The sequence below is a fragment of the Bradyrhizobium sp. P3_C3 genome, from assembly GCF_056402655.1.
The window spans coordinates 1-41,076 of sequence record NZ_JBFUGY010000070.1; the positions used below are offsets into that span (position 1 = coordinate 1).

A 41,076-nucleotide genomic window follows, 5' to 3' on the forward strand; every position below is an offset into this window, starting at 1 on the left:
TCCGCGTCATGGATCAATCAGGTCGAGCGCTGGTTCGCTGAACTCACCAGAAAACAGATCCAGCGAGGTGTTCACACCTCCGTCAGGCAGCTCGAGGCCGACATCCGTACCTTCATCGACCTGCACAACAGAAAACCGAAGCCATTCAAATGGACCAAGTCCGCAGACCAGATTTTGGCTTCCGTCAAACGCTTCTGCTATAAAGCTCAGCGGACTTTATGTGGCGAACTTTAGATTCACGTGACTAGTACCTCGTATTGTGAGACGCAAGGTAGTCAATTCGCCAATGTTACAGCGCATCTCGCTTGCACTGGCCCTGCAGTTAACCGATTGCCGTCATTCTTGAGCATCGTCGTGAGCTAGGGGAAGACACTTTGTGAAAGGGTTAGGATAGCAGCATCATACAGCATCCTCCTTTCCTGATTCATGCCTCAGAGCGATCAAGTTCGAAGAGTTTCTCGAGCGGCTTCGTTGATGGCGTCCTTATTGACACCCATTTCAACCATCTTCCTCAGAAGGGCTTCGTGAGCTTAAGCTACAGCGACACGCCTGCGCTTGCCTTCTTCGCCGCCTTCTTGATTGATTTCTTCATCGGCTTCTTGCCCATCACGCCTCCTCGCAGGCTAAACAAGGCGCAGGAATGGCAACGTCGCAATAAAGTACCTCTTGGACCAAGAGATGACAAACCGCTCCGTGGAAGTGTCCTGCCAAGCAGGTCCAGTAACGACGCGCGCCATCCCGACCCGACTCTGCGTATCGTCACCCGGCTTGATCTCAACGCCGACGTTGCTCGCCGTTGTTGACGTTGCACGCGTGCTCGAAGCTTCCAGAGCATTTCACAGTGCGGCGGCCGGATGCGGTCGCATAGATGTAATAAGTCGTTCCTGCCGAAAGGTAGTAGCGGCAAACGTCACGTTAGTCCGGGTTGTTCAGTGCTGGAAGAAGAAGCCGATCAAGCGCACGCTCGCGCGGAAGGTCGAGATGATTCGAGACTCTTTCGGCGCGCGGGCCTTGATTTACGTGGTCCTCAGCCGCCTACCGCGCCCTTACATGGTGCGCGCATTGTTGAAGGAGACGAATAGCCCTAGCACCCAATCGACGCAGACTTAGACGTATACGATTGTTCCGGAGTGAACAATGCTCACCAAATGCCCATCGACGGCGTAGTTATATACAGTGAGGTCCGCTCCAGAATACTTGGTGTATGCTGATGTTCCGTCATATTTCTCGACAGTGACATACTCGAGCTGCCCCTGCGCATTGTAGCCCGAGATCGCGTCTCTCCAACTCTGCACATGCTGCGGATCATAAGTCGTGACGAAAAGTGAGTGATTTGGATCATTGCTGGGATAAATAGACACTGATGTCAGCTGATCCGAGTTGTTGTACTGCGACACTGCGAATTTGAAGTTTTGCAGCTGGCTCGAGTTGTAATCCGTAAAGGTAGAAGTTCCGTTGTCATTCTTAACGGTGAGGTGGTTTAGCCGGTTTTCGGAATCGTAGCCGAAGATCTGATAAGCCCAGGGCTGATCATTTTGAGTGTCGTAGACGACAACTTCGCGGTCGGGAGCGACTAGGCTTGCTAGCGCAGCGCTTGAGACAGCGCCGTCGGCGAATTGGAAATTCTCCACGCCAAAAACGGTGTCCGTACCATCCGGAAGACCCGAGCGCTGGTCGCCGATGGTGAAGCTCTGGGTGCTCGCATCGTACGTGACGGTATAGCTCGCCCTGCTGCCGGAGTAGACGGCAGTATCAGTGCCCGCGCCGCCGATGATCGTATCGTTGCCGCCACCGCCAGCAATCGTGTCATCACCGCCGCCGCCGTTCAGCACATTCACGATCGCATTGCCGATGATCGTATCGTTGCCTGAACCGCCGTTCGCGTTGTCGATATAGGAACGCGGATCATTGTTGTATAAGTAGGCATTGTAAACGTTGCCGGACGCATAGTGCCCATTGCCGAGATAAGCCAATTCGGCGGCCGAGAACACCGATGATGCGCCGGGATTGAGATTGATCGTCAGGTTCGTCGTGTAGTTCGACAAATCGTAAGTATCGACACCTCCTCCGTCCCAGATCGTCTCATAGATGCGGTTGGCCGAACCGCCGCCGCCCCCGCCCGGCGCGGGCTCGCCGATACTGTTGACGAATTCCTGTCCAGTGGTCGGGCTCCAAGTGTAGATGGTGTTCTCGGGGTGCGTCGCATAGTCCGCGCCGTACATCGCCTGCAATGCAAGGATATCGTTCGCCATATAGGTTTCTGGATATCCGTAGGCTTCATTGGTGTAGCCGGTCAGCGGACCGCCGACATAGCTGCGATAGCTCATGACGGTGTATTCGCTGTCGTCGTGCGCGGTCGGCACCGCGACGTTGGCGGGGCCGCGCGTTTCCTGGCTGTGCTTGAGGCCGAGAGCGTGGCCGAGCTCGTGCAGCGCCGTCGTGAAGTAGTAGTTGCCGAGCCTCGCCTGCGTGTAATCGTATTGGGTCCCGAACCAAATGTCGCCGCCGGGCGCGTAGTTGCCCGGGTAATAGGCGTAAGAGGTCGGATTGGCCGCTGGCGACTGCGCGATCATGATGTCGGCACTGTTGGTCCCGGCATAGCGGATGTCGGCGTTGGTGTAGCTGAGGATTAGCCCGATCGCATAGTTGATCGCCGCCTGCATCTGGCCGGGTGCTGAAGCAAAGCCGGAGGTGGTCGGTTCGCTGCCGCCGCCGCTGTAGGGATTGGGATAGTCGCTCGGCGAGTCCGGAAAGCTGTAAGTGATCGTGCCGGACCATTTGTAGCCCGACAGCATGCCGTCGATGTCGGCGTTGTTGGTCGCACTGACGTTGACAGCGTTGGCCAAGGGAATCTCCGGAGCATCAGGGCGCGCGATTCGAGGCGCAGGCGAATGATTCTAGCTACAAAGTGATACGTTTGGTTTAAACTTGGCAACATGTCCGGCCCCCTGCCGTAATGCCGTGCTAGCCATCAAATCCCGTAGTTATACGGACCATGGACGGGTCTGGTGGTTCCTGCTTCGATCGTAATCTGCAAGGGAACTCATGAGATTACGTCGACTCCCGGCCGGTCTGCTCGGCGCCTTGGCGGTGCTCGCCGCGTCGTATCGTCTGCCTTTCGGAGGACTGCCTGCCATGGCCGGAAAAGCCAACGCAGAGGACAGCGGCAGGGCGCTGCGCGCGCCCTCGGTTCCACCGGCGCGCGACCCTTTGGCCGCCGTTGCCGAGGAATATGAACTCGCCCGCCGCAAGGGAACGGCGGAAGCTTTCGAGCTCTTCATCGCCCGCCATGCCGGCGATCCGCTGGTCGAAAAAGCGTGGGCTGAGTTGAGGCGCTTGTCAAAGTGAGTTCGGCCGAACGACCCGCGGATCCACACGCAAATGGTCAGTCCGATGCACCGTCTCTAGCAAGTGGCTGAGGATTTATTGCTGTGGTAGGCAGAGGCCAACATGAGCGTAATAGTCGAAGCCCTGCGGACAAACGGCAGAGCCCATTCGGTTCCAACGAGGTGGGATGCCCTGGCCGTATCCGCCGGGATAATAGTTTCCGCCATAACGTCGAGGCGCGTAGCCGCGGGCCATACAGAGACCGCGCCAGGCGTAGTAATCGAAACCGTCGGGGCAAACTGCTGATCCTTGATAATTCCATCGAGGTGGCACCGCTTCTTGAGCCGACGCTTCTGTTGCGGCAACTACACCAAGCAGGCCTCCGAGTAGCGCTGCAACCAAAAACCTTGCCACTGCGACCTCCTATTCAGAGCGAATTACCTCTCATATTCTTGCTTAATGTTCGCTGAACGAAGCTCCAATCGCCGTACGCATATGAATAGGGCGGAGACGCCCAATGGACAGCACTTGTGAAACTCTAGTCGTTGGCACGGTGTATCCGAACATCTTTAGACAGATCGAGAAAATTCGGAATGAGGTCGAGGACCCGAGTAGTGTCACCGCAGCAGCCTTGCTTCGCAATGTTTGGGCACTATTGTAGGCGCGCAATCCGTCTTGGAGCCCTTCTAGATGCCCTTTCCGCATGCCTCGGAAGCCCTGTCGCGCTTCACCGTGCTCGATCTGACCCGCGTCCGGTCCGGGCCCACCTGCGTGCGGCAGCTTGCGGACTGGGGCGCCAATGTCGTCAAGATCGATGCGCTGACCGAGGATTCCGGCGGCGAGCAGCCGGGCGGGCCGCGGCGGGGGTCCGATTTCCAGAATTTGCATCGCAACAAGCGGGCTATGACGCTGAACCTGAAGGACGAGCGCGGGCTCGCCGTGTTCAAGCGCCTCGCCGCCAAGGCCGATGTCGTGGTCGAGAATTTCCGTCCCGACGTGAAGAAGAAGCTCGGCATCGACTATGAGAGCCTGCGCGAGATCAATCCGCGCATCGTCTATGGCAGCATCTCCGGCTTCGGACAGGACGGCCCCTATCACAAGCGTCCCGGCTTCGATCAGATCGCCCAGGGCATGGGCGGGCTGATGTCGATCACCGGCGCGCCGGGCGGCGGGCCGATGCGGGTGGGCATTCCCGTGGCCGACCTCACCGCGGGCCTATTCTGTGCGACCGGCATCCTCACCGCGCTTCTGGAACGCGAGGTCTCGGGCCAGGGTCAGTGGGTGCAGACCTCGCTGTTACAGGCGCAGATCTTCATGCTCGACTTCCAGGCCGCGCGCTGGCTGATGGAGAAGGAGGTCGCCAAGCAGGCCGGCAACAACCACCCGACCAGCATTCCGACCGGCGTGTTCAAGACCTCCGACGGCTACATCAACATCGCCACGACCGGCGGGCGGATCTGGGAACGCTGCGCCCAAGCGGTCGGCGCGCCGGAGCTGGTCACCGACCCCTCTTATGCGACCGCGCCGGCCCGATCCAAGAACCGCGACGCGCTCAACGCCGAGATCGAGAAGCGCACCGTGACCAAGTCGACCGAAACCTGGGTCAGGGAGCTCAACGACGCCGGGGTGCCGTGCGGGCCGATCTATGCCATCGACCAGATGTTCGAGGACGCGCAGGTCGAACATCTCGGCATCGCGCAGGACGTGCCGAACGACGAGGACCGCCACATCAAACTAGTTGGCCAGCCCGTGACGCTGTCGCGCACGCCGAGCAAGATGGTGGCGCGGCCGCCGGAATTCGGCGAGCAGACGAGCGAAGTGCTTACCGAGTTCGGCTTCGCCCCTGACGAAATTGCCGAACTGAGACGAGTGAAGGTCGTTTGACGTCGTGCAGTTCCAGGCCGCCAAGCGCGCGCGGCCTGCTGGAGCCTGCGCACGGCTCGGGGATCGTCTCGCGGGCCTGCCCGAAGCGATCTGCCACGGCGATTTCAGACCGAAAAATATTGCTCTAGGGAGCAGAACCGCGCGTCATCGTCGTCGTCCCGCTCAAATCCTACCTGGCGTCTGCTCGGGCGCGCATCTGAAGCGGTGCCGGCCCATGCCCGCATCACCCGGATTCTAGAGCAGCCGCGCTAGGCTGTCTTCTTGCTTGATCTGCGAAACCGGCCTTTCCGTCAGCAATGATCCGTTGATTTATATCGCTTTACGATATATTTCCGGCGCCGGCCGACGTGATCGGCGCCAGTTCATCATCCTCACAATCGCGTTATCCCGATCGGACCAAGATGCCCCGCCCCCTCCCCGCCAATTCGCTGCCGCGCCTCGGCGACTTCACGACAGATCGGCGCGTTCTCATGCTGGTCGCTATGGCGATCTTCGTCGGCGCGGGAGGCGCCGGTACGGCGTGGCTGTTGCTGCGCGCCATCGCGCTCGTCACCAATGCCGTGTGGCTGCACACGCTAAGCACACAGACCCTCTCGACAGCCAATCTGAAACCCGACGCCTGGATGGTTGCAGCCCCGGCCATTGGCGGCCTCATCATCGGCCTGATGGCGCGCTTCGGTTCCGAAAAAATTCGCGGCCACGGCATTCCAGAAGCGATCGAAGCGATCCTGATCGGCGGCAGCCGTTTGCAACCAAAAGTCGCCGTCCTCAAGCCGCTGTCGTCGGCGATCTCGATCGGAACCGGCGGGCCGTTCGGCGCAGAGGGCCCGATCATCATGACCGGCGGCGCGGTCGGCTCTCTCTTCGCGCAATGCTTCCACCTCAGCGCGGCCGAGCGTAAGGCGTTGCTGGTGGCCGGTGCCGCCGCGGGCATGACGGCCATCTTTGGGACACCGATCGCCGCCGTCATGCTCGCCGTCGAGCTTCTCCTGTTCGAGCTGAAGCCGCGCAGCCTGATCCCCGTGATCGCCGCCTGCGTGGTCTCGTCGTCGCTGCGCCCCTGGCTGATCGGCAGCGGTGCACTGTTTCCGTTCGCCGGCCAGCTCGATCTGCCCTGGTGGGGGCCGCTTGCGTGCGTCGGCGTCGGCGTGGTCGCGGGATTGCAATCGGGATTGCTGACCACGCTGCTGTACAAGGCCGAGGATTTTTTCAGTCACCTGTCGATCCACTGGATGTGGTGGCCAGCGATCGGCGGACTGTTCGTCGGCGCCGGCGGCTTGATCGAACCGCGGGCGCTCGGTGTCGGCTACGACATCATCGGCGACCTGCTCAACGACAACATCGTGGTATCGGCCGCGGTGCTGATCCTGCTGGTAAAGTCCGCGATCTGGATCGTCGCCCTGGCGTCGGGCACATCCGGGGGCGTCCTCGCGCCGCTTCTCATTTTCGGCGGCTGCGTCGGCTGGCTCGAAGGACAATTGCTGCCGGGGTCGCATGGGGCCTGGGCGCTCATCGGCATGGCCGCGATGATGGGCGGCACCATGCGCTCGCCGCTGACCGGTATACTGTTCGCCGTCGAACTGACCGGCGACTTTCAACTGCTCGGATCGCTTCTGATTGCCACGAGCGCCTCCTATGCGCTTACCGTATTGCTGCTCAAGCGCTCGATCCTCACGGAGAAAATCGCGCGGCGCGGCCAGCACGTGGTGCGCGAATACGGCATCGATCCCTTCGAACTGCTCCGCGTCAACGAAGTGATGGTGACGGACGTCGATACGCTGCCGGCAACGATGACGGTCGGCAAAGCGGTGACGTTCTTCTCCGGGAGCGAGCGGCGTCACAAGTCCTATCCGCTGATCGATGCGGACGGTCAGGTCTCGGGTCTCGTCGGCCGCTCGGACGTCCTGCGCTGGCGCGCGGAAAGCGCCGACGGTCGCGACACCTTGTTCGACTGCGCCTCGGACCGCTCGCTCACACTCGGCCATCCCGACGAACCGGTGTCACATCTTGCGGATCGGATGGTTCTGGCCGACGTCGGGCGCGTGCCGATCGTCGAACGCGCGACCGGGCATCTCGTCGGCCTGGTTGCCCGCAAGGATCTCCTGCGCATTCGCGCCACCGCAAGATCCGTCGAGGAGCAGCGCTCGGCCTTCTTCGGCCTTGGCCGCCGCAGCCCGTCAGAACAGGTAACCGCCCTTGACGACGCGCGGCTCTAGACAGCGGATGCGCCTCGCCGACGATCTGCGCACACAACTCTCCTTGCTAGTTCGACGCAGGTTTCGCCCGCCGCGTCCATCCGGCGCGCCCTAGAAGACCGGCGATCGCGGGCCAAAACAGCAACAGGATGGCCAAGGTTGTGATCGAGCCGACCAGGCCGTTCGACCAGAACACCTTGAGGTTGCCACCGGACCCGATCATCGACAGGCGGAAGGCATCCTCGGCGCGATTGCCGAGCACGAGCGCCAGGGTGAACGGCGCGAGCGGGATGCCGATCTTCTTGAAGACGTAGCCGACGACGCCGAAGCCCAGCATCAGCCAGATGTCGAACATCGCGTTCTGGATCGCATAGGCACCGATCGCGCAGGACACCACGATCATCGGCGCCACCGCGGCGAACGGCACCCGCAGGATCGAGGCGAAGATCGGCACCGTCGTCAGCACCAGCACGAGGCCGACGACATTGCCGAGATACATCGAGGCGATCAGGCCCCAGACGAAGTCCTTATGCTCCACGAACAGCAGCGGACCCGGATTGAGTCCCCACACCATCAACCCGCCGAGCAGGATCGCGGCCGTGCCGGAACCGGGAATACCGAGCGCCAGCATCGGCAGCAGCGCCGAGGTGCCGGAGGCATGCGCCGCCGTCTCCGGCGCGAACACGCCCTCGATGCGGCCCTTGCCAAAGCTCTCGGGATCCTTGGCGAAGCGTTTTGCGAGGTTGTAACCCATGAAGGAGGCCGCGATCGCGCCGCCCGGGGTGATGCCGAGCCAGCAGCCGATGAAGGAGGAACGCAGCAGCGTCACCCAGTATTTCGGCAGGTCCTTCCAGACGCTCAGCACGACGCGGAGCGAAATGGTCGCCGCGTGTCCGCGCAGCGCCAGCCGCTCCTCCATCGTCAGCAGGATCTCGCTGATGCCGAACAGGCCGATGACGGCAACGAGGAAGTTAATGCCGCGCAAGAGCTCTGACGAGCCAAAGGTCATGCGCAGATTACCCGACACCGTGTCCATGCCGACGCCGGCGAGCAGAAGGCCGAGCGACATCGAGATGACCGTCTTGTGCTTGGCCTCGCGTCCGAGACCGACGAAGGAGCAGAAGGTCAGCAGATAAACAGCGAAGAACTCGGGCGGACCGAACTTCAACGCAAAGGACGAGATCATCGGCGCGAGGAAGGTGATCAGCAGCACCGCGACCAGCGAGCCGATGAAGGAGGACGTGAACGCCGCGGTCAGCGCCTCCGCCGCCTTGCCCTGCTGCGCCATCGGATAGCCGTCGAAGGTGGTGGCAACCGACCAGGCCTCGCCCGGGATGTTGAACAGGATCGAGGTGATGGCGCCGCCGAACAGCGCGCCCCAGTAGATGCAGGACAGCATCACGATCGCCGAGGTTGGATCCATCGTGAAGGTGAGGGGCAGCAGGATCGCAACGCCGTTGGGGCCGCCGAGCCCGGGCAGCACGCCGACGAAGATGCCGAGCACCAGCCCGACCATCATCAGCACGAGCGTCTTCCACGTCAGCAGGACGGCGAAGCCATGAAGCAAGAGACCGAAAGCTTCCATCGTGAGCGCCTAGTAGCCGAAGGCCGCTTCGAGCGGCCCTTTCGGCATGATGACGTCGAAGGCGATGTCGAAGGTGACGAACATGATCGCCGTGAACAGGAAGGCCGTGAGCAGCGACTTCCACAGCGCGATCTTGCCGACGAGCCGCATGAAGCCCACGATCAGGAGGAAGCTCGCGACGTAGAGGCCGAGGAACTGCATCACCAGGCAGAACAGAAGCGTCGGCACGAACACCGCCATCACACGGCGCGCTTGCGCACGCGTGACGAACCTTTCGGATGCCGCGCGGTGCGCCACGAAGGCCGCAATCAGGCCATAGAGGCTGCCGCCACCGAGGATGACGGAGAGATAGAACGGGAAATAGCCGGGCTCCGGCCCGGTCGAATCCCAGGAGGCGCCGGTGCGCCAATTGTCATAGCCAAGCGTTGCGGCCAACGCGAGCAACAGCAGGCAGACGAATATCTCGATCGTGCCGGAGGAGACGACGGAGGGTGAGTCGTCTTCAGGCGCGGTCGGATCGTCGACGACGATTTCAAGATCGGTTTGGGACATGAGCTGCTTTGCAAAAGCCGGGAGTGATGTCACCTCGCCCCGCTTGCGGGGAGAGGCAGAGGCCGCGTCCGCGGCCGTTTTCTCGAACGTCGAAGCGGGTGAGGGAGACTCTCCGCGAGTCCGTCTGCCACTCTCTTCGGGGAGGGAGCCCCTCCCCCTGCCCTCTCCCCGTAAGAACGGGGAGAGGGAGAAGAGAGACGGCTACTTCGCGACGAATCCGGCTTCCGTCATCAGCGACTTGTTGGTGGCGTCGTCCTCCTCGAGGAATTGCACCATGTCCTTGCCGGTGAGGAAGATCGGCTTCAGCGCCTGCTTTTCCATGTAGTCCTTGTATTCCGCGGTCTGCGTCACCTTGTGGAACAGATCGACATAGAACGCCTGCTGCTCCGGCGTGACCTTGCCGGGCAGGAACATCGCGCGCAGCATCAGATACTGGACGTCAACGCCCTCCTCCTTACAGGTCGGGATGTCGGCCCAGGATTGCGTGTCCGTCACCTTGCTGGTGTAGGAGATGCGCTCCTTGTCGAACACGCAGAGCGGGCGCACCTGGCCAGCACGCCAGACTTCGAGATTTTCGCTCGGGTTGTTGACGTTGGATTCGGTGTGGTTGCCGACGAGCTGCGTCGCGGCCTCGCCGCCGGATTTGTAGGGTAGATAGGAGAATTTAGCGCCGGTCTTCTGCTCGAGGAAGACGGTCAGCACGTGATCCTCGCGCTTGGAGCCGGTGCCGCCCATCTTGAACGGCGAACTCGCCGCCTTCGCAGCCGCGACGAATTCCTTCACCGTCTTCGGACCTGCGCTGTTGTCCCACAGCACGAACTGGTCGAGCGCGATCACCGAGACCGGCGTCAGCTCGCGCCAGTTGAACGGGATCTTCGCCGATAGCGGCAGCATGTAGATCAGCGAATAGGCGATCAGCACCTTGTTCGGGTCGCCTTCGCTGGACTTCATGTACATCAGCGCTTCCGCGCCCGAGGCGCCGCCCTTGAGCGAGACGACGATCGGCTGCTTCATCAGATTGTTCTTCTGAATGGCGGCCTGCATCATCCGCGCCATCTGGTCGGAGGCGCCGCCCGCGCCGGCGGCCACCACGATCTCGACCGGCTTGGTCGGCTCCCAGCCGGCAAAAGCCGGCGCGCCACAAAGCGCAGCGGCCAGCACGACCGCGGCCTTCATTCCTTGTCCCACGTGCGTCTCCCCAAGTTTTCGCCTATGTTCTTGTTCGGATTGGCAATTCGCGAAGCAATGCGAATTGCATTGTGCGGGCGAATGCCGGCCAGTTCAAGCCGGCCCGGCGCCGCTCCGCTTATGACTTTGGAATGAGATCGATTGCAAGCTCGATCGCTGAAATCTCGGGACTGGAATAGAAGGCGAGTCGCCAAATCAACGTTGCAGTTCGGGTTGCCGCAAATTCCCTGCTGTCTGGCGGTGAGAGATAATTTGTCACAGCTTTGTGCCACAAAGTCCGCGAAATCATCGGGCGGATCGGCCAGCACGCCGGACGCAACCGATATGATCACTGGTCTCCAGTCGCTTCAGTGAAGAACAGGCGCGTTTCCTCATTTCGCAGATGCCGGGAGCCTATGGTCTATTTCAATCGGAATTCCACTGGTCGAAAACCAGAAGTAATTCAAAGCACTTTGGCATTCGCTGTTGTCGTATTCGTGCTCGTTGTCACGAGCCTCATGATCGCACCGGACGCGGATGGGCTGTTAGGTGCATACCTCGCCGCCTTAATGCTCGGCATCGCCTGCAACGACGCCCGCCACTACCTCATTCCAAACGAGCTGACCGCCGCGGCTTTCGGCATTGCCTTGTTACGCGGATTAACCTTACCCAATGCCAGTGCAACATCGATATTGTGGCCGGTCTTTCGCGCCTCGGCGGTAAGTCTGCCGTTGTTTTTTCTCTTGTTGTTCTACCGTTACTGGCGCGGCCGGGACGGATTGGGGCTTGGGGACGTCAAGCTTGCCGCGGTTGCCGGTGCCTGGCTCGAACTCCCAACGGCGGCTGCGGTGATCGAATTGGCCGCACTTTCAGCGATTGCCGCATACATCGCCAATGCTCTCGTGCGACGGCGGTCGCTGCGAGGTACGGCATTCCTGCCGTTCGGACTTTTTATGGCACCAGCTATTTGGGTCGGCTGGCTGAGCGAACAATTGCTCTTGCGCTGGGGGTATTTCTGGCCGGGTTGACCTCGCGGCTTGCAACGCCGGTGCAGCGGCGGTCTCACGGCCGCCGGTTGAGTGATCGAGACGCGGAGACCTGGATTGCGCGCTACTTGCCCTTCCAGTTCGGTGTACGCTTGTTGAGGAAGGCGTCCATGCCCTCGCGGAAATCTTCGCTCATATAGGCCTTGAGGATCAGGTCCTCGCCCTCTTCGCGCGACAGCGTGCGGCGGATGCGGCGCACCGCCTCCTTGGTCGCTTCCAGCGTGAGCGGCGCATGGCTTGCGACGAGCTTGGCGGTCTCGTCGGCACGGCGCTGCAGCGTCTCGACGTCGGGCACGACCTCGTTGAGCAGGCCGAGCGACAGCGCTTCCTGCGCCTCGACGAGGCGCGCCTTGAAGATCAGATCCTTGGTGCGGGCGGGACCAACCAGCGAGACGACGCGGCTGATGTTCGACATCGACAGGCAGTTGCCGAGCGTGCGCGCGATCGGAAAGCCGATGCGCGTCGTCTCGGTGCCGATGCGGAGGTCGCAGCAGGCCGCGATGCCGGCGCCGCCGCCGGTGCAGGCTCCCGCGATCGCCGCGATCACGGGCACACGGCACTGCTCGAGCGTGCCGAGCACGCGGTCGATGCGAGCCTCGTAGTCGAGCGCGTCCTGCGCGGTCTTGAAGGCGCGGAATTGAGAAATGTCGGTGCCCGAGGCGAAGGCCTTGTCACCGGCCCCGGTCAGGATCAGCGCCTTGATCGAGCGATCGGCGTTGATCTCCTGGCAGATCTCCGCCATGCGATCATACATGGCGAAGGTCATTGCGTTGCGCGCCTGGGGGCGGTTGAAGGTGATCCGCGCGATGCCGTCCGTCACGGAGTAGAGCAGGTCTTCGTTGGTCGTCGTCGGTGCGTTCATCGCGCGCTCACTTTCTAAGTTAGTTCAGGCCACCTGAGCCTTCAGGCCACCTGAGCCTTGGCCATCGGCACCGCGTCGCGTCCCTTCAGGACGTCCATGGCCGCCAATACGCCGCCGCTCCGGTGCGGAATCTTTGCAAGATCCAGGCCCATCTCGACGCCGGCGAGCGTGCCCATCAGCATCAGATCGTTGAAATGGCCGATATGGCCGATGCGGAACACCTTGCCCTTGACCTTGTTCAGGCCCGTGCCGAGCGACATGTCGAAGTTTTCGAGCACCACCTTGCGGAAGGCGTCGGCGTCATGTCCATCGGGCACGCGCACGCCGGTCAGCGCGGGTGAGTGTGCGGCAGGATCGGCGCACTGCGTCTCCAAGCCCCAGACCTTGACCGCGGCGCGCGTCGCGGCGCTGTGGCGCTTGTGGCGGGTCCAGACATTCTCCAGCCCCTCCTCTTCCAGCATCTTGACCGCTTCACGCAGGCCGTAGAGCAGATTGGTCGCGGGCGTGTAGGGGAAGGTGCCGAGCTTGTTGAAGGAGATGACCTCCTGCCAGTCCCAGTAGGAGCGCATGCCGGGGTTGGCCTTCGCCACCGCGAGCGCCTTTTCCGAGACGGCGTTGAAGCCGAGGCCCGGGGGCAGCATCAGGCCCTTCTGGGAGCCGGCGACCGAGACGTCGATGCCCCAGGCATCGTGCTCGTATTCCATCGAGCCGAGGCCGGAGATGGTGTCGACCATCAGGAGGGCCGGATGCTTGACGCGGTCGAGCAGCTTGCGCACGTCGAGCGGCGGCGTCACGCAGCCGGTCGAGGTCTCGTTGTGGACGACGCAGACCGCCTTGATCGTGTGCTGCTTGTCGGCGGCAACGCGCTTCTCGATCTCGGCGAGATCGGCGCCATGGCGCCAGTCGCTCGGGATGAAGTCGACGTCGAGCTTGAACTTGTCGGCGATGCCGCGCCACAGCACGGCGAACTGGCCGGTCTCGCACATCAAAACCTTGTCGCCGGGGGCGAACACGTTGACCATCGCCGCTTCCCAGGCACCGGTGCCGGACGAGGGGAAGATGATCACGGGCCGCTGCGTGCGGAACACCCGCTGCATCGAGGCGAGGACCGCGAAACCGAGCTCCGCGAACTCCGGACCGCGATGGTCCAGCGTCGGCATGTCCATCGCCCGCAGCACCCGGTCGGGCACATTGGTCGGTCCTGGAATCTGTAAGAAATGCCTTCCAGTGTGCACGGTCATCGGCGTCCTTCCCGGTCTAGCCTTGGTTTTAATGGGCGCCGAATAGCACCATTTGACCAGCTTGTCCCCTCTCAAGACGCCTCCCATGCATAAGCGGCGGGCCTCCGCCGCCCCTACTCCGCGGCCACCACCTTTCCGACCGGCAGGCGCCCCTCGGCCTCCGTAAACGGGCGCTCCGGATGCATCAGGAAGGCGGAGAAGCCACCGAGCAACAGCAGCCCCATCGACATCAGGAACGGCAGGTACCAGTTGCCGGTCGCGTCGATCACGAAGCCGGCAACGAGCGGGGAGACGATGGCGGCGAAGGCCGAGCCGGTGTTCATGAGTCCCGAGGCGGTGCCGGAATATTTCGGGGCGATGTCCATCGGGATCGACCACATCGGGCCGATCACCAGCTCGGCGCAGAAGAAGCCGGCCGACAGGCACAGCGCGACGATCGTGATGTCGTGGACGAACAGGATCGGAAACAGCGAAAGCAGCGCCCCGGTAAATCCCGCAACGGTGACGCTCAGCCGCGCCAGGCGGACATTGCCGGTGCGGTCGAGGATCTTGTCCGAAAGCACGCCGCCGACGCTGTCGCCGACCACGCCGGCGAAGAACACGCCGGAGGCGAACAGCGCCGAGTTCTTGATATCGAGATTGTAGTTGTTCTTGAAGAACAGCGGCAGCCAGTTGAGATAGAGCCACAGGCACCAGCCGTAGCAGAAATAGGTCAGCGTCACTGGCCACATGCGGCCGAGCAACGGCCCCCACGGCACGCGAGGCCGCTCGCCGGTCGGGCGCGGCGGCAGTGCGGCGAGCTCGGCCTCGGTGATGGCGGCGTGCTCCTTCGGCTCGTTACGGAAGTACCAGACCCAGACGACGCCCCAGACCAGGCTGACGAAACCGAGCACGACGAACGCGCCGCGCCAGGTCAGCCAGAGGATGAGCAGCGCCACCACCGGCGGCGTCACGGCGTTGCCGAGCCGGGCGAAGGAATGGGTCAGTCCCTGCGCAAAACCGCGGCGGTTCGCGGGCGTCCAGTATTGCATCGCGCGCGTTGCCGTCGGAAAGGTCGCGCCCTCGCCGAAGCCGAGCGCGAAACGCGCGACGAACAGTGCGGCAAGGCCGTTGACGAAGCCGGTCGAGATGGTCGCCGCCGCCCAGATCATGCCGCACCAGAACAACGTCTTGCGCGGCCCGAAGCGATCACCGACCCAGCCGCCGATCACCTGAAACAGCAGATAGGGATAGGCGAAGGCGGAGAAGACGAGGCCAAGCTGGGTGTTCGACAGACCCAGCTCCTTCTGGATCTCGCTCGCGGCGGTGCCGATGTTCACCCGGTCGACATAGGTGATGAAATACATCGCGCAGAGCATCGCCAAGACGAGATGCGTGGCCTTGAACCGAATTCCCATCTCCACCCTCCCTGACTGTTTTTTATGATTGGCCTTGCGTGTCCCGCGCGACCTAGGTGCCGACCACTTTCAGATGCGGCGGGGCATTGCCCTGCGGGCGCTGCTCCAGCAGCTTCATCGCGGCGTCGACACCGCCGGAGCGATGCGGCACGCCCGCAACCGACAGGCCCATCTCCACGCCGGTCAGCGCGCCGAGCAGCGTCAGCGCGTTGCATTCGCCGAGATGGCCGATGCGGAAGACTTTTCCGGCGACCTTCGACAGGCCCGAGCCGAGCGACATGTTGTAATTTTCGAGCACGATCTTGCGGAACTGATCGGCGTCGTGGCCCGGCGGCATCAACACCGCGGTGAGCACCGGCGAGAACTCCGAGGGTTCCTGGCAGAGGATCTCGAGACCCCAGTGACTGACGGCGGCACGCGTCGCCGCAGCCAGCCGCTGATGGCGCGCGAACACGTTGTCGAGCCCCTCTTCGAGCAGCATCGCGATCGCCTCGCGCAGGCCGTAGAGCAGATTGGTCGCTGGCGTGTAGGGGAAGAAGCCGTTGGCGTTGGGCTTGAGCATCTCCTCCCAGTCGAAATAAGAGCGCGGCATCTTGTTGGTCTTCGCGGCTGCGCGCGCCTTCTCCGAGATCGCGTTGAAGCCGAGACCGGGCGGCAACATGAAACCCTTCTGCGAGCAGCTCACGCTGACGTCGACCTTCCATTCGTCGTGGCGGTAGTCGACCGAGCCGAGCGAGGAGATGGTGTCGACCATCAGCAGCGCCGGATGCGCGGTGCGGTCAATCGCGGCGCGGATCTCGGCGATGCGGCTGGTCGCGCCGGTCGAGGTCTCGTTGTGCACGACCATGACGGCCTTGATCGCGCGCGCCTTGTCCTCGGTGAGCTTCGCCTCGATCAATGCGGGATCGGCGCCGCGGCGCCAGTCGCCGGGCACGAAGTCGACCTCGATGCCGAACCGCCCCGCCATCTGCCGCCACAGGGTGGCGAAATGGCCGGTCTCGACCATCAGCACCTTATCGCCAGGCGACAGCGTGTTGACGATCGCGGCCTCCCAGGCGCCCGTCCCCGACGAGGGGAAGATCACCACCGGGCCCGCGGTCTGGAAAATTGTCTGGCTGCCTTCGAGCACGGCGCGGCCGAGCTCGCCGAATTCTGCGCTCCGGTGGTCAATGACCGGCATGTCCATGGCGCGGAGGACGCGCTCGGGGACCGGGCTCGGGCCTGGAATCTGAAGGAAATGGCGTCCCTGGTGCATGAAAACCTCCCTGTCGGCGGACTCTAGCCAGCTTCGGAGGCCATTTTGCATTCATTTTTTGTCATTTCAATTGAATTTTGGTATTCGTTCGTGAACATCGACGCGATCAAACAGGCAAACTATTGTGCTGCAAATGAAATCCACGATTCCCGACACCGGGGTTCCGATCGCCCCACCAGCCGCAAATGGCGGCGACCGCCAGGAGGCCTCGCTTCACGGCGAGATCCTGCTGCGGCTGCGCGACTACGTGGTCGAGGGCAACATTCCCGACGGCGCGCGCGTTCCCGAGCGGCAGCTCTGCGCGATGCTCGGGATCTCCCGCACGCCGTTGCGCGAGGCCCTGAAAGTGCTCGCTTCCGAGGGCCTGATCGAGCTTCTGCCCAACCGCGGCGCGCGCGTCCGCCAACTTAGCCAGCGCGACCTCGAGGAGCTGTTCGACGTCATGGCGGGGCTGGAGAGCCTTGCCGGGCGCCTCGCCTGCGAGGCCATTACGGATGAGGAAATCACCGCGATCGAGCAGCTGCATTACGAGATGTACGGGCACTATCTGCATCGCGACATGCACGGCTATTTCCAGACCAACCAGCGCATCCACGAAAGCATCGTCGCGGCCGCGCGCAACGAGACGCTGAAGAGCGCCTACGCCAACTTCGCAGGCCGCATCCGCCGGGTCCGCTACTCCGCCAATTTCGCCCGCAAGCGGCAGCGCTGGGCGGAAGCGATGCGCGAGCACGAGACCATCCTCGACGCGCTGCGCCGCCGCGCCGCCAGCGAGCTCAGCGACATCCTGTTCCAGCACCTGCGCAACAAGCGGGCGGCCGCAATCGAGCACCTGACCGAACCCCAAGAGGACGCGCCGGCCTCACCCTGAGGGGCGGCCGACTTGCTCATTTTGAATTCATAATATAATCGGTCATGAGAAATAATGAATAACTCAGTAAGGCTGGGCCTCGCTGGGTCAATCCGGGACCAGGGATGACAAACGCCTCCTCGCTCGAACGGCGCCTGCGCGCGGAAATGACCGGCGACGTCCTGTTCGACGGCTTCAGCCGCGGCCGCTATGCCACCGACGCCTCGTTTTACCAGATCATGCCGGCCGGCGTGGTCGTGCCCAGGACCATGGACGAGGCCCTCAAAGCGCTGGCGATTGCCCGCGACGAGGGCATCAAGGTCGCCCCGCGCGGCGGCGGCACCTCGCAATGCGGCCAGACCGTCAATGACGGCCTCGTGGTCGATCTCTCGAAGCACCTCAACCGCATCCTCTCGCTCGACGTCGCGGGCCGCACCTGCGTGGTCGAGCCCGGCATCGTGCTCGACGACCTCAACCGTCAGCTCAAGAAGCACGGCCTGTGGTTTCCGGTCGACGTCTCCACGGCCTCGCGCGCCACCATCGGCGGTATGGCCGGCAACAATTCCTGCGGCGGCCGTAGTCTGCGCTACGGCACGATGCGCGACAACACGCTGTCGATGGAGGCGGCGCTCGCCGACGGCACGCTGGGCCGCTACGGCGAGGTGTCGCGCGATCTCTCCGATCTCGATGCGAACGACAGCGCGCGCGCCCTGTTCCGCGACATGCTCGATCTCGGCGCCCGTGAGGCCGACGAGATCGCCGCGCGCTTTCCCAAGGTGCAGCGCCGTGTCGGCGGCTACAATCTCGATGCGCTGACGCCGCGCAATGCGCGCAACAACATGGCGCATCTCCTGGTCGGCTCGGAAGGCACCCTCGCCTTCACCACCAAGGTCGAGCTGAAGCTGTGGCCTGTCATCCGCAACAAGGCGCTCGGCATCTGTCATTTCGGCAGTTTCTACGAGGCGATGGACGCCGCCCAGCACCTGGTCAAGCTCAAGCCGATCGCGGTCGAGCTGGTCGACCGCACCATGCTCGCGCTCGGCCGCGACATCGCGATGTTCAGGCCGATCATCTCCGCCGCCATCAAGGGCGATCCGGATGCCGTTCTGGTGGTCGAATTTGCCGAAGAGGACCAGGCGGACAATCTGGTGCGCCTCAAGCAACTCGGCGAATTGATGGGCGATCTCGGCTTCGGCTGGAATAACGACCAGCGCAAATGGGGCGGCGTGGTCGAGGTCACCGAGCCCGCGCTGCAAAGCGGCATCGCCGATTTCCGCGCCGCCGGCCTCAACGTCATGATGTCGATGAAGCAGGAGGGCAAGCCGGTCTCGTTCGTCGAGGATTGCGCCGTGCCGTTGCCGCATCTCGCCGACTACACCGCGCGCTTGAGCGAGGTTTTCGCCAAGCACGGCACCAGCGGCACGATGTATGCGCATGCCTCCGAGGGCTGCCTGCACGTACGGCCCGTGCTGAACCTAAAGCTTGAGAAGGACGTCAAGGCGATGCGGGCCATCGCCGAGGAGGCCTTCGCGCTGGTGCGCGAGTACAAGGGCTCGCATTCCGGCGAGCATGGCGATGGCCTGGTGCGCTCTGAATTCCACGAGACCATGTTCGGCGAGCGTCTCGTCGCCGACTTCAGGGAGGTGAAGCAGCGCTTCGATCCCGAAGGCGTCCTCAATCCCGGCAAGATCGTCGATGCACCCCGGATGGACGATCGCTCGCTGTTCCGCTTCAAACCCGACTACCGCGTCAACGAGTTGAAGACGAAGCTGGATTGGTCCGCCTATCCCGGCGCCGGCGGCGGTTTCCAGGGCGCGGTCGAGATGTGCAACAACAACGGCGCCTGCCGCAAGCTCGAGGGCGGCGTGATGTGCCCGTCCTACCGCGCGACGCGCAACGAGAAGGACGTCACCCGCGGACGCGCCAACAGCTTGCGGCTCGCAATCTCCGGCCAGCTCGGCCCCGACGCGTTGTCCTCCGACGAGATGATGGAGACCCTAAAGCTCTGCGTCTCCTGTAAGGCCTGCCGCCACGAATGCCCGACCGGCGTCGACATGGCCAAGATGAAGATCGAGGTGCTCGCCGCCCGCGCTGCGTCCCATGGCCTGACCCCGCGCGACCGCCTGGTCGGTTACCTCCCGCGCTATGCCGGTCTCGCATCGCGCTTCGCGCCGCTCGCCAATTTGCGTAACCGCAGCCCGCTGCTGCGAAACCTGTTCGAGCGCTTTGCCGGCATCAGCGCGCGCCGCGCCCTGCCCGCCTTCCGCAGCGACGTGTTCGTGCAGCCCGCGGAAGCGGTTGGGCCGGAGACCGGCCGCGAAGTCGTGTTGTTCACGGACACCTTCAATCGCATCTACGAGCGCGAAAATCTCGACGCCGCCCTCCGCGTGCTCGCGGCGGGCGGTTATCGCGTGCACCTGCCCAAGCCGGCGGGCAGCAGTCGCCCGCTCTGCTGCGGCCGTACATTCCTCTCAGCCGGTCTCGTCGACGAAGCCAGGGCCGAGCTCGACCGCCTGGTGGCCGTGTTCGCGCCCTTTGCCGCCCGCGGCGTGCCGATCGTCGGCCTCGAGCCGAGCTGCCTGCTGACGCTGCGCGACGAGCTCGCCTCGCTGCGCAAGGACAACGATGCCAGGGCCGTCGGCGCCCACGCGCTGACTTTCGAGGAATTTTTGGTGCGCGAAGCCGAGGCCGGCCGGCTGCAACTGCCGCTCGGCACCGTCGCCGACAAGGCCGTCGTCCATGGCCATTGCCATCAAAAATCCTTCAGTGCCTTCAATCCGGTCGAGCAGGTGTTGCGCCTCATTCCGGGCCTGAAGATCGAGACCATCGAATCGAGCTGCTGCGGCATGGCCGGCGCCTTCGGTTACGGCGCGGATACCTACGATGCCTCGATGGAGATGGCCGAGCTGTCGCTGCTGCCCGCCGTGCGGCGCGCCGACCAGACTACGCTGGTCGTCGCCGACGGCACCTCCTGCCGGCATCAGATCCACGACGGCGCCCAGCGCGAAGCGCTTCACGTCGCGCGCGTGCTGGCGATGAGCCTCGACCGCGCCGGAGCAAATTCCACTTCTCACACCAAAAAGGAAACCAGCCATGGCTGACCTCACGCTCGACACCGCCCGCAAGATCCTCGACGCCGCCTTCGCAAAATCCACCGAGCTGAAGCTCAAGCCGCTGGTCGTCACCATCCTGGACGCACGCGGCGTGCTCAAGATCGCCGCGGCGCAGGACGGCACCAGCCTGATGCGCGCCGAGATCGCCCACGGCAAGGCCTATGGTGCGCTCGCCATGGGCATGGGCTCGCGCGCCTTGTACCAGCGCGCACAGGAGCAGGCCTATTTCATCGATTCCGTGAACACCATCGCCAAGGGCGCACTGGTGCCGGTCCCCGGCGGTGTGCTGATCATGGATGGCGCAACGCTGCTCGGTGCCGTCGGCGTGTCCGGCGACACCTCCGACAATGACGAGGCCTGTGCCGTGGCAGGCATCTTGACCGCCGGCCTCACGGCCAATGGCGGATAGCAGTTGTCCACGCCGAGAGCGAAATACGGAATTGGTCGATAGGCCAACGATGTCATGTTCTGGCCATGTTCTGGCCGGTTACAGCAGCTTACCCTCAGCATCTCGGTCCCATTCGAGCTCGCATAGAACTTGCGCCTCAATCGACGTGTCGCTGTGGAAGTTCTTCGCATGCTCTGCCATCCTTAGCTTCGTACGTCACTTTGGGAGGCTTGGGAGCTGCTCCCTTGGCTCGCTCGATCCTAGGCTGCCCGGCACGCTTACGCCGCCAGATACCGTCCGCAATGGCATCCAAATCCTCTTTAGAAGGCGTCCACCGGTTCTCGCGTTCCCATTTCTCGCGATTGAGCTTGGGGGTGAGATCAACGATTTTGGTTTGCGGCTTCCTCAGAGCCTCCGCCAGTGCCATGCCCGTTTCGAGCGCGACAAAGCCAGAAGCCACGAGGTCTTTGTGCACCTGCCCCTGGTCGTCGAAGGTTAGGTAGCTCCCCTGCACCCGCTCGATCCGAACCGGCTTCTTGCCCTCGTTCTCGAGGATCATGTCAGCAACCTTCTGCTTCGTGCCGGCATACTGGGGCATGGCGTCTTTGCCGCGGATCAGCCCCGTCATCACGCGCTGCGAGATGCTTTGAAGGCCGTTTTCAGCGAAAAGATAAAAGCGAATTGAAGGGCCCATTGAATCCGCCCTGGGATGAAAAGCAGCATGTTTTCGCATGTCGATGCACTCGGCAAGATCAAAGGGATCGGAGAATTCCGTGGCTCATAGGACGGCCGGAAAATGACAACCTATCGCTGTCTCGGAAATGCGTGCCTTCTGTCGAAGAAAGTTGTTTGCGCTTTCCACGCGCCGGCCGATCGTTCGACGACCGTATTTGCCGGAGGAGAACTGATGCAGCCCTATCGATATGAGCACGACGGACACGTGATCGAAATGCGACGGAGCTAACTGAGGTGGTGTTTGGTGGGCCTATGCCGACGGCCAGCCGGATGGACGGGTCTTCCCCTACGAGCCGGATGAGCCCCCAGAGCCGCAGCGGTCGTTCAGCCCCTAGGCCGTAGCCCTAGCGGCCGCCCCTCCAATGCCGCCACGTCGCAAGTGGGACGTGACCTAATCTTGTCAGCGTTTCGTCAGTTTGTTGTCGGCTACAGAATGGCTAGGTACGCGACCAACCGGATCTGCTAGAACCTTGGCTGTCTTGCAGCTTCACTCAAACCAGCGGAAGGACAAGTTCTCCGCGGATGCCCTCACGCTGTCCTAGCACGAGCGTATTGCCGCTACGCGGCCAACTTGAGTGCGGCGAGCGCTGCGACCGTCGCGATCCGGAATTTTGATCATCCAAAACATCTGGGTGGACCTTTAGAACTGAAAATAGATAAAAGCCGACTCCGGACCGGCCTCGACATACGTCAAAGCGACGAGTGCGCCGTACGCAAACGGCTCGACCGCTCTCGCCCATGCGCCCTGTGGCTTCCGCGGTAAGATCAAATGCTGAAGAATGACGGGCAGCGAATAGGCCAGCGCGAGGGTCCGGTATATCTTCGGCGGATTCTGGATGTCATTCTCCGTAAAGAGACCGGCGAAGTAGCTTGCCGCCTGGCTGAACTCCGGGAGCTTGAAAAATATCCAAAGCAACGACACCGCAAGAAAGATCACCGCAGCCCTGAGGGCCTGGAGAACGGGTGATTTGATACTGTCCAACTTGTCTAGAAATGGGCGCTCAATCGCCAGCAATACGCCGTGCATCGAGCCCCAAACCAGGTAGCTCAGGCCTGCCCCGTGCCATAAACCACCTAGGCCCATGACAGCTATCAGGTTGAAGTAGGTACGCCCCCGCCCATGTCGGCTGCCTCCCAACGGAATGTAGAGATAATTTCGAAGCCAGCTCGACAGTGAAATATGCCAGCGACGCCAAAACTCCGCGATCGATCGCGAGATGTACGGCCTATTGAAATTCTCCGGCAAGCGATACCCGAAGAGCAGCGCAAGGCCGACAGCAATCGACGAGTAGCCGAAGAAGTCGGCATAGATCTGGTAGCTGTAGAGGAAGATCAGAAGCCATTTGTCGCCCGTCTTCACCGTTTCAAACAGAGGGTACGCCATGTAGGACGTCATCTCGTTCAGATTATTGGCGCAAAATAGCTTGAAGAAATAGCCAAGCACCAGCCAGCGCGAGGCTTCCGCGAAGGGGACTTTGGATATGTGCTTCACCTCGATTTGCGGGAAGAAATTCCGAGCCTGCGTGATCGGCCCCGAAATCAGTTGGGGGAAGAAGATTACGTAGAGCAATATCTCCCACAGAGTCGCAGGCCGACCTTGCTTCGGAAGATCGACCAAGAGGCTGATGTTATGGAAAACGAAAAACGAAATCCCAATCGGCAGAGGAAGGTTCAGCAGGAAGTCGCTAACTGCGCTGCCCGACGAGATCGGCGGGGCAACGAACAGGAACTTGTATTTAAAGAAGGCAAGTAAGCCGAAGTTGAAGACGATGCCTAGCATCGTCCAGGCGCCACCCCACTTGATGGAAAGGGCTAAAAAGGCCCATGTTCCAACCACGGCAACCATGAGCAATGGCAGCAATTCGGGTTGCCCATAGCCATAAAAGAAAAAGCTGGCCGTCACCAGCACATAGACCTGCAGCCCTCGGGCGAACGGCAGATAATAGATGGCGAAGACAACGGAGACGAAAACCGCGAATTGCCAGGAAGTGAAGGTCATTAAATGTATTTATCGCCGAGGAAGTTCCGTCTTTTAGTTGTTGAAGGATGTTCTGACAATTAGTCGAAAGGCCAAAGGAAACGGCAAATGCAAAATCCGACCCCTGCCGGCGTCCTGATCGCGGATGGCTGGTGTGCTGCTTCAGCCAAGCGGCACTAATGCTTCGCGGGTGGTGCGCCGCGCCTCTCCTGCTTGAAGGTGGTCTGCCGAAGCGACAGCGCTATGCTCAACACACAAGTGCGGATGAGTCAGGCGGCCTCAGCTGGAGGCTGAAGCCTTTTGGGGGTTCTACTCCGGCTTCAGGGCGGCGTAGGGGACACCGGAGCAAGTGGCCAATTCGCTAGATTGCCACTTGTTCCCGACTCGAAAAACGATCCCAAGTTCTTATCTTCGCCCCATGCGTATGGCGTACGAGCTATGCCTAGCGACCGCCGCCAAGCAAGTTCCTTCAGAGCCTGACTGGATCCACGAAGTAAAACACGACGGCTACCGAATGCTGGTCATTCGGGAGGACAGTCGAACTGATATCGACCACAACTGCGCGAGCGTCGCCGAGTTGAGGCCTCCTGTCTCTATCGACTTTGCTGAACGACGTGGCGCGTAAACATGAAATGAGGAGAATGCTGCCTCATTGTCCGCTTCGCTGTCTTCTATAGCGGGCGCATCACTCTCCCTAACGATCGCATGACGTTCCTGTGTCGCGACTAACTGATACGAGTAAGGCGGGTCATGGGGTAAATGGCCCGCGCCGAAGATCTCCCCCGCCATCACGGCAGGCGCTAGGTAGATGCAATTCGCGGATCCCTTGGGACATGCGGTCGCGATAATGCGCCAGCTTCCATCGATACCTGCCTTCGTTATCCAAGAGATGCGTGCTCGGTCGAAATCTACAGCTTGCATTGTTGATGCTCCCGAGCTGCCACGACGAGATGCAACAAGGCTGGCGAAGCCTACTCCGACAAGTAATACGCGACGGCGCCTCATGCCTATCATCTATCGGAACACAACGGCGAGAACCGGCCAAGCGCTACCGTAGCTCGCTTGTGCCGATCGTTAGGGGAACGCCTTTGATCGCTCGCTGATGGCCTGCTCGATCGCCCTCGCCGCCATTACTGCGGATCGTTCGTCGAAATGCGCTCCATCCGGCCATCGCAACTCGCTTTTGGCAATCGTCAGATGTAGCCATTCATGCGGATCCTCAAAACGTCCCAACGCGATGCGCCGAGTGTCCTGAGCAACCCGCGTTTGATCCAATTGGTCGGCATATGGCAGTTCAAACAGCAACACCCGCGCGCCCAACTCTCGAGCAGAGGACACTAGTTGGGCAAGCTGCTCGACGTTGCTCTGCAAAACAGCAGTTGCATCCTGACCATATCCCTTAACGACCCGATCGAGATACACTTGGTTGTCGTATTCTCGAGGCGGCTCCTTCAGGAGCCGGTTGGCATCCGCGTTGAAGTAGGTTCGATCGGCGGGCGCGTGGCGCCAGTTTTCGTAGGCGGCAACGGCCATCCGAACGGGGCGAAAAAAGAAATCGTGCCCCGAGGTCGAAAACTTCCTGACAAGCGTCTCGTCCACGACGTTAGACAGCAAATTTGTTTCGACAAGAATGGTCTTGGGAAGACTTCGAGGGTCCAGCAGGATGACCCGCAAAGCGGTTAAAGGCGACCCGCCGGCGATCCCGAGATTTCTTACGCGCAAGGTAGCAAAATGCTCTTCTCTAATTCGCGCTGTTAGAGAGCTTCCAAGCAGGACCACATCAGGGGTCGGCCCACTTCGGTATCGATTGAGCGCGATAAGGGCGTTATCTTTTGCGGTTGGCGCCAACGTCACCATCGGCAGCCAAGGCTTTGCAGCGGCACAAATCACCAGGATCAGTGCTGCCGTCCCTGCGCATTGTAGAAGCCATCTAAAGCCGGATCTGTCAGGCATTTTCGGGCCCACGACTATCAATCGGCTTCCTCTCGGTTGATCTTCCTCAGGCCAAGGAAAACGCCAGCAACAGCCCCCAAGCCGGTGATGACCAACAAGACGTTTGCGGCGGTCTCTTGGCTGGATCTGAGCCGCTTGAGCTGACTGGCTTCCCAACACAGGCGCTGTGTCGCGGAATAATCGTATCCGTCGGGACAAACGAACGCGCCCGCCTTGTTCCAACCGGGAGAAACAGGTTGCTGCGCCAATGCATTGGTAGTCAGCAGAGGGCAAAATGCGATCACAAGCGCGGCGACCATCAGTTTCACGGGGATATCCTCCTTCAGCGGGTGATCGTCCCATGTACACAATTAACAGGTGCTGGACGAGGACAAACGAAAAGCCCGCTAGCGTGAACCGACGGGCCTTTGTCACTCGTTGGCACCGAAGCCCGCGCTCGCCTTCTTCTCACTGGAATGTCGCACTCAGTTGCCAAAGCTGGCGAACGATGTGGGGGATTCCACTTGAACAGCACGCAAGCTCACCTTTTGAGGGTTCTGTTCTCCGTAGGCCTGACCGCTTTCGTTGGCGCGGGGACATTCGTCGTAATCCGATACCTTGGCTGCGTTGTCGGAGTAAGTGACCCTCGCTGGACTATTCGAGGGCGAACTTAGGCGCGAGTTTGAAATCGCCCTACCAAGGAAGATAGAGCGCAACGAACAGCCCGAGGCCGGCAAGAAGTATTGCCCACGCGACGGGCCTGACGATTGCGATGCGGTCCACGGTAAGCCCCTGGATTGAAACGAAGTGCTGGTGGTGTCTCAGTGAGACACTACCGTCCAGTTCGCCCTGGGACTTGGACCAGCCCGAATAGCCGCCCTTCCCGTACCCGAACATGAGACCCTTTTGCCGCGAAACCGGCCCAGCTACCCCGGAAATTCCGGTCCACACGTGCGGACTGCGGCAACGACCATATCGCTAATCGTCAGACGCGACCTGCGACGGTCAAGCTCGCCCCGCTGGGGTGATCAGCGGGTCCTCGCTCAGCCATCTGAGCTTGTTGTCGATCATCATGAGATTCTTGCCGATCTCTTTGAGGGCATCCTCGGCCTCAAACGTCATTTTGGGAGGCTTGGGAGCAGCCCCTTTGGCTCGCTCGATCTTAGCTGCCCGGCGCGCTTACGCTGCCAGATATCGTCCGCAATGGCGTCCAGATCCTCTTTCGACAACGTCCACCGGTTCTCGCGCTCCCACTTCTCGCGATTGAGCTTGGGGGTGAGATCAACGATCTTGGTTTGCGGCTTACTCAGAGCCTCCTCCAGTGCCATGCCCGTTTCGAGCGCTGCAAACCCAGAGGCCACGAGATCCTTATGCACTTGGCCATTCTCGTCGAATGTTAGGTAGCTCCCCTGCACCCGCTCGATGCGAACCGGCCTCTTGCCCTCGTTCTCCAGGATCACGTCAGCCACCTTCTGCTTCGTCCCAGCGTACTGCGGCATGGCGTCTTTGCCGCGGATCAGACCCGTCATCACGCGCTGCGAGATGCTCTGAAGACTGTCTTCCGCGAAGAGATAAAACCGAACTGAAAGGCCCATGCGCTCCGCCTTGCCCGATCGAGCGGACATGTTTCCGCACGCTGGCGAAATCGGCAACTACTAAAAGATGGGAGATCTCCGACCGTCTACCCGCCGACAGGTCCTCAAAGCGTTCGCAGTCCAGCCTCTATTGCCTCGATATCCTGCTCCACCTGCGCGATCGATGATCGGTAGTCGAAGCCCCGTCCTGGCTTCAAGACGATCCGACGCGCCGCATCGAAGCGCTGCGGGGCGCCCTTAATCTTCGAATCCGAGCCGGGACTCATAGCGCGGGCTGTAGACGAGCAACGGTACGACAAGTGCCGCGCCGGCGATGACGATCACAATAGCCACATCCGCAACGTTGGCTTCCCGGCCGACCAAGCCCTTGAAGTGTCCAACAACCATGGCCACCATGAAGGTTGAGATCGACGCGAGTGCGAACCAGAGGGCGGGTATGAAGAAGGCTCGCCAGACGTGAATCATTTCGTAAAAAAGAACGATGTGTGCTTGGCTTGGAGGTCGCTGGACTGACCATGTCTTCGGCAATCGGATGCCATCCGCTTTTTGCCCTTCCGGCGTCGAACCCGTCCAAAACTCAGCCGGCATCAGAAGACTGTCGTAGGACATTAGCGTGGCTGCCGTCAGTGCGAGCGCAATGAGCGCCAAGACGAACCCGAAGACGATCAGCCATAGGGCCGTCATAGCAGTTACGCCCCAAATCGTGCTGGAGAACAAAAACCCCGCGTTGACAACAAACGCACCGAGAAAGAACTTAGCCACATAATACTTGGATTTGATCTTATCTTTCAAATCCTTGAGGATATCCTCTGATTTCTCGGTGAGCATCCAGAGAAGGGTTGCCGTCCCTTCTTCGTCCAGCGCCATGCAGGCCGCCTCAGAGCCCCCGAGGGGCAGGGTGTCGGCCGGTAAACGTTTCCTTGCCAACTCCCTCGCGATGACTGTCAACATAGGCTGGTGGCCAATAATGACAATCGCGGATCGATCGATCACGCTCGGTAGCTTTTCGGCGAGCGATTTCACGACTGCTGCTGAGGATGCCCGCTCAGAGTTAGGATCCAGTGTTATTAGTCGGTGTAAAGAGCACCGAGGGCCAGATCTTCTTCTAATGGCGTGTTTGTATGCTTCAGCAGTCTGGACAGCCACAGTGTGCGGGCTATGCCAAACTTCGGTGATGTTGATTGCGAGACCACCTAGCTCATCCAGAACACGGTTTGCGATCGCAAGCGTACGTGGAAGCCCCGGCTCCTCGTAAGCGGGCTTCACCTCACCTAATGGCTGCTTCCAACCTGTCATAGACTGTTCGGCTTCCATGATGTTGGACCCAACATTACGATGAGCGTGCCGAACCAAGATCACGCATCGCCGTTTAGCTGACAGGGTGGTACCCATCGGCGCGGTCCTCCAAATTCAGACAGCCAGTCGAGTGAGAACGCGAGCAAGTTCGACAAGCGACTGTCGCCAAAACTTACATCCCCGGCCTGTGCCGGAATGTGAAATAGAACACGTGTGCTCTAGCGATCCGATCGCCTGAGGCGCCAAAAGAAAGAGAAGGTCCCGCGCCGGATGATAGCCGCGACGTTCTGACGGCATAGGTCGAAACACCGCACTTCGGTCAAGCTGGCTGCCCTGTTATTCCTCTTCAGGTTGCGATTTGGCTGCAGTACGCTGCATCCGCCCTTCCGACGGCGTGCCGTGGGTCAACCACCGAGAGCCAGCAAAACCGGCCAGAGGCTTGCAAGGAGCCAGCGTATCAGGCCGAAACTGGCCCAAATGCCCATCAACGTAATGACGGCCTGAGGATTTCTAAAGATCATCACGTGCCAACTTAACACCCATCGGAAATCCCCGTACAGAGCCGAATGGGTAGAAAGCTGTGAGAACAAGCCTGCTTCAGTTAGCGGCCCGCCAGTGGCAGCTGACGAGCCCGCATCGTATGTCGATATCTAACGATTCTAGACCGGCTGGTTCAGGACCCGAGGCTCTCCGAAACAATCTCGACGCGCGACATGGTCCCGTCGAGATAGGCTGGGGCGTCGAGAGGCAACGGCGTGCGAATATCGCCGTACGTCTTCATGGGATTGTCCTTGTTGTAAGCGGCAATCATGCGCTTTGCACAAGCCGGTACGCCAGCACGATCGACACGGCGCTCTACCAGCTCAAGAAAGAGATCCCCGACGATTTCGTCGCGAGCGCTCCCTTGGAGGTACCGGGTTGCCAGGCTGTAGAGCCATTCGTAATCGCCATCCTGCGGCACATAAAGCGGGATATCGGAATTTGGAACGAACTCACTCGGCGGTTCAAGCTGCAACCCTTTGATCTGCGCGACGCTGCCGGTTCTTAGCATGCTCCGAAATGTTATCGGGTCTCGCGCCGCTTTCGCCAGGCGCTCGTTTACATCGGGCCGCTTCACTCTGAGAGTTCGCAGTTGCAGGCCGGAGATCACCGACCGCTTGCCAGCGGCTGGCGTCGTGAGTTGCGTAAAGCTCATTCCGGTCAACAGTCCGCGCTCGACAGTCTGATCGTCTCTTCCGTCACCTTTGCACCGGTGAATGCCCGTCGGCAGGTGATGCAAGCGCGTGTACCATTCCGAGAGTCGACTTTGACGTCGTCGGTAAGGGCGTGACCGTATTTGCAATGGGTTTGGCGTCCTCGAGATCCAGCAGCTGTTGCGAGCCTGGAATTTCTGGTGATGATGGGCTTGAACTTGGTCTCCCATGCCGGATTGCGCTGCCGATACAGCCTCAACCTGATCGTATCATACCCGCTCAGCAGCTTCCGCAACGAGGCACCTAGGTTTAACCACTTTTCGATAAGTGCGATGTCGTCTGGCGTGAGATGTGCTGAACCCTTGGAGAGGTTTAGACGCGCCTCGATTTTGGGCGGCTCGGTGACAGTCGTATCCTCCGTCAGATAGCGACCGACGCCGTTCCAGCTGCGTACGCATGTATCGCACCATTTATGATCCCATTTCCGCTCAGTATGCATTCTTGCGGCGACTTGAACTGACAATGGGTACCCTCGGTTGCAGGCGGTGCGACTGGCCACGGTGCGATTGTACACTCCCTCAAGAATCCAAGACTTGCCATTGCTCTTCACAAGAGCGCGGGCCTTCTCACCCCATTTAGGATGCAATTCGCAATGCCTGTGAAATGCCTCCGCCGAGCAAATCGGCGGTTCGCCGGCGCCGCCTGTGAGCATCCGAAGCGACTGGCCAGCTTCTAGCCTCGCCATGAACGTGTCAGCTTCGGTCGGGTTCATGGTGAACACTTCGCCATTCACGACCGCCGAAAAGCAGCCGTGACAAAACCTGCGAAGGCGGGAGCGGCCTCCATAACCGAAACTCGACAGCGGCAGGTTCTGCTCACATCGACGACACAGCTTCATCATGACCGTCTCCATGGTCGGCGCGGAATGCGCGCCGCGAAACTGAATCCTGAATCGCGGCTAGCCGGTGACGCCTATCGCCCTCAAGATTTCACATTGAGGTGCGTCGAACGTGAGTCGCGGGATAGCAGGCTGATTCAGGATCTCGTTTACGAGTTCGATTTTGAATCCGGCTCGCCATCTTGGTCGCGGAAGGGACCGTGGAGTCGAAACAGGGCACTGTATTCCTCCTCAATTTCCCCGACCCGTTCCAACATCGTCCAAATGATCTCGTTCATGGCCGAACCGCCGGGCTCCTCGATTACCTCTGTCAGAAGTGCGAGAGCATCTCCCAGCCTTTTGACCGCACCCAAAGTCCGCTCCATCCTGCAAAGGTGAGCAGGCGCCGGTGTGCGGCTGACGAAGCGCGGCAAACAGGCCAAACGATTGACACAACTGCCTGATCTCTGAGGAATGTCGGATTAGAACCGGCATCGAGTTTTGGCATTACAGGCAGGCATGGCGTACGCTTGCGCACAAAATAGCTGCGCAGTTGAGGGGCGACGATGACGGGTTTGCAGCGCGATCTGGGTTTTATACCGAGGCTAGAGGCGCTTCGCGGCCTCGCTGCCGTATCTGTCGTGGCCTATCATGCCTTCGCCCAATTTATCGATTCACACGTCACTGGCCTCGCGCCTGTTGTCCTGTTCTTTGTGCTGAGCGGCTTTGTGTTGGCGCGCTCTCTCGCAAGGGGGCCGACCATAGGAGAATTTTTCCGCCATCGAGTATTTCGGCTGTTTCCTGCCGCTATCGCAGCCGTGCTTTTGCTCACCGCTCTGCATGCTCAGTTTGGCTTCTACGTCGGCTTTCTGCCGGACTTCTCCACCGTCAACGTGCTTATGAACGCCCTCATGCTCAAGCACGACATCAACGGGCCCATGTGGTCAATGACTGTAGAGATTTTAGCCACGCCGCTCATCTTGCTTTCCTTCTGGATCTGCCGGCGCCATGGGTGGCGAACGATGTTGCCGTTTGCGATGATCTTATTCGGTCTCTCCTTCATCGGCCCTTATGTTCACCTGCTCGGCGGCTTTTCCAATCTTGCCCCTCTCTATGCCTTTATAGCTGGCGTGATGTTGCACTTTGCGGGCAGCCAGTTGGTGAAGTCATCTCGCGACAGTTCGGTTTGGATCGCCGCGCTATTCTCCGGTGCCCTGCTTCTCTATTGCGGGTTTCAGAAACAAACGGCGCCGATCATTCTGCTCGAGACTATTAGCTCGGGCGGCTTGATCGCAATCATAAGCTTTGCCCCTATTAGTCTGTTCAGCTTCCTGGATGCTGGCGTAAGTCGTTTTTTTGGCCAAGTTTCCTACAGCTTCTATTTGCTCCACATGATTGGACTGTCTGTGGCGCTGCGGATCACCAGCGTTGCCGGTTGGCCAGTGGCGTCTGCATTCCTCACGACGGTGCTCGCCATTGCACTTACGACGCCACTCGCTTGGCTCTCCTGGCGATACATCGAGCGACCGTTCGTGCGATGGGGCAGAAGTTTCGGCCAACCTGCGCAGGTCGCACCTGAACCCGCGGCGTAGTAGCAATAGGACGGGCTCTGATGACGCCGAGACCGGCGAAAAGCTCCGCGCAGCACTCGAAAAGTGAGGCGTCGAGTTCATTTCGGAGAATGGAGGCGGAGCCGGCGTGAGGATGAAGAAGCGAAGCACAAAGCGTTGACGTCGGTCAGGTCGTCGATGATGGATTATCTAAGCCAAGGAAAGATCGGCAATCAGCACTGTTCGCTTCCACACATTGGTCATAGGTTCCGTTGGCGGGAACGGAGTAGCTGCGATGAAAGACATGCAGGCTCAGTTGGAAAAGCTCCGAGGAGAACGACCCAGACGGCGTAGCGTTCGAATATGAGGTTCTCGAATGAACCATTGAAAGCCCGCCAGCGTGAGCAGGCGGGCCTCAAACTCCGAACCTCGAGCCGTACCATTCAAGCTTATCGTTCTTACGGATGAGGGTGAACGAACAGCAGATGCTTACGTCGCAATATGGAATCCGTTGTCGAACTGAACAAAGGAATGAACCAGTTTATTGCTGGGGTCAAAGTAGTGAATGCTATACTGGTCCGGCCGGGTATTTGCCTGATCGTAGTCGGTGAAAGCCGATGACCCGTCCTTGTTCACGATCGTCACGTAATCTAGTCGATCTTGATCGTCATACCCGGTAATAGCCATAGCCCACGGGTTCGATCCGTTCTGATTGTAATCGGTATAGAAGGTTTGGCCGTTGTCCATCTTCATAGTGACGTAATCCAGCTTTCCGTCGGGTCCATACCCTGAAATGGCCGTGGTCCACGGAAACGTATCTCCCTGATCGTAATCCGTGAAATAGGTGTTCCCCGTTGCGTGATCTTTTACCGTGGCAGTATCGAGACGCCCTTGAGCATCGTACGTCGACTGGTACTCAAATTGCGTGGCGCTGTCGTGAATAATACCATTGACGCTCATAACGACTGCATTGTTCGGCAGGTACAAGCCCGAAGGATCTAGGACCTTAAGCTGCATAGTTTCATCCGATTCCAGAACCCCATCCTGGCTCAGAGAAACTGAGATCGTTTGTTCTGTCTGCGCCGGTTGGAAAGTAACTGTACCGGCCTGCGGTGTGTAGTCGAGGCCGGCCTGGGCAGACCCGTCGAACGTCGTGTAGGACAGCGACACGGCTACATTGGGGACTTCAGAAAGCGTGAGCTTGAAATCAATATGCCCGTCGGATTCAGAAGCTTCGGCTTGTGTAGCACTTACTGTCGGAAAGACGATCAGCCCCTGCGAAGGATCGCTGTCGTCTACAGTTAGATTAGCATCCGTCTTCAGTCCAAGGAGAGCCGCATTGCTTAGGGCCTCCGCCGGCAACGAGGTCGGATCAAGGGACACGTGCGCGGTCTCTACCCCCTCCTTCACGGAGTCTGACAAAGCGGTAATGGCAACCGACGCAACGCTCTGCCCAGCCTCGAACTTGACGTCGATGGGCGCCAATCCGCCTTGAAGGTCGTCGGCACTTAGCGGAGACGCTCCATCGGGCGTGATGAGCAACCGATAGGTCGCAGCCTGGCTCACATCGCCGACCCGATGCAAAGTGAAGTCAGCATCACCGCCCTCGAGAGTACCGCTATCTCCGTCAAGGAAGACTATCGGAGAGCTTAAAGAAGATGCATCATAGAGCTCGACGGCTCCGGTGCCGCCTGCAGCTGAATCGTCGCTGCCGACGACCACAGATATGGTGGCGTCAGAAGACGCGTGAAAGAACAGAGCGGGCTCGTTGAGAATATCGGAATCGTGCGACACGAATGGTGCGTCCGACGATCCGACCTCAGAGAGCTTTAGGTAGGGATCGACGATTGTATTCGACTGTCCTCTTCCTTCCGCGCCGACAACCCGAACCAAATAGTCCTTTCCAGCTTCGACGCTAAACTGAGCTGGCTGAGCTTCTCCTCCAACCGGAATAGCGACTGTTTGCGAACCAGTCAGATGCAACGTCGCATCGGCAACTGATTGCGCCGGAGTGGCGAGCGCCATTAGCGCCTGAGCTGAAGCGGCAGAACCGTCGTCCATATCGACTTGACCGGTTTCACTGCTATCGATGGGTGTAAGTGTGCCGTCTGGCCAAAAGAGAAAAGTGCTCGTCGCAGACAACGAGGCGCTAGCGAACGAAGAGCTCGCGCCCGTAGATGAAGCGGGTGGGTTTGGCGGGGCGTGTTCAGTAAGATCAAGGTCCCACGCCGTGCCTGCGCTGCTGCCCACCACAATAACCGTGATGGTATCCTGCGCCGCTGTTATGCTTCCCGAATGGAAGTCGCTTACAAATCCGCCCGTATCGACGGTCGGGGTTCCGCCGGTAATGGAAAGCTTATCCGGGATTGAGTAGGCTTGGAAACCGTAATCGATGATATCTCCCTTAGTGACGTTAAAGGTACGAAGGAGGCCTTCGATTCCTCCGCTCAGATGTGCGGTGAGCAGATTACCCTTATCGATGATAGTTACTGCAGCGGTCGGAAGCGCCGCACCGTTCAAAAGAACGCCGTGGCCGCCATGCTCTTTGGCCTTATAGTCCGAATAGAACGCTCGGCCAGCGAGAAGACCCGGCCCGTTGACCTTGAGATCATCCTGGACGAAATAGTCTGTGATCTGCAGATCGATCTTCTCATCACCTTCAGGCGGCGTTTCGGGCGTATCGTTGGGCGCATGAATTACGTAGGTCGCCGAAGATTGGCCGGCAGGAATTTGAACGTACCAACCTTCGGCCCATTTGCCGGCGTCGAGAGTACCGCCATGCTTATCGTAATCCGGTTCCACATGCCTTATCCCGCCTAAGCCGGGCGTCTGAGGCTTGATACTATAGTCGACAAGTTGGGTGGCGATTCCGTGTGGATTTGCGGGGTCGTCAGAAATGTTGATGCGAACCCAGAGGTTCTTGCTGATCGGATCAGAGAGACGTACTGTGAAAGTGGTTTCTTCGCCTTCGTTGACGCTGCTCGCCGCCGCCGAGACAGAAATACTGTAGTTGAAGTCATTATGGACTTCGAAGGGGATAAGTTTTCCAAGTTCGCCAGCACTGGCTAGAACGTCATGCGCTGGCTGAAGGAAAATTCCAACATTAGCCCCAATACAGCCGTGTACGGCCTGCGACGGCTGAGCGAGATTTCCTTGGTGGAGGAAGATTGCCTCGCGGCCTGCAGGCGCTTCGTTGTCCGGTAGCTGCCAATGATAGATAGACCCAGCGCGATCTGCGCCTCCCGAATATTTAAGATGGTAGGAGGTGCTTTGCGCCCAAGGGATAGCGTCGTCCCAGCCGGCGTTCGATTGAGTAATATTCTTACCGTCTTTTTGTGCGGTAACCCAGCCCATCACGGCTTGCCCATTCGCATCCGTGCCGATTTTCTCAAAGTGCTGGAGCGTGATTGTCGCAACGCCATTATCGCGACGATCAAGGACGAACTTGTAGTCGCTTGAGGCGGAAGCGGCCGTTTGTGAGTTATTCAGCGCAATCGACGAAGCCATGATCGCTAACTCCTGACGCAACAAGGAGCAGGCCCGAAAACGACGGGTCCATCGGATTCAAAAGCGGCGGCAAATTGGCGCGAAAAATCGCGCAAGAGTTGGGATAAACATTTTATTAAAAAATTGGTTGAATTATTCAAACTGCAACTTGAATGTGTCAAGCCATCTTTAAACGTGTCAAAGTGTCGCATATTAATTCGCACATCACTGCACTCGCCTAGGGGGAACGTTGGCCGCGCCGGTGCTGCGGTGGGACGCTACGTGAAGTTCTGGCCCGCCAGCTTGAACCGACGGCCTTGATCCTACCGCCTCAGCCGGCGAGCAGTGCCGCCAGCCGTTGCGCGTTCCGTGCGATCGGCGCCAGCTTCATTTGCCCTTGCCGTATTATCAGCCCCTCCTATCCGTCACTTGCGTTGTTTTGTGTGAAGCGGCCGTTTTCTTCCTCGTCCTTCGCGACGCTTTGTCGGCAATCTACTTCGCCAGCACTTTCACGCCCGCAAGAATCTTGGTTTCGAACTCCCGACGCGCGCGCTAATTCGCGCAGCTATCGGATTCCTCCGACGATTTGTCGGAAGCGTGGCAGTTGATTTTCGTAACTCTCGGACTGAGATGGTGGCTCTCCTGGAGCCGCTATGTTCCCTGGGAGCGAGCGCGCTTCACCGAGAACTGGTGGATGTTCGTCTACTTCGAGAGCCGGAAGCGATGGCGAAAGGTAGGCGTGACGTTGGAAGACCTCTACGGGATCGATCCCGAGTTACCGGATCCCGACCCACCGCCTCCGCGATCTCCTGGCGGAAAAGTCGTTCCATTCAGGCGTCGCCGCAATCTTTGAAATCATGGGTGGCGGCGGCAGTGAGATTGCACTCGGTTGTGCATATCCTGAGCGAAACAAGCCAAACAAAGCCGATGCAACCCTTAGATGCCATGTGCTAGGCTTGGGACAGGAAGACTGGAGAGGGAAGTTCGACCAGATGGATACTGTCACGGTCTCAATATCCCTGCCCATCAACGGCACGCCTTTGGAGCGAGCTCAGGCCATCATGGCCGCGATGCATACTGAGAAGAATCCCAAGGCAACCTACGCGCTTGGACAACTCCTGAGCGACATGCGAGTTGAGAATCCGATGTTGCCGATCGAGATGCCCATCATCGGCCCAGCGTGACATGACGCAACGACGCCTGACTTCGGCCATCTATGATTTGGTCTGGGTGCTCGATAGCGATCTTTCTCGGCTTTCTCGGCCTCGGTGGTGTCACCAACATCCCTGCCCGCCTCCCAGTGGTGGGATAGGGGCCCCTATTGCAAAATTTAGGCTGAGCTCGGCATTTGCCCAACGTTTCGCATTCGCCGCAGTCACGGCGTTGCGATCGGTCACAGGGTTGCTCGATTGGGGGGGATGGTGCTAACCCGCTATGCGGGGATGGCAGGAAGGGGGCGCAGCGCTGCGGCGCTGCTGGAATGCGTGCATGAGGAAGAGACTTCTCGTTTTTGCTCAGCGGCAGGCGCAACTGAACGAACTGATCCGAGCCGCCAAAGTCCTCCAGACGGTATTCGATACGACGGTCTGTCTTGGTAGCCCAGATGCTCAGATGAGCAGTCGATGCGAGGCGTCTGGACTCAAGTGGGTCGACATCTCCGGTATCCCAGGGTCGGATGACATTGGCATCGGATGGAAGGTGCGAGAGAGTGCCGTCCATCCACTCCTGAAGCTGTACGGCAAGCTCGAAACGCCGCTCATCAAGCGTTGCTGCGACGAAGAGCTCTCGGCCATTAAGCGCGCAAGCGCCGTGATGAGGGCATATAAGCCGAGCCTGATCATCGTTGGGGAAGATGGGCTCGGAGGACAGGGAGCAATTCTTGCCGCAGCCAAGAGATGGGGGGCCAAGATCCTCACCGTACCGTACGAATACTCAACACGACGCCAGATGTTGTTGTTTTCGCAGCCGTTCGAGCCCAATTTTTCACCATTTGACCGCAAGTTCTTAAAGCTCTTCCCAAAATGGAAGACCAAGCGTGACGGGAAAGACGTCGTGTTTCTCCCCGCGAAGATCGCTTTTGCACGCGAGCTATTCCGTACCGCGCCATCTGATCCCTGGTCTGTTCACGGCGGTCCCGCCGATCGGATCGCCGTTGAAAACGAGTTCATGCGCAGGCACTACCTGCAAGACGGCCTAGCTCCCACGAAATTGGCCATGGTAGGCGCCCTTGCGAACGATGACCTGTTTTCGGCCCTGATGGCTGACCCACTTTCAGAAGCGTCCTTCAAGACGGGATCGAGGCGCGAAGAGCGCTCGACCTCGGTTCTTTGCGCTCTGCCCCCGAACTATATCGGCGGCTACGCTCCAAACTGCGAATTTCAGTCCTACGTTGATCTAGTCGATTTCCTGGCTGCGGCCTTCAATCGACCGGGGGTCAAAGTGACATTCCAGCTTCATCCAGGCATCGCAAAAGCCGACGCTGACTATGTTCGCTCGAAAGTGCCCGTCGTCGACGAGGACATCTCGCAATTGATCCCCGCGCATGATGCGCTGGTTACAACAGGCTCCTCAATTATTCGCATGGCGACGACGTGCCGAAAGCCAGTGCTGAACTACGATGTTTTCGGGTTTAACTATCAGGATTACGACGCTGTACCCGGCGTACTCAAAGCCCGCGACAAATCAGAGTTCATCGCTATTCTTGATCAGATCACCAATGGCGATCGATATCGCGCCACAGTTTCCGAGATCACCAAGAACCAATCCGACTGGGGATACTTCGACGGCCAATGCGGATCCCGCCTGGTCGACCTCGCCAATCAAATGACGGCTTAACCGACGTGCACCAACCTATAACGACAGAACGCAATCACATCCTCACCGTTGACGCAGCACGAGGCGTGATGGCCTTGATCGTCATGGCGTATCATATCCTTGAACGCGAGGCCGTGGTTGAAGTTGAACGCGCGGCTTACTATGCGGTCTATTCATTCTTTGTGATCAGCGGCTTTTCACTGCACATCGCCTACCGCGACAAGCTCGCCACGGCAGCGGGGATCCAATCCTACCTGATTAAGCGCTTCTTCCGGATTGCGCCTCTCTTCTACGTCGCACTCCTGCTCCGTCTTTTGCTCGTTCCCCTGCCCTCAAATCCGCTCTCAAGCATTTTGGTCAACCTATCGCTGGCGTTCGGGTTCGCCGACGCCGGCGCCCTTTCGCTGATTAACGGAGGATGGTCGATCGGCATCGAGATGGTCTTCTACGTGATCTTCCCCGTGATGATGCTTGTATGCGCAAACGACATCCGGCGATTGGCCGCCGTAGCGTTCGGGGGAATACTCCTGATGGTCTGTTTTGACAATTTCATCCTGCAAGGCGCGCAGACCATGACTTCAACTATATGGTCTCAATACACTCAGCCGGCCGCGTTCTTCGGATATTTCGCGGCCGGCGCATTGTTCGCCGAAGTTCTCACCAGATTCCCATGGATTAAAGGACAAACGGTCGCCATTCCCATCGCTGCCATTTGTCTAATCCCGTTCCTATTGATCCGKGTTGACGCACCCGTTCATCTCCTTGTTGGCGCGAAGGGCTTCATCCTGATGATGTCGAGCCTCATCTTCGTTGGGGCCGTGGCATTCGTCTCAGAGCCCAGAGGGAAACTTCGGGAGATTTCCGTCTGGCTCGGCGTGCTTAGTTACCCGGTGTATTTGCTGCATCCCCAGGCGCACCAGCTCCTATTGCGCATTGGGTTCGGCAACCAAGCGACGCGATCAATTGCCGTTGTTGTGCTCACGATTGCGCTCTCGCTGATCGTCTCAAAATACCTAGAGATGCCAGCCCGCGAGTACGGGCGCCAACTTGCAGCCAAGTGGAGCGCAAAGCTTTCCTAGTTACCATGTGCCGGTGGACACAACAGTGAACGCCAGCGCCTCGCTCAATCTTGGCGAGCGGCGACCGTGACAATTGTCGCCGAGCTCAAAGTCTCACCTATGCGGCTTCGACGTCGCGAGACCTTTTGACTCTTTCCCCAACCGGTATCCTTTTTTTTTGAGGCGGGTTATCCGGCTGACGTCGCCGGTACGATCGCTTGGGCTTGGGTGGCGGCGGAGGCGGCTCGAAGACTGGCTGTAGCCTGTTGTGCAGAACCTTAGCTAAGTACTCGCCCAGAGAGCTCTCCTTGAAGAGGCACAGGTCGCGCATCGTGTCCACGATCTGAAGCAATGGGATGGAGTCAAAGGCCTCGACCCTTGCGCTCTCGCTTTGGTTGCGGTTGGATGTTTGGAGGAGTTTCAGATGCGCATCTTACTTTTTGGATCTACATCCGCAGGACGACCCAAAATAGTGACACAAACGGTTTGCTTGCCGGCGCGGCGGCAGCGGATTTGACCAAACAGGTGCGAGGCTGTTCTGGTCTCAATCCAGCGGAGACACCTTGTGCAGATTAAGCTTCCCGCGACCGACCTCAAGGCAGCGCAAAGCGTCGACAGTATTGAACTTAAGGACGAAGCGGGGAGGCCGATCGGCCAATACTTGTTCGGAAAGGGTCACGGACGAACCATCTTCCTATTCGGAAAATACAAAGGCACATTCAAGACCCACGCTGAGTGCCAGGCGTTCGTTGACGGCATCCTTGCCGTGATCAATCACCACGGCACTACTCAATAATATGTTATGTCGAGCGGATCGGCTGAGCGCAGACTTTTATTGGCCCAAGCTATTGCCCCGCAAGCCCCAGCGGCCGCCATGACCAAGGCAGAGAACAGAGCAGCCGCGAAGGCTTGGCGCCAAGACTGAGCGCATCAAGGCGGATCTCGCCGAGCTAGACTGAAATTTCCGCAACCACGACGCGCAGTACCTCGCAAGCACAAGCAGTCGATGATTTGACGCTTGCCGGACGGCGAAGCGCCCGCGAGGGCTAGTAGTCCGCCGAAACCCATCGTATATCGTGCGACGACATCCCACCGCGCGAATTCGATCAATGATGCGTTACGCCCCTTTGTTATGCTTGCTCCTGACTACCTGCTCTTCAATTTGGGCCAACACCTCGGGGCCCGCGCCAGTGTTCCAGCCGGTGCAAGCACCCACCCAAGAAACGATACAAGAGGGCGTTCAGATTGCCGCCAAAGCAGCAAAGCTAGGTATGCCGGTTGAGATCTCGGCCCTACGGAAGGCTGACCACGGGCCAGGAGATTACTTTGTCTGCCTGCGAGAGGCGAGCCCGTTGCTCGACAAGCCACGCCCGACGTATTCCGTGTTTTTCGATGACGGTTACAAGGACTTGAGATTGTCCGTCATTCTAGAAAACTGTGAGCAGCAGCAATATTCGAGGGCGAACTTAGGCGCGAGTTTGAAATCGCCCTACCAAGGAAGATAGAGCGCAACGAACAGCCCGAGGCCGGCAAGAAGTATTGCCCACGCGACGGGCCTGACGATTGCGATGCGGTCCACGGTAAGCCCCTGGATTGAAACGAAGTGCTGGTGGTGTCTCAGTGAGACACTACCGTCCAGTTCGCCCTGGGACTTGGACCAGCCCGAATAGCCGCCCTTCCCGTACCCGAACATGAGACCC

Annotated in this window: 31 protein-coding genes and 2 pseudogenes; 14 read left to right on the forward strand and 19 right to left on the reverse strand. The window is 59.8% G+C overall.

What is annotated here, in order from left to right; genetic code table 11:
- Positions 1-234: pseudogene (locus AC1DW2_RS40580) on the forward strand (IS630 family transposase); the annotation flags it as partial.
- 290 nt (positions 235-524) lie between these two features.
- Positions 525-803: a hypothetical protein gene (locus tag AC1DW2_RS40585; protein ID WP_477008851.1), complete on the forward strand. Its 279-nt coding sequence runs from the start codon at positions 525-527 to the stop codon at positions 801-803.
- Positions 804-1,577: 774 nt separating this feature from the next.
- Here the strand turns inward: AC1DW2_RS40585 and AC1DW2_RS40590 are convergent.
- A pseudogene (locus AC1DW2_RS40590) lies at positions 1,578-2,846 on the reverse strand (M10 family metallopeptidase); the annotation flags it as partial.
- 289 nt (positions 2,847-3,135) lie between these two features.
- Here AC1DW2_RS40590 and AC1DW2_RS40595 point away from each other — a divergent pair.
- The 3 genes from AC1DW2_RS40595 to AC1DW2_RS40605 all read left to right on the forward strand — a co-directional run bounded on the left by AC1DW2_RS40595 (position 3,136) and on the right by AC1DW2_RS40605 (position 7,427).
- Complete coding sequence (locus tag AC1DW2_RS40595) at positions 3,136-3,348, forward strand: hypothetical protein (RefSeq protein ID WP_477008852.1); 213 nt, start codon at positions 3,136-3,138, stop codon at positions 3,346-3,348.
- A 669-nt stretch (positions 3,349-4,017) separates the two neighbouring features.
- Positions 4,018-5,211 carry a CaiB/BaiF CoA transferase family protein gene (locus tag AC1DW2_RS40600; protein WP_477008853.1) on the forward strand — a complete coding sequence of 398 codons (1,194 nt, stop codon included), beginning with the start codon at positions 4,018-4,020 and terminating at the stop codon, positions 5,209-5,211.
- Between the two features lie 401 nt (positions 5,212-5,612).
- Positions 5,613-7,427, forward strand: a complete 1,815-nt coding sequence (locus tag AC1DW2_RS40605) for a chloride channel protein (protein WP_477008854.1) — start codon at positions 5,613-5,615, stop codon at positions 7,425-7,427.
- 46 nt (positions 7,428-7,473) lie between these two features.
- Here AC1DW2_RS40605 and AC1DW2_RS40610 read toward each other — a convergent pair whose 3' ends face one another.
- The 4 genes from AC1DW2_RS40610 to AC1DW2_RS40625 all read right to left on the reverse strand — a co-directional run bounded on the left by AC1DW2_RS40610 (position 7,474) and on the right by AC1DW2_RS40625 (position 11,063).
- Complete coding sequence (locus tag AC1DW2_RS40610) at positions 7,474-8,991, reverse strand: tripartite tricarboxylate transporter permease (protein ID WP_477008855.1); 1,518 nt, start codon at positions 8,989-8,991, stop codon at positions 7,474-7,476.
- Positions 8,992-9,000: 9 nt separating this feature from the next.
- Positions 9,001-9,543 carry a tripartite tricarboxylate transporter TctB family protein gene (locus AC1DW2_RS40615; RefSeq protein WP_477008856.1) on the reverse strand — a complete coding sequence of 181 codons (543 nt, stop codon included), beginning with the start codon at positions 9,541-9,543 and terminating at the stop codon, positions 9,001-9,003.
- Positions 9,544-9,744: 201 nt separating this feature from the next.
- On the reverse strand, positions 9,745-10,719 hold the full coding sequence (locus AC1DW2_RS40620; RefSeq protein ID WP_028149699.1) for a Bug family tripartite tricarboxylate transporter substrate binding protein: 975 nt from the start codon (positions 10,717-10,719) through the stop codon (positions 9,745-9,747).
- A complete protein-coding gene (locus tag AC1DW2_RS40625) occupies positions 10,716-11,063 on the reverse strand; it encodes a hypothetical protein (RefSeq protein WP_477008857.1) in 348 nt (115 codons plus the stop codon). The genes AC1DW2_RS40620 and AC1DW2_RS40625 overlap by 4 nt, the downstream gene beginning before the upstream one ends.
- Before the next feature lie 63 nt (positions 11,064-11,126).
- Between AC1DW2_RS40625 and AC1DW2_RS40630 the strand changes: the two genes are divergently transcribed.
- Positions 11,127-11,738 carry a prepilin peptidase gene (locus AC1DW2_RS40630; RefSeq protein WP_477008858.1) on the forward strand — a complete coding sequence of 204 codons (612 nt, stop codon included), beginning with the start codon at positions 11,127-11,129 and terminating at the stop codon, positions 11,736-11,738.
- An 82-nt stretch (positions 11,739-11,820) separates the two neighbouring features.
- Here the strand turns inward: AC1DW2_RS40630 and AC1DW2_RS40635 are convergent, their stop codons facing one another.
- From AC1DW2_RS40635 to AC1DW2_RS40650, 4 genes are all read right to left on the reverse strand, one after another.
- Entirely contained in the window at positions 11,821-12,618 is a 798-nt protein-coding gene (locus tag AC1DW2_RS40635) for an enoyl-CoA hydratase/isomerase family protein (RefSeq protein ID WP_135215083.1), read from the reverse strand.
- A gap of 41 nt (positions 12,619-12,659) precedes the next feature.
- Complete coding sequence (locus AC1DW2_RS40640; RefSeq protein ID WP_477008859.1) at positions 12,660-13,859, reverse strand: pyridoxal-phosphate-dependent aminotransferase family protein; 1,200 nt, start codon at positions 13,857-13,859, stop codon at positions 12,660-12,662.
- 113 nt (positions 13,860-13,972) lie between these two features.
- Positions 13,973-15,256, reverse strand: coding sequence for an MFS transporter (locus AC1DW2_RS40645; RefSeq protein ID WP_354130670.1), 1,284 nt, complete (start codon positions 15,254-15,256; stop codon positions 13,973-13,975).
- A gap of 52 nt (positions 15,257-15,308) precedes the next feature.
- Positions 15,309-16,511: a pyridoxal-phosphate-dependent aminotransferase family protein gene (locus tag AC1DW2_RS40650; protein WP_441267874.1), complete on the reverse strand. Its 1,203-nt coding sequence runs from the start codon at positions 16,509-16,511 to the stop codon at positions 15,309-15,311.
- 133 nt (positions 16,512-16,644) lie between these two features.
- Between AC1DW2_RS40650 and AC1DW2_RS40655 the strand changes: the two genes are divergently transcribed.
- The 3 genes from AC1DW2_RS40655 to AC1DW2_RS40665 all read left to right on the forward strand — a co-directional run bounded on the left by AC1DW2_RS40655 (position 16,645) and on the right by AC1DW2_RS40665 (position 20,883).
- Entirely contained in the window at positions 16,645-17,382 is a 738-nt protein-coding gene (locus AC1DW2_RS40655) for a GntR family transcriptional regulator (protein ID WP_304490682.1), read from the forward strand.
- A gap of 104 nt (positions 17,383-17,486) precedes the next feature.
- Entirely contained in the window at positions 17,487-20,462 is a 2,976-nt protein-coding gene (locus tag AC1DW2_RS40660; RefSeq protein ID WP_477008860.1) for an FAD-binding and (Fe-S)-binding domain-containing protein, read from the forward strand.
- Positions 20,455-20,883: a GlcG/HbpS family heme-binding protein gene (locus tag AC1DW2_RS40665; RefSeq protein WP_477008861.1), complete on the forward strand. Its 429-nt coding sequence runs from the start codon at positions 20,455-20,457 to the stop codon at positions 20,881-20,883. Before AC1DW2_RS40660 ends, AC1DW2_RS40665 begins: the two co-directional genes overlap by 8 nt.
- Before the next feature lie 136 nt (positions 20,884-21,019).
- On the opposite strand, the gene AC1DW2_RS40670 is transcribed toward AC1DW2_RS40665, so the two are convergent.
- The 8 genes from AC1DW2_RS40670 to AC1DW2_RS40705 form a co-directional block, all read right to left on the reverse strand.
- Positions 21,020-21,595: a hypothetical protein gene (locus AC1DW2_RS40670; protein WP_477008862.1), complete on the reverse strand. Its 576-nt coding sequence runs from the start codon at positions 21,593-21,595 to the stop codon at positions 21,020-21,022.
- Positions 21,596-22,237: 642 nt separating this feature from the next.
- On the reverse strand, positions 22,238-23,596 hold the full coding sequence (locus AC1DW2_RS40675; protein WP_477008863.1) for an MBOAT family O-acyltransferase: 1,359 nt from the start codon (positions 23,594-23,596) through the stop codon (positions 22,238-22,240).
- 1,053 nt (positions 23,597-24,649) lie between these two features.
- Positions 24,650-25,528 carry a hypothetical protein gene (locus tag AC1DW2_RS40680; RefSeq protein ID WP_477008864.1) on the reverse strand — a complete coding sequence of 293 codons (879 nt, stop codon included), beginning with the start codon at positions 25,526-25,528 and terminating at the stop codon, positions 24,650-24,652.
- Between the two features lie 17 nt (positions 25,529-25,545).
- The gene (locus AC1DW2_RS40685; RefSeq protein WP_477008865.1) at positions 25,546-25,836 is read right to left on the reverse strand and encodes a hypothetical protein; all 291 of its coding nucleotides are present in this window, start codon (positions 25,834-25,836) and stop codon (positions 25,546-25,548) included.
- Positions 25,837-26,625: 789 nt separating this feature from the next.
- Positions 26,626-27,132, reverse strand: coding sequence for a hypothetical protein (locus AC1DW2_RS40690; RefSeq protein WP_477008866.1), 507 nt, complete (start codon positions 27,130-27,132; stop codon positions 26,626-26,628).
- A 207-nt stretch (positions 27,133-27,339) separates the two neighbouring features.
- Positions 27,340-28,125 carry a hypothetical protein gene (locus tag AC1DW2_RS40695; RefSeq protein WP_477008867.1) on the reverse strand — a complete coding sequence of 262 codons (786 nt, stop codon included), beginning with the start codon at positions 28,123-28,125 and terminating at the stop codon, positions 27,340-27,342.
- A gap of 946 nt (positions 28,126-29,071) precedes the next feature.
- Complete coding sequence (locus tag AC1DW2_RS40700) at positions 29,072-29,593, reverse strand: hypothetical protein (protein ID WP_477008868.1); 522 nt, start codon at positions 29,591-29,593, stop codon at positions 29,072-29,074.
- 5 nt (positions 29,594-29,598) lie between these two features.
- Positions 29,599-30,492 carry a hypothetical protein gene (locus AC1DW2_RS40705; RefSeq protein WP_477008869.1) on the reverse strand — a complete coding sequence of 298 codons (894 nt, stop codon included), beginning with the start codon at positions 30,490-30,492 and terminating at the stop codon, positions 29,599-29,601.
- Between the two features lie 542 nt (positions 30,493-31,034).
- Here AC1DW2_RS40705 and AC1DW2_RS40710 point away from each other — a divergent pair.
- On the forward strand, positions 31,035-32,060 hold the full coding sequence (locus AC1DW2_RS40710) for an acyltransferase family protein (protein ID WP_477008870.1): 1,026 nt from the start codon (positions 31,035-31,037) through the stop codon (positions 32,058-32,060).
- Between the two features lie 447 nt (positions 32,061-32,507).
- On the opposite strand, the gene AC1DW2_RS40715 is transcribed toward AC1DW2_RS40710, so the two are convergent.
- Complete coding sequence (locus AC1DW2_RS40715) at positions 32,508-35,525, reverse strand: Calx-beta domain-containing protein (protein WP_477008871.1); 3,018 nt, start codon at positions 35,523-35,525, stop codon at positions 32,508-32,510.
- Positions 35,526-36,496: 971 nt separating this feature from the next.
- On the opposite strand from AC1DW2_RS40715, the gene AC1DW2_RS40720 reads away from it, so the two are divergent.
- The 4 genes from AC1DW2_RS40720 to AC1DW2_RS40735 all read left to right on the forward strand — a co-directional run bounded on the left by AC1DW2_RS40720 (position 36,497) and on the right by AC1DW2_RS40735 (position 40,172).
- Positions 36,497-36,688: a hypothetical protein gene (locus AC1DW2_RS40720; protein ID WP_477008872.1), complete on the forward strand. Its 192-nt coding sequence runs from the start codon at positions 36,497-36,499 to the stop codon at positions 36,686-36,688.
- A 304-nt stretch (positions 36,689-36,992) separates the two neighbouring features.
- Complete coding sequence (locus AC1DW2_RS40725; RefSeq protein ID WP_477008873.1) at positions 36,993-38,339, forward strand: hypothetical protein; 1,347 nt, start codon at positions 36,993-36,995, stop codon at positions 38,337-38,339.
- Complete coding sequence (locus AC1DW2_RS40730) at positions 38,294-39,397, forward strand: acyltransferase family protein (protein ID WP_477008874.1); 1,104 nt, start codon at positions 38,294-38,296, stop codon at positions 39,395-39,397. The genes AC1DW2_RS40725 and AC1DW2_RS40730 overlap by 46 nt, the downstream gene beginning before the upstream one ends.
- Before the next feature lie 544 nt (positions 39,398-39,941).
- Positions 39,942-40,172 carry a hypothetical protein gene (locus AC1DW2_RS40735; protein ID WP_477008875.1) on the forward strand — a complete coding sequence of 77 codons (231 nt, stop codon included), beginning with the start codon at positions 39,942-39,944 and terminating at the stop codon, positions 40,170-40,172.
- A 693-nt stretch (positions 40,173-40,865) separates the two neighbouring features.
- On the opposite strand, the gene AC1DW2_RS40740 is transcribed toward AC1DW2_RS40735, so the two are convergent.
- A partial coding sequence (locus AC1DW2_RS40740; protein ID WP_477008876.1) for a hypothetical protein occupies positions 40,866-41,076 on the reverse strand: 211 nt, incomplete at its 5' end.

Excerpts from the sequence above, each read along its gene's own strand:
- AC1DW2_RS40595 (WP_477008852.1), top strand. The coding sequence starts at position 3,136 with ATGGCCGGAAAAGCCAACGCAGAGGACAGCGGCAGGGCGCTGCGCGCG.
- AC1DW2_RS40600 (WP_477008853.1), top strand. The coding sequence starts at position 4,018 with ATGCCCTTTCCGCATGCCTCGGAAGCCCTGTCGCGCTTCACCGTGCTC.
- AC1DW2_RS40605 (WP_477008854.1), top strand. The coding sequence starts at position 5,613 with ATGCCCCGCCCCCTCCCCGCCAATTCGCTGCCGCGCCTCGGCGACTTC.
- AC1DW2_RS40610 (WP_477008855.1), bottom strand. The coding sequence starts at position 8,991 with ATGGAAGCTTTCGGTCTCTTGCTTCATGGCTTCGCCGTCCTGCTGACG.
- AC1DW2_RS40615 (WP_477008856.1), bottom strand. The coding sequence starts at position 9,543 with ATGTCCCAAACCGATCTTGAAATCGTCGTCGACGATCCGACCGCGCCT.
- AC1DW2_RS40620 (WP_028149699.1), bottom strand. The coding sequence starts at position 10,719 with ATGAAGGCCGCGGTCGTGCTGGCCGCTGCGCTTTGTGGCGCGCCGGCT.
- AC1DW2_RS40630 (WP_477008858.1), top strand. The coding sequence starts at position 11,127 with ATGGTCTATTTCAATCGGAATTCCACTGGTCGAAAACCAGAAGTAATT.
- AC1DW2_RS40635 (WP_135215083.1), bottom strand. The coding sequence starts at position 12,618 with ATGAACGCACCGACGACGACCAACGAAGACCTGCTCTACTCCGTGACG.
- AC1DW2_RS40640 (WP_477008859.1), bottom strand. The coding sequence starts at position 13,859 with ATGACCGTGCACACTGGAAGGCATTTCTTACAGATTCCAGGACCGACC.
- AC1DW2_RS40645 (WP_354130670.1), bottom strand. The coding sequence starts at position 15,256 with ATGGGAATTCGGTTCAAGGCCACGCATCTCGTCTTGGCGATGCTCTGC.
- AC1DW2_RS40650 (WP_441267874.1), bottom strand. The coding sequence starts at position 16,511 with ATGCACCAGGGACGCCATTTCCTTCAGATTCCAGGCCCGAGCCCGGTC.
- AC1DW2_RS40655 (WP_304490682.1), top strand. The coding sequence starts at position 16,645 with ATGAAATCCACGATTCCCGACACCGGGGTTCCGATCGCCCCACCAGCC.
- AC1DW2_RS40660 (WP_477008860.1), top strand. The coding sequence starts at position 17,487 with ATGACAAACGCCTCCTCGCTCGAACGGCGCCTGCGCGCGGAAATGACC.
- AC1DW2_RS40665 (WP_477008861.1), top strand. The coding sequence starts at position 20,455 with ATGGCTGACCTCACGCTCGACACCGCCCGCAAGATCCTCGACGCCGCC.
- AC1DW2_RS40670 (WP_477008862.1), bottom strand. The coding sequence starts at position 21,595 with ATGCGAAAACATGCTGCTTTTCATCCCAGGGCGGATTCAATGGGCCCT.
- AC1DW2_RS40675 (WP_477008863.1), bottom strand. The coding sequence starts at position 23,596 with ATGACCTTCACTTCCTGGCAATTCGCGGTTTTCGTCTCCGTTGTCTTC.
- AC1DW2_RS40680 (WP_477008864.1), bottom strand. The coding sequence starts at position 25,528 with ATGCCTGACAGATCCGGCTTTAGATGGCTTCTACAATGCGCAGGGACG.
- AC1DW2_RS40690 (WP_477008866.1), bottom strand. The coding sequence starts at position 27,132 with ATGTCCGCTCGATCGGGCAAGGCGGAGCGCATGGGCCTTTCAGTTCGG.
- AC1DW2_RS40700 (WP_477008868.1), bottom strand. The coding sequence starts at position 29,593 with ATGAGCTTTACGCAACTCACGACGCCAGCCGCTGGCAAGCGGTCGGTG.
- AC1DW2_RS40705 (WP_477008869.1), bottom strand. The coding sequence starts at position 30,492 with ATGATGAAGCTGTGTCGTCGATGTGAGCAGAACCTGCCGCTGTCGAGT.
- AC1DW2_RS40710 (WP_477008870.1), top strand. The coding sequence starts at position 31,035 with ATGACGGGTTTGCAGCGCGATCTGGGTTTTATACCGAGGCTAGAGGCG.
- AC1DW2_RS40715 (WP_477008871.1), bottom strand. The coding sequence starts at position 35,525 with ATGGCTTCGTCGATTGCGCTGAATAACTCACAAACGGCCGCTTCCGCC.
- AC1DW2_RS40720 (WP_477008872.1), top strand. The coding sequence starts at position 36,497 with ATGGATACTGTCACGGTCTCAATATCCCTGCCCATCAACGGCACGCCT.
- AC1DW2_RS40725 (WP_477008873.1), top strand. The coding sequence starts at position 36,993 with ATGAGGAAGAGACTTCTCGTTTTTGCTCAGCGGCAGGCGCAACTGAAC.